This window comes from Paraburkholderia sp. J8-2 (assembly GCF_905220195.1).
GTDB lineage: Bacteria > Pseudomonadota > Gammaproteobacteria > Burkholderiales > Burkholderiaceae > Paraburkholderia.
This window is the reverse complement of sequence record NZ_CAJMZA010000009.1, coordinates 115,344-172,287: the sequence shown is the minus strand read 5'-3', so window position 1 is coordinate 172,287 and position 56,944 is coordinate 115,344. Positions and strand designations below refer to the sequence as shown.

The following is a 56,944-nucleotide window of genomic DNA, read 5'->3' as shown; positions in this document are numbered from 1 at the left end:
TCGAATAAATCGGATATAGCTCGCGCGGCGTGAAGAAGATGAACGCGCCGAGCACGATTTGCGGCGGAATCGCCGCGATCACGACGAGCACGCGCTTGCCCGGCGAGAGGCGCGCGGGCGGAGCGGGGCGCGAGTCGAGCACGAGCCACCAGAACAGCAGCCCGTCGATCACCATGCTCCAGTTCATGACGCGGTAGAGGCGCCAGTCGAGCATCGCGATGAAGTGGATCGGCGAAAAGAGCCAGAAGTAGATGAGCCCGACGAAGAGTCCGACCGCGACGACGGGATGCATGACGATGTCGAGCGCCACGCGCACGGGGCGCGCGGCGAGCACGGGGCGCACGAAGCGCTGGCGCCACTTGAACGGAATGCCCGCGCGCAGCGCCGCGCCCGGGTAGGCGAGCGCGATGAAGAACGGCCCCAGATGATGCAGCACGAGGTGCTGCGCGCGATGCATGAAGAACTCGTGCTCGAAGTAGTAGTCGAGCCGCGTATGCAGCACGACATAAAGCGCGCCGAGCCCGAACCAGAATGAGAGCTGGCGCGCGAGCGACACCCGCGCGTGCCGTTTGCCGCGCACGAACAGCACCGCCGCGAGCAGGGTGCAGATCATCACGGTCGGCGAGGGCTCCCACGGCTGGAGCCAGTAGATCAGGGTCATCGCGAGCATGGCGGCGGCCTCATCGCGGATTCAACATGCTTGCGCGCGCAACCATACGGGATGCGCGCGTTGGTTTTGCTGCGGCCTTACTGCCCTGAGGGCGACTTGACTGCGAACGGCGTGTCGAGCGTTTCGCCGTCCGAGAATTGCAGCTTCACGTTCACCGTGTCGCCCGGTGCGATCTTGTGCTTCGCCTTCTCCAGCATCAGGTGGTAGCCGCCCGGTGCGATCGCCAGCGTGCCGTGCGCCGGCACCGTTGCCTTGTGCACCATGATCATCTTCTGCGTCGAGCCATTCGAGACCGTCTGATGCAGCATGACCATGCCGTAAGCGTCGCTCGATACGCCCACGAGATCGACCGGCTGGTCGCCATCGTTCTTGAGCGTCACATAGCCCGCCGCAGGCAGGTCGTTGGGCAGCCAGCGCACCCACGCGTCCTGCGTGCTCAGCGCGCCCGGGGCGGCGTGTGCGGCGGGCGCGAAAGCGGCGAGCGCACCGAAGGTGCTCAGCGCGCAGCCGAGCGAGACGGTGAGTGACTTGAGGTTCTTCGTCATAACGTTTCCTGTTGCGGTTTGCTGTTGCGTCTTGCTGTTACATCAAGGCTCGATGATAGGACCCGCGACGCGGCATGCGTTCACGCCGTGTCGTTGATCACGCGGCGCAGGTCGTGCGCGATCGCGTCCGGGGTGTTGCTGTCGGTGGCGAGCAGGCGCGCGTGGCCCTGCGCGTCGAACACATAGACGGCCGAGCTGTGCGTGACTTCGTAGCTGCCGTCGGGGTCGCGCTTTTCCATCTGGTAGGCCACGCGGTAGCGCCGCGCGAGCGATTCGATCTGGCTGTCGGTGCCGGTCAGGCCGAGTGCATGCCGGGCATCGAATGCGCCAACGTAGGCGTGCAAGGCCTGCGGCGTGTCGCGCGCCGGATCGACGCTGATGAAGAGTATCCGCACTTTCTGCGCATCGGGGCCGAGCTTCGCTATAACCTGCATCAGGCGCGCCATCGTCTCCGGGCAGACGTCCGGGCAATGCGTATAGCCAAAGTAGACGAGCGTCGTGCGCCCTCGAAAACTCGCGCCCGTCACAGGTTGGCCGTTGTCGGCCGTGAGTGCGAAATCGAGGTCGGGCAGGTGGCCGCTTACGTTCGTCAGCTGCCACGGCTCGTCCGGGTGCGAGCATGCCACGAGCAGCAAGGCGCCCGCCACGAGCGCCGCGTGCCGCAGGCTGCGCAGGCCGCTGCAAAGGCGGGTGCGGAACGTGCGCAGTGTGGGCTCGAAGGTGGGGAACAAAGGCAATCTCGTCGACTCGATTGGATTACGTTAGCCGCGCTCGAACAGGGCGTTGGGCCCGGCTTGTCGCTGCGACTGTAGCAAAATTGGGGCTGCCCGGTCGCGAGCGCCCCGTCGTGCTGATCGCTCGCGTCGATATGCCGCATCGGCTCGCATCGGCTGAATCACAGTCCTGGCAGCGGAGTCCAACTTTCGACAAGCCGGACCGCAGACAAGCCGACTCGAGTCCGGCCAGGCCCGCGCAGCCGGTCAGCCCCTTACTTTCTCGATAATCGATCCAAGGCGCGGTAAGATTCGCACACTTTCCCTGGGCGCTGCCCGGGGCCATACCCGGCCAGCAGGCCGATGGGTGAAAAGAACGCAATGCAAGTACTTCCGGCAGTCCTGCCGCCTGACCAGACGGCATTTTTCTTCGATTTCGACGGCACGCTCGTCGATCTCGCGCCCACGCCAGACGGCGTGCTCGTGCGTCCCGACATGCTCGCGCTGCTGCATGAGTTACGCCGCACGACGCACGGCGCCGTGGCGATCGTCTCGGGGCGCGGCATCGAGAGCATCGACGGTTTCCTCGGCATGCCCGATCTGCCCGTGGCCGGTCTGCACGGCGCCGAGCGGCGCGACGCCAACGGCGACACACAGCGTGTCGGCTTCAACGATGAGCGTTTGCTGCGCATGGAGCAGGTGCTCGCGGAGGTGGTGCGCACGCATCCGCGCATGCTGCTCGAGATCAAGGGCGCGTCGCTCGCACTGCACTACCGCAACGTTCCGGAGCACGAGGGCACCGCGCGCGCCGCGACCGAGCGCCTCGCCGCCGATTACGCCGACGCCTACGTGCTGCAGCCCGGCAAGATGGTCTACGAGATCAAGCCGAAGGACGTCGACAAAGGCCGCGCGCTGCGCGCGTTTCTCGACGAGCCGCCGTTCGCGGGCCGCCGCCCGGTGTTCGCCGGCGACGATCTGACCGACGAGAAGGGCTTCGCCGTCGTCAACGCATTGGGCGGGCTGTCGATCAAGGTCGGCGGCGGCGACACCATCGCGCAAACACGCATCGATTCGGTCGACGCGTTGATCGGCTGGCTCGCATCGCTCGTCGCGGCCATGCCGGGCGCCCGGTGAGCGCGCGCATGCCTCGCTTCACTCCCCACGTTGAATGCGTCACGCGCAGCGATGCCTCGCGTGCGCCTTGCTCTCCTGATTTCCAGCACGGACCCCGCCCCTCATGAGCCGATTGATCATCGTATCGAACCGCGTCGCGCCGATTTCCGAAGGCGGTCCGGCCGCGGGCGGCCTCGCGGTGGGCGTGTACGACGCGCTCAAGGAAACCGGCGGCATGTGGTTCGGCTGGAGCGGGGACGTGCTCACCTCCGGCCAGCCGCAGATCGCGCTCGAAGAGCGCGGGCCCGTGACCTTTGCCACCATCGGCCTGCTGCGGCGCGACTACGACCAGTACTACCGCGGTTTCTCGAACGCGACGCTCTGGCCCGCGTTCCACTACCGCGCCGATCTCGTCCAGTACGACCGCCACGAGTACGAGGGCTATAGCCGCGTGAACGCGTGGCTCGCGCAGCAACTCGTGCCGCTTCTGCGCGAAGACGACGTGATCTGGGTCCACGACTATCACCTCATTCCGTTCGCCCAGGCGCTGCGCGCGGCGGGCGTGAAGAACCGCATCGGCTTTTTCCTGCACATTCCGTTTCCGGCCTCGCAGGTTCTGCTGGCGGTGCCGCCGCATCGCGAACTGGTTCAGGCGCTCTGCGCGTTCGACCTGCTCGGCTTCCAGACCAGGCCCGATCTGCGCGCGTTTTGCGACTACATCGTGAACGAGGCGGGCGGCACGACCGCGCTGCAGGCGGACGGCCTCACGCGCATCGAGGCGTTCGGGCAGACGCTCTGCGCGGGCGATTACCCGATCGGCGTCTATCCCGACGAAATCGCGGAGCTTGCCAAAGCGGGCGAACGCGGCAAGCCGGTGCGCACGCTCAAGGCCACGCTGCACGGGCGCAAGGTCATCATGAGCGTGGACCGGCTCGACTACTCGAAGGGGCTCGTGGAGCGCTTTCGCGCGTTCGAGCGCCTGCTCGACCACGCGCCGGCGCAGCGCAACAAGGTCTCGTTCGTGCAGATCGCGCCGCCTACGCGCGCCGACCTGCACGCCTATCAGGACATCCGGCTGCGCCTCGAGGCGGAGTCGGGGCGCATCAACGGCCGCTATGCGGAACTCGACTGGACGCCGATCTGGTACATCCATCGCCAGTACGAACGGGCGGTGCTGGCCGCGTTGTTCCGGGCGTCGAACGTCGGCTACGTCACCCCGCTGCGCGATGGCATGAATCTCGTCGCCAAGGAATATGTCTCGGCGCAGGACCCCGAAGATCCGGGCGTGCTCGTGCTCTCGCGCTTCGCCGGCGCGGCGCAGGAGCTTTCGGGCGCTCTGATCGTCAATCCGCTCGATATCGACGGCATGGCCGACGCGCTCAATGCCGCGCTCGCCATGCCGCTTGCCGAGCGGCTTGCGCGCTATCGGGACATGATGGGCCAGTTGCGGGAGAACAATGTCTCGGTCTGGCGCGACCGCTTCATGCGCGATCTCAGCCAGGTCAGCGTGCGGAAAGGAGTCAGCTTGCCGCCGCTCGAGCCCGCGCGGGGCTGAGCACCCACGCCGAGCCCGCCTCGGCGAGAGCGAAAAAAAGCCGCTTCAGGCGATGCACTGAAGCGGCTTTTTTGCGTTTGGCAGCGCACGGCGGCGGCGCGCCCGCCTGCGCGGTGGTCAGGCTACGTGCTTTTCGTCGGTCTTCTTGCCCAGATGCAGCGTGGAATGCTTGCCGTACTGCTTGGCGAGGAGGTCGCGGTAGAGGCCCGGACGGTTGCGCAGCTCTTCGGGGCTGCCGTCGTCGATCACCTTGCCCGCGCTCATCACGATGATGCGGTCGAAGTTGTTGAGCGTGGAGAGGCGGTGGGCGATCGCGATCACGGTGCGGCCGACCATGAGCCGGTCGAGCGCCTGCTGGATGGCCTCTTCGGACGCGCTGTCGAGCGCGGAGGTGGCTTCGTCGAGCAGCAGGATCGGCGAATTCTTCAGAATGGCGCGCGCGATCGCAATGCGTTGGCGCTGGCCGCCCGACAGCTTCACGCCGCGGTCGCCCACGATCGTGTCGTAGCCCTCGGGCATCGCCTCGATGAATTCGGCGCAGCGCGCCTCGCGAGCCGCGGCGAGCACTTCCTCGCGGCTCGCCTCGGGGCGGCCGTAGGCGATGTTCTCGTAGATCGAGCGGTGCAGCAGCGAAATGTCCTGCGGCACGAGCGCAATGGAATGGCGCAGGCTGTCCTGGGTGACGTGCGCGATGTCCTGGCCGTCGACCTTGATGGCGCCGCCCTGGGTGTCGTAGAAGTGCTGCAGCAGCGCGAGCACCGTAGTCTTGCCTGCCCCCGATTTGCCGATCAGGCCGACGCGCTGACCGGCCTCGATGTGCAGGTCGAAATGATCGAGGATCGGCTTGCGGTGCGGATACGCGAACGTCACGCCCTCGAAGTCGACGCGGCCGCCCTGGGCTACGAGCTCCGTGGCGTCGTCGCGGTCGGGCATGCCGTGCGGCTCCAGCAGCGTTTGCACGGCTTCGGCCAGGCGCGCCACGTGTTGGGTCACATCCACGAGCGCCACGGCGAGGTCGCGCGTGCCGTGCAGGATCGTGAAGCCGAGCGAGCTAACCAGCACGATGTCGCCCGACGTCGCCTTGCCCTGATCCCAGAGCCAGAGCGCCCAGCCGAGCAGCCCGGCGGACAGCATGGCCGTGATCACGGCGTGCAGCAGACGCAGCTTTTCGAGGTAGAGCAGGCTCGAGCGGCGCGCGTCGAGTTCGGCCTTGACGGTCGAGCCGAAGCGCTTTTGCTCGCGCAACGTCATGCCGAAGGCGCGCACGAGCGCCATGTTGCCGATCACGTCGACGAGCTCGCCGTCCACGGCGGCCGCTTTGGAAGCGAACGTGTGGTGACGCGAGGAGCCGCGCCCGGCCAGCTTGAAAAGGATCACCGAAAGGATGGCCGAGCAGACGAGCAGGCCCGCCGCCATGAGCGGATTGACGGCGATGATCATGACGATCGCGCCGGCCACGGCGATACAGGGCGGCAGCACGTTCCACGCCGTGGTGTTCTCGGCCGTGTAGACGGCGTTCGACGTCGCGGTGATGCGGCTCGCGAGCGTGCCGGGCTGCTTTTCGGCGTAGTAAGTGGGCGAGTGTCCGCTCAGATACTGGAAGAGGTCACGCCGCAGGTCGCCCGTCACGGTGACGAAGGTGTGCGCGGCGAACCAGCCGCCGACCCGCCAGAGCAGGTTGTCGGCGGCGATCAGGCCGACGAGGATGGCGAACGCGGTCCACAGCGGGCCCGGATGATGGCGTCCTGCTCCGAGCACGTCGATCAGATGCTTGATGGCGTATTGCGACGCAAGCGCGCAGCCCACGGCCGCGAACACGCTGGCGAGCACGACGCTGTGGGCGAACGGATGGCGCTTGATGTAGCGGAAAAGGAACGCGAGCGGACGCCGCGCATAGCTCGCGAGCTTTGCGTTGTGGGCGTTACGCTGGGCGGTGGTCAGATGTTCCAATTGATCGGGTGGTCGGTCTGACGGAATTTCGTCCGTGCAAGTTCAAAGGAAGATAGCTGGCGCTGAGGCGACGAACGGCTCAGGGCGCGCGGCAACGAAGGCGGACTTACCGCATTGTAAACACCCCGTGCGCCTGGCGCACCGCCTGTGCCCGGCGGACGCGCATCATATCGCGACACGATAGCGCGGGATACAGATTGGGGACACGTTGTTGCAGCGGAGGTTCAACAGGAATCGTGGACCGTTTTAGTGATAGATGTTTTAGAGATAGAATTACGGATTGCATTCGGAAAACTGCTGTGCGTGCCTGCAACGCGCAGCCAGCCCATGACGAACCTGAAACCTTACGAGTGGGATCGATCGATGCGGATTCGTGCCGCGACAATCCCCCGCAGTTGTTTTCCGCAGCGCAGCACCCAATCTAGAACTCTCTTGGAAAACAATGGGTTGCGGAGTGTTTCCGGTTTGTAACAACGTAAAGACTTTGAAATGATCTAGCCGGTATTGACCCCTGACCGGGATAATGCCGACTCGGACGGCGTAGGGAATTTGACAGCTTTTATGTCAACGGCCGCGAACCCTGCGCGTTTACCGCCTGAACCGCCGCGTGTGCGCTCTCTTGCCGCTTCACAACTGCGTCGGGTCTGTGTCCGGATTTCCGGCGCGGTTAGCGGTACGGAACGCCTGTAAGGCGCGTGGCGACAAGGAAGCCGCAGCCTGCATAGGTCGATTGTCAAATTTGCAGTCTATTGCCCGATTTATTACGAGGAAGGAGTTCACCACTATGCGAATCGCTCAAATCGCTCCGTTGCACGAGGCGGTTCCTCCCAAGCTGTACGGCGGCACGGAACGGGTGGTCTCCTACCTGACCGAAGCGCTGGTCGAACAGGGTCACGATGTCACGCTGTTCGCCAGCGGCGATTCGATCACCTCGGCAAAGCTCGAAGCGTTCTGGCCGCAGGCACTGCGCCTCGACCCCACGATTCGCGATGTGATGGCTCCGCACATGTTGCTGCTCGAAGAAGTTCGCCGCCGCGCGGAAGAATTCGACGTGCTGCACTTCCACATCGACTACTACCCGTTCTCGCTGTTCGCGCGTCAGCCGGTGCCGTTCGTCACGACCATGCACGGCCGTCTGGACCTGCCGGAACTGCAGCCGGTGTTCAACGCGTTCAACGACGTGCCGGTCGTTTCGATCTCGGACAACCAGCGCAATCCGCTGCAGCAAGCCAACTGGCAGCAGACCGTCTACCACGGCCTGCCGGAAGACGTGCTCACGCCGATTCCGAACGTCGAGCCCGGCTACCTCGCATTCCTCGGCCGCGTCTCGCCGGAGAAGGGCCTTGACCGCGCGATCCGCATCGCCGGGCAGGCGGGCATGAAGCTCAAGGTCGCCGCCAAGATCGACAAGGCCGACCGTGCCTACTACGAAGAAGTCATCAAGCCGCTGATGGCGCTGCCGCACGTCGAGTACATCGGCGAAATCGGCGAGCATGAAAAGCGTGAGTTCCTCGGCAATGCCCATGCGCTGGTGTTCCCGATCGACTGGCCGGAGCCCTTCGGCCTCGTCATGATCGAAGCCATGGCCTGCGGCACGCCGGTTATCGCGTTCAAGCGCGGTTCGGTGCCGGAAGTCATCGAGAACGGCGTGTCGGGCTTCGTCGTCGAAGACGAAATCAGCGCAGTCGCCGCGATCAAACGCCTGTCGACGCTGCCGCGCGAGAAGGTGCGCGCCGCGTTCGAGTCGCGCTTCTCGTCGAAGGTGATGGCGCGCAACTACGTGGCCGTGTACGAAGAACTGCTGCGTCAGAAGCATCGCACGGTGCTGCGCGAAGTCAACGCCGGCTAAGCTGCGCACCGAAACCGGACGCGCTGCGGCGCGCCCGGTTTTCCCGCTTTTCCCCAACGCCCTGGTGCCTGTGCACCGGGGCGTTGTCACATTCGCTGCGCCGGCAAGTGAGGCGCACGCTTAATGTCCCTATAATGGCCGTGCCGTAAAATCCGCGGCGCCCACAAAAGCGTGCTTTGCATGGGACCAGAGTTGCGCGCTGAAGCGCGAACTCTGGTCGACAGAGGAGAAGACCCTTGGCCAGAACCCGACCGACGCCCACGGCAACCGTACCCGGTGCCGGGACGCTTTTCGCGCTGCGCGCGATCGGGCTCGTGATCCTGGCGCGCTGGCTGCACTCCATGGCGCAGATGAATTTTCTCGCCGCGCTCGAAGGCATGGCGTCGTCGCCGGCGGCAAGCCTGAATCTCGTCTTCCTGTTTCTGCTGATCGTCCTGCCGGGCGCGAAGGCGCGCGTCGAGCGGCCGTTTCACCCGCTGCCGCAGTGGCTGCGCCAGGCGCTGCGCTTCTTCGGCGTGCTCGGCTTTCTGTTCGCGATCGGCTCGATCGGCGTGTTTGTCTGGACCGCCGGCTGGCGGCGCACCTTCCACGCCGTGGCCGATACGAATGGCTGGCTCGTCGCCGCCCCCGCGCTCTATGCGGCTGTGGTCTGGATCTGCCGGCCGCGCGCGCTTTGGCGAAGCAACTTCGCGGCGCGGCGTTTCGCGATCGGGCGCTTCGCCGTGTCGATCGATCCGGCCACGCGCACGACGGTCGTCTGGCAGGAAAGCCGCAAGGTCGGGCAGTACGATGCGCGTGAACTGTCGGTGCGCTGGCTTTCGGGGACGCCGCAGGGCGGGGTGGTCATGGCGGAGCCTGCGCGCCTGCCTGCACCCGAGCGCGCTCAGGCGGACGATCCCGCGGTCACGGCAGGCATTGCCGAGCCGGTTGCCAGCGCGGATCCTCCCGATGCCGCCGCTACGCTGGCGGGCGTGCCGCCCGCGGCCACGCGAGAACCCGGTGCCCACAATGCGCCGCGTCAGGCATCGGCGTCGTCATCGTCGAGGCCTGCGGGCAAGCCCGCGCGCCGGCCGAAGATCGAATTGCTCTGGGATTCGCCGGCTGCGGCGGGTCATAACCGCCAGACCGTGTTTCGCGTGTCGCTTGCCTCCGAAGGGGACCGCACGGCCTCGCGAGCGCTCGACTCGGCGCTGAAGCAGACCTGACGCACCCGACAGGGCCCGGCTGCATGACGCCGCGCCCACGCATACGCCCGCTTTTTTGTTGCTTGCCGTTCCTGTCGTCCACTCGAAGGAGTTGCAATGCTCATACGCTGGTTGCTCGCCGCCATTCACCTGCTGGCCTTCGGCTTCGCGCTCGCGTCCATCCTGCGGCGTACACGCGGACTGCGCCGTTGCACCTCCACCGAGGACCTGCCGGCGATCTTCAGCGCCGACAACGGCTGGGGCGGCTCGGCCGTCGTGCTGATCGTCACCGGTGCCATGCGCGCGTTCGGCGGCTTCGAGAAGGGCGCCGGGTACTACCTGCACGAACCGCTCTTTCACGCGAAGATGGGCGCGCTCGTGCTGATCCTCCTGCTCGAGATCGCGCCGATGATGGCGCTGCTGCGCTGGCGCCTCGCCGTGCGCCGAGGCGACGTGCCGGATCTGACCGGCGCGCCGAAATATGCCCGCATCGGCGTGTGGCAGACGGTGCTGGTCGTCGTCATGGTGTTCGCGGCGACGGGCATGGCGCGCGGCATTGGCCTCGATACGGGCGCTGAATAGACCACCCGGCGCTTGATCAGGCCCCGAAAAAGAGAAAACCCGCGCGGCGGCGGGTTTCCGGACTGGACAAGTCGTTGCTTCGCTTTACTGAAGATTGCCCGCTACCGCGACCGTCTGGCCGGTGATGTAGTTCGACTCGGGCGAGCAGAACAGATACACGCCGCCCGCCGCTTCTTCGGGCGTACCGCCCCGGCCGAGCGGATTGCGCTGCGCATGCGTCTTGATCAACTCCGGGTTCAGGCCCACGCGGATCTCGCGGCCTTCGATGCTCACCGTCGCGCCCGCTTTCGCGTCGGCGCTCGTCATGCGCGTGTGGATCAGGCCGAATGCCACCGCATTGACATTGACGTTGAAGCGCCCCCATTCGCGTGCGAGTGCGCGCGTCATGCCGATCACCCCGGCCTTCGCGGACGAGTAGTTCATCTGCCCGGCGTTGCCATTGAGCGCGGACGTGGACGAGATGTTCACGATCTTGCGATACACCTCGCGTCCTTCGGCGACGTCGGCCGCGTGCAGCGCCTTCACATGCGGGTACGCGGCGCGCAGGATGCGGAACGGCGCGGTCATGTGGCAATCGAGAATCGCGTACCACTGTTCGTCGGTCATCTTCTGGATCACGTCGTCCCAGGTGTAGCCGGCGTTGTTCACGATGATGTCGATGCCCTTGTACGTGCTCATCGCCGTGTTGATGAAGCGCTCGGCGAAGTCCGGCGCCGTCACGTTGCCCACGCAGGCCACCGCTTCGGCGCCTGCCTTGCGCAGCGCTTCGACCGTTTCGTGCGCCGGATCGGCGTCGAGGTCGTTCACGACAATGCGCGCGCCTTCGCTAGCGAGCTTTTCCACGATTGCACGGCCGATGCCGCGTCCCGAGCCGGTGACGAGCGCCACCTTGCCGTCGAGCTTACCCATGCTGTTGACTCCTTCTATCGATTGATGCGGGTGGGTTCAGAGCGCGACCACGGCGTCACCCACGACGCGCGGTTCGCCATACTGGTTGGCGGTCTGGATTTCGAGGCGCACGCGACGCTCGCCTTCGGCTTCGAACTTCTCGACCACGCGCCCCGTGCACACGATGCGATGGCCGAGGTGCGTGATGCCGACGAAGCGCACGCCGAACTGGCGCAACTGGCGCTGATCGACCCATTGGGTGAGCAGGCGGCCCAGCCAGGCCATCGAGAGCATGCCGTGCGCGAACACGTCGGGCATACCCGCGCGCCGCGCATAGTCGATGTCGATATGCACTGCGTTGTGGTCGCCCGAGGCCCCCGCGAAGAGCGCGAGCATCTTGCGGTCCACGCTCGGCAGTTCGAGGGGAGGGAGCGTGTCGCCCACCTGGATCGTGTCGTACTGGATGGTCATGCGAGGTCTCCCTTCAGCCGTTGCGTTGCACGATCACGCTGCGCAGATCGGCCACGTGCTCGCCGCGCGGGTTCGTGACGCGCGTCTCGCGCACGACGAACTCCAGCGCGCCGCCTTTCTTGTCGTAGATGTCGGCGATGCGCGACTCGAACAGCAGCACGTCGCCCGCATAGGCGAGCCGGTGATACGTGAAAGACTGTTCGCCGTGCAGGATGCGCGGCAGCTCGATGCCGATCTCGTCGCGCCAGGACCCGTCCGGCTGCTCGAATTCGAGCGAGAACAGGAACGTGGGCGGCAGCGGCAGGCCGGGGTGTCCTGCGTCGCGCGCGGCGGACTCGTCGAAGTAGACGGGATTCGTTTCGCCAATCGCCTGTGCGAAGAAGCGCAGCCGGCCCGCTTCGGCTACGGCGCGAAACGCGGGCAGCGTCTTGCCGATGTGTTGCTTGTCGATCATGTGGTTGACTCCCAGTCGTCAGCCGTGCTCACGCTCACGCGCGCTTGTAGACCGTGACGACGCACGCGCCGCCGAGACCCACGTTGTGCGCGAGCGCGACCTTCGCGCCTTCGACCTGGCGCTCGCTCGCCGTGCCGCGCAGTTGCTGTGTGAGTTCGTAGCATTGCGCGAGACCCGTTGCACCGAGCGGATGTCCCTTCGAGAGCAGGCCGCCTGACGGATTGACGACCCATTCGCCGCCGTAGGTGTTGTCGCCGTTGTTCACAAGCTTTTCGCCTTCGCCTTCCGCGCACAGGCCGAGCGCCTCGTAGGTCAGCAGTTCGTTCTGCGCGAAGCAGTCGTGCAACTCGATCACGTCGATGTCGCGCGGCCCGATGCCGGCTTGCTCGTAGGCGTTTTTCGCAGCCGAGCGCGTCATGTCGAAGCCGACCACGCGGATCATGTCTCGCGCGTCGTACGTGCTCGGGGTGTCGGTGGTGAGCGCCTGGCCGGCGATCACCACGTCGGTGCGCAGGCCGTGCTTCTTCGCGAACGCCTCGGACACGACGAGCGCCGCCGCCGCGCCGCAGGTGGGCGGGCAGGCCATCAGGCGCGTGAGCACGCCTTCCCAGAGCATGGGCGCGGCCATCACGTCTTCGGTCGAAACCACGTTGCGGAACACGGCGAGCGGATTGCGCGCCGCGTGGCGGCTCGCCTTCGCGCGGATCTTCGCGAAGGTCTCGAGCTTCGTGCCGTATTGCTTCATGTGCGACAGACCCGCGCCCGCGAACTGGCGGATGGCGTTGCTCAAACCCTCATGCTGGCCGACCAGCTCGTCGGTGATGTCGATCGCGCGCTCGAGTGCGCTCTTGCGGTCGTTCCAGATCGACTTGAGTGCGCCGGGCTGCATGAACTCGAAGCCAACCGCGAGCGCGCAGTCGACCGCGCCGCTCTGCACGGCCTGGCGCGCGAGATAGAGCGCGGACGAGCCCGTCGCACAGTTGTTGTTCACGTTGATGACTGGAATGCCCGTCATGCCGACCTGATAAAGGGCCTTCTGGCCGCAGGTCGAGTCGCCGTAGACGTAGCCCGCATAGGCTTGCTGCACGTCGCTGTAGTCGATACCCGCGTCGGCGAGCGCCTGGCGGATCGCGGTGGCGCCCATCACGTCGTAGGTGTCGCTCGCGCCGGGCTTCTTGAACGGAATCATGCCGACGCCGGCGATGTATGCGCTTCGAGTCATATCAGTACTCCTGAGTGAGTTGAATTTTTTTAAAGTTTGCGTGAGATGAGGTCGCGCATCACTTCGCTCGTGCCGCCGTAAATGCGCATCACGCGAGCGTCGGCGAATGCGCGGGCCACCGGATATTCGAGCATGTAGCCGTAGCCGCCGTGCAACTGCACCATTTCGTCGAGCGCCTTGCCGAGCGTTTCGGTCGCGAAGAGCTTCACGACAGCGGCTTCCTCCAGCGTGAGGCGGCGTCGCACGTGCTCAGACAGGTAGTGATCGACCATGAGCCGCACCGCGAGCGCCTGGGCCTTGATGTCGGCGAGCTTGAACTTGGTGTTCTGGAAGTCCCATACGGTCTGATTGAATGCCTTGCGGTCCTTGACGTAGTTCAGCGTGTGCTCGAGGCAGGCTTCGAGCTTGGCAGCCGCGTTCACGGCGATAGAGAGGCGCTCCTGCGGCAGTTCCGTCATCAGGTAGGCGAAGCCTTTGCCTTCCTCGCCAAGCCGGTTCGAGACCGGCACGCGCACGTTGTCGAAGAAGAGTTCCGCGGTGTCCTGCGCATGCTGGCCCACCTTTTCGAGCTTGCGGCCACGGCGAAAGCCTTCGCGGTCGGTTTCGACCACGATCAGGCTCACGCCTTTGGAGCCGGCTGCCGGGTCGGTCTTGCAGACCATGATGATGAGGTCCGCATTCAGGCCGTTGCTGATGAAGGTCTTGCTGCCGTTGATCACGTACTCGTCGCCGTCGCGTACGGCGGTCGTGCGCACGGCCTTCAGGTCGCTGCCCGTACCCGGCTCGGTCATGCCGATGGCGAGGATGTATTCGCCCGAGCAGGCCTTCGGCAGCCAGCGCTGCTTTTGCTCCTCGTTGCCGAGCCGTGCAATGTACGGAGCGATGATGTCCGAGTGAACCCCGAAGCCGAGACCGCTCAGCCCGGCCCGGCTGACTTCCTCGTTGAACACGGCCGCATGGCCGAAGTCGCCGCCGCCGCCGCCGTATTCGGTCGGCAGCGTCAGGCATAGCAGGCCTTCGCGGCCGGCCTTGAGCCAGGTCTCGCGATCGACCTTGCCGGCCTTGTCCCATTCGGCTTGCCTCGGCACGCATTCCTTTTCGAGGAAGCGGCGCGCGGTGGTGCGCAGCATCTCGTGGTCGTCGCGAAAAACGTTACGGTTGATTTGCATATCGGAGTCCTGAACGTTAGCAGTTGCTGTTAGGGGTGTGGGAGTGTGAGGGTGAGCTCAACGCGCGCGAGCGACGTGTGCGGCGGGTTCGGCGTGAAAGAGCGCGTCGACGAGGTGGGCCCGACGCGTGCGCGTGACGGCCTGATTGACATAACCCTTGTCGGCGATTTCGTTCGCGTCCATGGAGGGCGGCTCTGCCATCAGCAGCAGCCGTTCGACGTGAACGCTCGCACCTTGCGCGCGCTGGTTGCGCAACTGCTCGCTCAGTGCGGCGACGACGACAGGGTGTTGCGCCAGCGCGGCGGCTTCGAGGCCCGCGAGTTCCGGCGCGAGACGCTGGCACGCCGGAACGTTCGGCCAGGCGAGCGCGGCGACGTAATCGTGATCATGCCCGCAGATCACGGCGTCGGTGAGCAGCGGGGCGCAGCGATCGAGCAGCGCGAGCCGCATCGCGCCCGTGCGCACCCATGTGCCGTTCGTGAGTTTGAAGTCTTCCACGACACGACCGGCGAACAGCATGCCGTCCGATGGGTTTTCGGGATTGGCGAGGCGCACGGCGTCGCCGAGCCGGAAGAAGCCTTCCTCGTCGAAGGCGGCCGCCGTGAGTGCCGGCTGCTTGATGTAACCGCCGAACACGTTCGCGCCGCGCATGCGGATCTCGTAGCGGCCGTCTGCGCTTTCGAGCGGCACGAGCTTCACTTCCGAACCCGGAACCGGTGTGCCGATATTGCTGATCGTGTTGGTGATCCGGCCGCACATCGTCCCCATGCCGCTCGTTTCCGTGCAGGCGAGGCCGGTCGCGAAGGCGATGCGCTGGCCAACGGTCTTTTCGGCCACGCGCTGGATGCGCTCATGGACATCGGTGGGCAGGCTCGCGCCGCCATAGCCGAAGAAGAGAACCTTCGAGAACAGGTTCGCCGCGAGTTCGGGGTCCCGTTCGAGCTCGTTCGCGAGCACGGCCCACGCTGACGGGACGCTCGTGAAAATCGTGGGCGCCACCTCGCGCAGGTTGCGCACCGTCCGCTCGATGAGGCCGGGCACGGGGCGTCCGTCGTCGATATAGTGGGTCGCGCCGAACTGGATCGAGCGGCCCAGGTTGAGCACGCCGCCGAGGCCGTGATGCCACGGCAGCCAGTCGAGGAACACGGGCTCGGTGTCGAGCAGGAAGGCAAGATTGTCGGCGTAGTAGGCGGCTACGGCCTTGAGATTGCCGTAGGTCAGGGCAACGCCTTTGGGCGTGCCGGTCGAGCCGGACGTGAAGAGCACGCGTGCTGTTGCATCCGGCGTGATAGCGGTATGCGCGGCGGCGACCGCGGCACGACGCGACGCGGTCAGTTCGGTCTGCGCGAGCGTCGCCCAGTCGAGCTGGCCTGCGCCGGCGCCTTGCACGGCGACGACCGGCGCGTGGCAGTGCGCGAGCGTGGCGAGTGCACGTTCGAAGGGTGCGGCGTTCTGCACGAACAATGCGGCGGGCGGCACCAGTTCCACTATGGCCTTCAGACGCGCGAAGTCCTGGCTCAGCGTCGCGTAGGCGGGCGAAACCGGTGCGGTGGGAATGCCCACGTATTCGGCGGCGAGCAGCACGACGGCCTGTTCGATCGAATTACCGGAGAGCAGCATGAGCGGGTGCGCCTGATCGAGGCCCAGCTCGAGCAGCGCGGCGCCGACGCACTGCACCTGCTGCCAGAGTTCGCGCCAGCTCAGGCGCCGCCATGCGCCGTCGCTCCCGCGCTCGCAAAATGCGGCGGTCTCGCCGCGCGTGAGCGCCCAGCCCTCGACGAAATCCACGAAGCTCTTTTGCGCAATGGCTGGCGGCGGATTTGCCGGGCGCAGGATCAGGCTGCCGTCGCTGCGCCGCTCGACGAGCGTTCGACGGTGGGGCATGGGTAGAGGCCGGACGGCAACCGCCGGCGCAGTACTGGCCGAGAGCGTACTCATTAAGCCGTGTCTCCTGAACGTTTGCGTGCAACCCTTGGGGTGCGCCACGTTGATTTTTCCGGGAGGGGTTCGGTCGGGCGAAACCCCTTGAAAACAAGCATAGCGGGTGGTGCCGGCAGTCGTACCACCCGTACCGGGTGGCGCATGCGCGCCCGTGCCCGGGCAGGGCGCCCGTCAGGGATCGATGCCCAGATCGCGCACGCGCGCGACCGCTTCATCGCGGCTCGATACGCCTAACTTGCCGTAGATGTTCTTGAGATGCCACTTGACCGTTTCGGGCGAGATGCCGAGCGTGCGGGCGATCTTCTTGTTCGGCAGCGCCTGCGCGAGCAGACTCACGACCTTCGTTTCGCGCTCGCTGAGGGTTTCGGCCCCGTTTGGCGTTGCGTCGCGCTGCAGCGAAGCTTCGTTCGTTGTGCTGGCGAGTGCGGCTGCCGTGACCTGCGCGGCGCGCAACCGGTCGACGTAAAACGCCAGCACGGGATCGGCGCCAGTGTCCGGATTGTCCGTCTCACCCTCTACGCCATGCACAACTTGCGCGGCGAAGGCGACGATTTTGGCGTCCACGTCGAGCACGCTGCGCACGAGGCCGAGCCGGTGGGCGAGGCGCAAGCCGGCGAGCGCGGTTTCTCGGGCTGCTTCCAGACGACCGCGGCGGTGATCCACGAGCGCCGACTGCATGCGCAACTGCACCATGTGGTGCTGCCAGCCGCGCTCGCTGCAATGCGAAATGAGTTCGGGCAGGCGCAAGGCCGCGCCCTCGAAGTCTTCGTGTGCGAGGCACCAGTTGACATGCGAGCGCTCCGCGAGCGCGTGGACGTCGTGCCAGGCATTCGGCCGCGTGGGCCGCAAACGTGCCGCGATCATGTCGAGCCGCGCGAGATCGGTTTCGGCGTCTTCGAACTGGCCGCAATGCAGATGCTGGCGGACCTGCGCGGCGAGGCTGTGCGCGAGGAGCCGCGGCAGGCCGTGCCGGCTTGCGTACTCCTCGAGCCGATCGAGATACGCGAATGCATCGAGCCGGTGGCTCTCCGCCCAATGCGCGGCAGAGAGCACGGTGTGCACACGTAGTACGGAGTCCGGAATGGATACACGCTCGAGCACATCGACGCGATCTTCGAGCAGCCGTCTCGCACCGGCGATGTCGTTGAACTCGTAGAGCGCCTCGCCAAGCAGCGCCGCCGCGAAGCACGCGGCCTCCGCCGTGCTGCTGCCACGTTCGTCGGCCTCCGCGAGGACGTCGCGGCTAATGCGCTCGACCTGCAGGAACCGGCCTTCGAGCGCGTAGCTGAAGCCGACCAGGCAGCGCCCGTTGAGCACGCCCGCGGAAGTGCCCATCAACGGGGAGCCCGCGTGCAGCGGGCGTGGGGTGTCGTGTTGCGCGGCGCGTGCCTCTTCGTATTCGCCGCGCCGCATGTAGAGCCAGGAAAGCAGGTTGCTGCGCGCGCCGATCGACTGGCTCGTGGCGTCGACCGGGGCGGCGAGAATAGCGGGCAGGATGGCCGCCGCACTGTCGGCGTCGTCGCGTTGCACGTCGACAGCCGCGCGCAGCAGCAAGAGCCGGTACCGCGCCTGGGTGTTTTCGGCCGGAATCGAGGCGTCGAGGCGCGCGATGCTTGCGGCGCAGGCTTCGAAGTCGCGCGCATACAGTTCGAGCTGCAGACGCCACAGCCGCAGGTCGATGCGCGCCTCGATCTCGGCGTGCGGCAGCAGGTGAATGAGCGAGACGAGCTTGCGCAGATCGCCGGACAGCTGCAGATCGCGCGCCACCGACAAGACGAGTTCGGCAGCAGCGGCCGCTTCGCCGGCCTGCAGCGCATGGCGCACGGCTTCCTCGGGCAAGCCGTGGTCGCGGAACCAGCACCAGGCCGCGTGATGCACCGCGTGCTGCAGGGCCTCGCTTCGCGTGCGCATGCGATCGAGCAGGGTCTCGCGAAAGAGCGGATTGAGCCGGTACCACGTCTCATTGCCGACACGTTCTACCTGCGTGATGAAGAGGTTGTCCGCTTCGAGGCGTGCGAGCAGCGCAAGGACTTCCTCTGGCGGCTGCTCGTCGCCGACGAGCGCGACGCACAGCGACGAGCACAGGCGCGCGCAAACCGAAGTGCGCACGAGCAGCTCGACCTCGGTTGCCGAAAGGCGGGAGAGCACCGCCCGTTCGAAGTAGTCCCCAAAAGCGCTCGCGTCGTGAAGCTGCATGCTCGCGAGGGGCGGGACGACGTCCGCCGAGCGGCGGCGCTTCAGATGCATGGAGAAAAGCTGCAGGCCGGCCACCCAGCCATCGGTCAGCTCGTGCATCTCGCGCGCATCTTTGTCGCTAACTTCGCCAAGCTGCGCCCGCAAATATGTTGCGGATTCGGCGAAGGTGAAGCGCAGGTCGCGCATGTTGAGCTCCAGCACCAGATCCCGATCGCGTAGGCGACCGAGCGACACCGGAAAGCTGCCGCGCGACACCAGCACGATGTGCAGGTTCGACGGCGCGTAATCGATCAGCCACTGGAGGGCGCGATGACTGCGTGGATTGGTGACATGGTCGAGATCGTCGACGACGAGCGCAAGGTCGGCTGTGCGAGCGGCGATGGCGCGCACGAGCGCGATCACGGTGCGCTCGACCGCTTCGTCGTCCACGCCGCGGCCGCCGAGGAGGGCCGCCTCGCGACAAATGGCCGGGTCGACCTGGGCGAGGCTTGCTACGAGACCGTCGACGAAGCTCGCGAGATCGTCGTCTTCCGGCGCGAGCGTGAGCCACGCGAGATTGAAGCCTAGCGGCAGCAGCGCCTCGCGCCAGGCGAGCAGCGTGGTGGTCTTGCCGCAGCCGGCCGGCCCCTGGAGCACGATGCAACGCTTGCGCCGGGCCTCGATGAGCTGGCTGACCACACGCTCGCGTGCGACGACGCGCGTTTTGTTGCGCGGCGCCATCACCCGCGACGGCGCGCCGGTGGCGGCGGATGGGGAGTCGGGCCAGCGTTGCGGCATGTTCGCGTGCGCCTTGCAGTCATGGCGCCGCGACGACTGCGCACGCCCGATGACGAAACGAGTATCGGGCTATTGTAGCGCGCGTGATTGTGCGGGCACGCGAGCGAGCGCGCCGCGCGTGCCGGTCGGCTTTGCGGTAGCGCAATGAGGGTCGGCAGGGGGCGATACCGGCCGCCAGACATCGGCGCTCACCCGCGTGCGCGCAGCAGGCTCGCTGCATGTACGACTTCGCCGTCCGCGCGCCATGCGTGGCATGCGTCGAGCATGGGCAAAAGCGGCTTCCCTTCGCCGCGGGCGGCTGCGGCGAGGCTCGTGTGCGCACCCTCCTGCAGCCCCATGATCGTCTGGAACGCAGTGGTAGCCATCGGGCCGAGCAACTCGGTGAGGTGCGTGCAGCCCAATGCGCCGCCCAGGCGCGCCTTCACTTCCTTCATGAAGCCGCTGCCAATCGCAATGCCGGCCAGCTTTGCGTAGGCCTCGTTGATCTGCGAGCACCAGGGCGTGGGCGCGCTTTCCGTGTGCGCGTGCGCCGCGCGAATCACGAGATGGGCGTCGATCGTGATCGTGAACCGCATGTCGTGGATCGGGCTACCGCGCGGCACGTCCTTGAACAACAGCGCCGAATCGTGGCCCTTCGTGTCCGTCATGCGGGCCTCGATGTCGTAGAGGCCGTCGTCGCGAACGTAGCCGGTGCAGACGATCTGGCGCGTGTGCGCCAACTTTCGCGTCGCGCTTGCGGTTGGATTGTGATGCATGTAATGCCGCTCCAGAATGCGCCGCTGCAACGCCAGGCGCGATAGTGCGATCGTGAGCCGACTGGGGCACGGCGACACCACCCCGCGCGGGTGGTTGGCGCACGCTGATGTTGCGGCATGCGCAGCAGGGCGCGCCAGTTTCGTGGGCCTGCATCCAGGCCTGTATCTGGGCGTTGCGCATCCGGTTTCATGCGACGGTTGGGGTATTCCCGTCCCCACTCCGTTCGGGTAGTTGTCCCCTCCATCGTCCCTGCAACACTGCGCCGCATGTGCTTCGCTGTGCCAAACGGGTTACACATTCGCCGCGCTGTTGCACGCGGCAATCATAAAGAGGAGACATGCATGCGTTCTATCAGCAAGGGTATTTGCGGGGCGACGCTGGCCGTGGTGGCCGGTAGCGCCGCGGCGCAGTCGAGCGTGACGTTGTATGGCGTGGCAGATGTGTTCATTCAGTATTTGCACAACGGCGCGAAGAATTCGTATTCCGAACGAAGCGGCGGGAACACGGGGTCGATGTTCGGCCTGAAGGGAGTTGAAGATTTAGGCAACGGGCTGAAGGCGGTGTTCGACACCGAAGCCGGCTACAACATCAACAACGGCGGTCTGCTCGCGGATACCAGCGCGATCTTCTACCGTCAGGCCTGGGTTGGCCTCACTCACGAGAACTATGGCTCGCTGACATTTGGGCGCCAGTATCAGCCGACGTTCTGGGTCGTTTATCCGACCGATCCGTTCCGTGGCAACGAAGTACTCTCGCCGCTCTCGGCCGCGGTGCTCGCGGTCGATCGCAATACGCTTGCCAGTCAGTCCGCAACGGGCCGTACGAGCAATTCCATGCTCTACAAGTCGCCGAATCTCGCGGGTGTCCAGTTTTACGGCATGTATGGCTTTACGGCCACCGTCACCCAGCCGGTTCCGCAGACCTCGGGCAACATACTCGACCTGGGGCTTACGTATTCGGGTTACGGACTCTACGCCGGCATCGCTTACCAGTATCAGCATCCCGGCACGGCGACGATCGCTGGGCTGCCCGGTCCGCTCAACCTGCTCGGCACAGAACACTACACGGGCGTGCTCAGCTACCGCATCGGCATTGTCAATCTGCAATTCAACTATGCGTACAACAAGCCGCACGACGCGCCAGCGCATTCGCTCGCGGCGCTGCTCGGCGCGGGCAAATCGTCGAGCGTGATGGAGTTCGGCGCGACGGTTCAGGCGACGTCGGCCGATACGTTCGAGATTGCCGGGTTCGAGCGCAACGTGCGTGGCGCGCACGACAACACGCCCGGCGTGCAGATCGGCGTGGATCACAGTCTCTCGAAGCGCACGGCGTTCTATATGCGCGCGGGCTACATGAAGAACAACGGCACAGCGACGATGAGCTGGCCGGGCGTTTCGGTGACGAGCACGGACACGAAGCAGGTGCTCGCCGTGGTCGGCATGACGCATCGCTTCTGAACAGGCAGTGCCGCGCTTCGCGGCGCGGCCGCCACTCGCCATCAACAAGGAGGGACCAGGATGAATGTCATTCGCAACGGCCGGGCGCTTGCCGTGGCCATGCTGCTTGCCGCATCGTTGCAGGCTCACGCGCAAGGCGGCGAGGCGTCGTCTTCCGCGCCCGTTGCCGCCGCGGCTTCCGTCGGCGCAACGCCGGCCTCGGCGAAGGCCGCCGACCGCGCGCTGCGCCGGCGCGTGCTGAACGCGCTCGCGAAAGCGAAGGGGCTACGCGCGAGCGGCATCACCGTGCGCGCGGCCAATGGCGCAGTGACGCTCGAGGGATGGGTGCCGGAGCAGGCGCAGATCGAGCAGGCAACGCGCGTTGCCCAGAGCGTGGCCGGTGTGACCTCGGTGACCAACACATTGACGCTTTCGACTTTCTAGGGTGTCGATAAGCGGTGTGAGCGCAGAGCGGGACCGGAAAGCCGGTCCCGCTTTTTTTGGGGGAGGAGATGAGGGCGGTGCGCAGCAAGCGCTGCTTTCCGCCTCGTTTGCGAAGCGCAGCGTTTGATGGCGACTTACATCGTCACCGACTTGCACTCGAGAAACTCGGCCAGCCCCTCTGCGCCATATTCGCGGCCGTTCCCCGACGTCTTGTAACCGCCGAACGGCACGCTCACATCGAGCATCGCACCGTTGATGCGCACCGAACCCACACGCAGGCGCGCGGCCACCTTGCGCGCGCGTTGCGGGTCGCTTGTGGCGATGTAGCCAGCGAGCCCATAGACACTGTCGTTCGCAATCCGGATGGCGTCCTCTTCGTCGTCGTAGGGAATGATCGCCAGCACCGGGCCGAAGATCTCCTCGCGTGCGATCGTCATGCCGTTGTGCACGCCGGCGAAGATTGTCGGCCGTGCGTAGAAGCCGCGCGCCAGGCCGGGCGGGCGGCCAAGGCCTCCTGCCGCCACGCGTGCGCCTTCCGCCATGCCGGCTTCTATCATGCGCTGCACCTTGTCGTACTGTGCGCGGTTCGAGATTGGGCCCATGCGCGTTGCCGGGTCTGCCGGATCGCCGACCGGGATCGCGTTGGCGGCTGCCGCCGCGATCGCGACCGCCTCGTCGTAGCGCGTGCGCGGGACCAGCATGCGTGTCGGGGCGATACAGGTCTGCCCGGAATTCGCCATGCACTGCGCAACGCCGCTTGCCACGGCGGACTGCAGATCGGCGTCGTCGAGAATCAGCAGGGCAGACTTGCCGCCCAGTTCCTGCGCGACACGCTTGACGGTAGGCGCCGCGCCGATCGCCACCTCGACGCCCGCGCGGGTCGAGCCCGTGATGGAAACCATGTCCACGTCAGGGTGCGACGCGAGCCGCGCACCGACCGTGCGGCCTTCGCCGAACACCATGTTGAACACACCGCGCGGCGTAGCAGCCTCGTGCATGATCTCGGCGAAGATCATGGCGTCGAGCGGCGCGATTTCCGAGGGCTTGAGCACGACGGTGCAGCCTGCGGCGAGTGCCGGCGCGACCTTGGCCATGATCTGGTTCAGCGGCCAGTTCCAGGGCGTGATGAGCGCGGCGACGCCGATTGCCTCGCGGCACACGTAGCTCTTGCCGTGCGTCGTTTCGAACGCAAAGTCGCGCAGGGTGTCGATCGCCGCGCGTAGCTGGGCGAGGCCGATCGGCGCTTGCAGCGCATTGCACAGCGAGATCGGCGCGCCGATTTCCTGGCGCACGGCATCGGCGATCTCGGGCAGGCGCCGCCGATAGATCGCGGCGACGCGTTCGAGCAGCGCGATACGCGTCTCGCGGCGGGTTTCGGACCATGTTGGAAAGGCGGCGCGCGCCGCGGCGACGGCGCTATTGGCGTCTTGCTGATTGCCCATCGCCAGCGTGCCAATCCGTTCTTCGGTGGCAGGATCGACAATGTCGAACGAGGCGGCGCCCGCACCGTGCTGCGCAGGCTCGACCCATTGTCCGTCGATATAGAAGCGGTTCAGTGTTTTCATCGTCCATTTCCTGATCGCGACGCGATCGGCTCAAACCGGCCGGTCGCCAATTACGGTCGCGCGCATCATGTGGCGCACCGCAGGGTAGTAGTCCTGAATGGCGTAGTGCTGGCACGACCGGTTGTCCCAGAAGGCAATCGTGTTCGCACGCCAATTGAGCCGCACCTGATACTCGGGCACCTGCGCCTGACGAAACAGAAACTGCAGCAGTTCCATTTCGGCGAGCTTGAAGTCGAAGCCCACGCGGTACTGGTCGACGGTCTTATGGCCGTAGTTGGCCAGATGGGTTGTGAATGCCTCGTTGACGTAAAGGATTTTCTCGCCGGTTTCAGGATGCGTGCGCACGACCGGGTGGGTGGCGGGCGGAAAGTGCTTTTTCATCTCCGCGTGCTGGTCTTCGGGAACCGCGATCCCGAACAGCGGCAGAAAATCGTGGACCGCAGTGAGATCGGCAATGCGCGTCTTGATGTCGTCGGGCAGGCCTTCGTAGGCCGCGGCCATGTTGATCCACATCGTGTCACCGCCGACTTCGGGACACTGCACACAGCGCAGCATCGAACCCATCGACGGAATCTCGCGCCACGATACGTCGGAGTGGTAGAGATTCTCGCGCCCGCGTTTCGCGTCGTTGCGCCCGAGAATGACCAGCTCGGGGTGGTCCGGATGATGCGGAAACGTCGGGTGGACTTCCAGTTCGCCGAAGCGCCGGGCAATGGCTACGTGCTGCGCGGGCGTGATGTCCTGGTCGCGGAAGAACAGGACCTTGTACTTGAGGAGCGCGCGGCGCAGGGCGAGGCAGGTTGTGTCGTCGAGCGGATCGCGCAGGTCGATGTCGCCGATTTCTGCGCCGATGGCCGGGGTATGGCGAGTGAGCGTGAATGGCCAGCTTTCTGTTTGCCGGGTAAGAGATTCAGGTTCGTTAGGTATGCTAATGGTTACTTGCATGTCACTCTCCAGTATCGATATGTATTTGTGGTTGTGATTGTGATGCTCGTCGTATTGACGGCTCACGCGCGCCGCATTGCGGCAAACGCGTGACGTGTTCGTTCAGGCGGTGAGCGGTGTGGCGGCTTCGCCAAGCGTGCGCAACGAGCGTTCGGGGTTGAGCCAGCGCAACGCCACGATCGCCGCGAGGATCAGCAGCACGGCCGTTAGTGCGATGGCGATTTCATAAGCACGCGCGCCGGACGCTGCGTAAGCCTGGACGAGCCGGCCGACAACGGCCGGCCCGATCGCCGCGCCGAGGCTCGCGACCGCAGTGTTGATCGCAATGATCGAGCCGCGCTGGGCAAGCGGCACCATTTCGGCGAGCATGGCGGGCGCGAGCGTCAGGCAGAACGTGGGCAGTGCGGCCGCCACGGCATAGCAGAACACCTTTTGCATCGGCGTGAGATCGATCGCTGCCAGCGCGAGGAAGAGCAGTCCGCCCGCGATCGTGACGACGCTCGTAAGCCGTGCGCGGGCCTCGCGCGTGGTCGCGCCGCGCTGGAGCATGCGCTGGGAGAGGGCGCTCAGCCCGATGTTGACTGGCGCAGCGAATGCGATGACCAGCGCGAAGAGACGTCCCGATGCAATGCCGCCGAAGCCGAGTCCCTTTTCGAGGTAGGTGGGCAGCCACGTGATGGTCTGGCCGAGTAGCCAGTAGGCGACGAAGCCGAGCAGGAAGATCGAGAGAACGGAGGCGTCGGTGAGGATCTTGCGGTAGGGCAAGCGGGCGGAGCCGCCAGTGTCTGGCGTTTGCACGGTGGAGCCGGACGGCGTGCGGCGTACGGCGTCCAGGGTGCCTTCGCGGCCAAAGGCCAGCCACAGGACGCACCAGAGCGCGCCAATCGCGGCGAGTACGAGGAAGTTCATGCGCCAGCCCCAGCGCTGGGTGATCGCGGGAATCGCGAGGCCGGCCAGCACCATGCCGACGACCGCGCCCTGGTTGATGACGGCCACGGGCACACTGCGTCTTTGGTCCGGAAACCACTTGAAGAGCGAGTGGACCGAGGTCGGGAACGAAGGGCCCTCCGCCGCGCCGAGAATCACGCGGCAGACCAGCAGCGCGAGCGTGCTGGTGGTGAAGGCCTGAGGAAGTTGCAGGATCGACCAGCTTGCGCCCATGGCGAGCAGGATCCATCGGGTCGCGATGCGATTCGAGAGAAAGCCGACGAGAACCGTCGAGGTCGAGAAGAGCCAGAAGAAACTGCCGGCGACAAAACCGAACTGCGCAGGCGAGAGGTGCATGTCGGCCATGAGCGGGACCGCGACCATGCCGAGAACGATCTTGTCGAGAAAGTTGATCATGGCGAGCACGGTGAGCAGGGCCGTGACGGTCCAGGCGGACTTCGGCTGCCAGGAAGATGAAGTGGACATGGGCGATCTCGTTGTGCCGGCTGGCGCCGGGGTGTTGCGGGCAACGCAAGGACGTGGACCGGCGCGCGCAGGACGGCTTCGCGCCGGGATCGGTGCGGTGGAATCAGGACGGGCGAGCCGTGAATTCGAGATGGAAGAGAGGGGCGGCGACGCGCGGTGCGTTCATGATGTCTCCTTGTCCGTGCGCGGCATCGTAGATCGCGCTTCGGTAGTGCCGGTATCTGGCGTTACCTTAGGAGCATGGCTACCCGGAGCAACCACCCCAGGCGGGTAGGCAAGGGTAATCCTCGGGGGCGAGATCGCATCTTTCTTCGCGCAAAGCAAAAGGCCTCGTTGCTTTCGCAACGAGGCCTTTTATTCTTCGGTGTTTGTCGTTACCAACACCAGGAATTCTGGTGGGTAGTACTGGGATCGAACCAGTGACCCCTGCCGTGTGAAGGCAGTGCTCTACCGCTGAGCTAACCACCCGAAGAGATTGAGATTATGCAGGGCGTTTCCGATCTTGTAAAGCCCTTTTTTAAGCATTTTGCGCATCGGCCGTATTTTCTTCGGCCGGGGCAGGTTCGGTGCGCCACACGGACGTTCCCTTGACCGCCTTGTCGAGCTCGTTGAGCACGGCTTGATGCGCGCTCAGCTCTTCGTCGCTCGCCATGATCACCGGCAGATCGATCGACTCGAGCTGCACGCGCGGCGCGGCGGCCGCACCGGTCGCGGCGTGCTCGCCCAGCATGTCGATGACGAGGCTCTCCTGGCCGCGCGTCATCGCGAGATAGACCTCGGCGAGCAGTTCCGAGTCGAGCAGCGCGCCGTGCAGCGTGCGGTGCGCGTTGCTGATGCCGAAGCGATCGCACAGGGCGTCGAGCGAGTTGCGCTTGCCCGGGAAGATCTGCTTGGCCTGCACGAGCGTGTCGATCACCTCGCCGCAATGCTCCTTGAACCCCGGCTTGCCGAGCAGCGCGAGCTCGGCGTCGAGAAAGCCGATGTCGAACGGCGCGTTGTGGATGATGATGTCCGCCTCGCGCACGAAATCGAGGATCTCGTCCGCGACTTCGGCGAACTTCGGCTTGTCGGAGAGGAACTCGGTCGTGAGGCCGTGCACGGCGAGTGCGCCCGGGTCGCTGTCGCGTTCCGGGTTCACGTAGAAGTGCAGGTTGTTGCCGGTGAGCCGGCGGTTCACCAGCTCGACGCAGCCGATTTCGATGATGCGGTCGCCCGTGCGGGCGTTCAGGCCGGTGGTTTCGGTATCGAGAATGATCTGGCGCATGTCTTGTAAAGCGTGAAAGCGTGGGGCAGCCGCAAGGCGGTTTCGGCAAGCGGTCTCAGAGTTCGGCGAGCGTGGCGACGCCGCGGTTCGCGAGCGCGTCGGCGCGCTCGTTCTCCGGATGGCCGGCGTGACCCTTCACCCAGCGCCATTCCACCTCGTGCTGGGCGACGAGCGCGTCGAGGCGCTTCCAGAGGTCGTCGTTCTTGACCGGCGTCTTGGCGGCCGTCATCCAGTTTTTCTTCTTCCAGCCGTGAATCCACTCGCTGATGCCTTTTTGCACGTACTGCGAGTCGGTGTGCACGATCACCTTGCACGGGCGCTTGAGCGCTTCGAGCGCGGCGATCACGCCCATCAGTTCCATGCGGTTGTTGGTCGTGCCGGCCTCGCCGCCGAACAGTTCTTTTTCCTGCGCGCCGAAACGCAGCAGCGCGCCCCAGCCGCCGGGGCCGGGGTTGCCCTTGCAGGCGCCGTCCGTGAAGATTTCGACGAAGTCGGGTGTGCTCATGAGTCCTTGTTGCGTGTTGGGGAAGGGGTGGTGGCCGCGGGCTTCAGGCTCGCAGCCAGCACCGGCTTCTTGACCTTGCGTGGGCCGACGAGGCGCATGCCGCGCACGCGCTTGATCGCCGTCACCATATAGATAGCGCCGAAAATCGCCCACCAGCGGTCGCCCGCGGCTTCCATGAAGCCGTAGCGGCCGAGCCACTGGTCGGTCGAGAGCGGCGGACGATAGCAGCCGAAGCGCCCGCGTTCAAGCTCGAAGCCAAGCAGCTTGATCCAGTCTTTCAGCCGCGTGAACGCGATCAGGTCCTGGCGCGCCGGCAGGAACGGATGGCCGGTCAGCTTGCCGACCGACTGGCGCGCGCCCCACAGCGAAAGCGAGTTGAAACCGACGATCAGCAATTGCCCTTCGGGCATCAGCACGCGTTCGGCTTCGCGCAGCAGGCGGTGCGGGTCGCTCGTGAATTCGAGCGTGTGCGGCATCACGATGAGGTCGACGCTCTGCGCCTCGAACGGCAGATCGAGATGGTCGCACCACACGGTACTGCGGCCTGCGGGCGCGTGCAGCAACGGGCTGCGGTCTGGCGTTGCGCCGTCCGCGCCGGGCATGGTCTGCCCGCCGTTCGGGTGCGCATGCGCCGACGCGCCGGGTACGGAGTAGGGAGCGCTGGCGGCACTGGCGGCGTCGAGCACGAGACCGCGGCACGACATGCGGTTCTCGCGCAGGGCGTCGAGCTGCGGCAGGCCGAGCTGCAGCGCATGGTAGCCGAATATGTTCGAGACCACGCGGTCGAGCTGCTCCTGCTCCCAGCCGAGCACATACCTGCCAGCGGGCGAGGCGGTCCAGGCGGGCCAGTCTATAATCAATCGGTCAGACATGTCGAAGAATACGTCGCCCCATGAAGAGTCCGCTTGAGTACGCGCGTTCGAGCGATGCGTGCGCCTACGAGTACGTACCGGTTCCGGCTTTTGAAGACAATTACATCTGGGTCGTTTCGGACGGCCAGAACGCCGTTGCCGTCGATCCGGGCGACGCCGCTCCGGTTCGCGCGTATCTCGCGCAGCGCGGCTGGCGGCTCGTCGCTATTTTACTCACCCATCACCACAACGACCACGTCGGCGGTGTGGCGGACCTGCTTGCCGACGCCGTCGTCCCTGTATACGGCCCGGCCGGCGAGGCGCTCGGCCCGCTCGACCCGTTCGTCACGCGTGTGAAGGGTGGCGACGCCGTCCGTCTGGATGCCCCAGCGCTCGACTTGAAGGTGATCGACGTGCCGGGCCACACGCGCGGCCACATCGCCTATTTTCAGGCGGCGGATGCCGCCGGCACGCCGCACGTGTTCTGCGGCGACACGCTCTTTGCCTGCGGCTGCGGCCGCCTCTTCGAGGGCACGCCCGCGCAGATGCTCGACTCGCTCGACGCGCTCGCGGCACTGCCCGGCAACACCCACGTGCATTGCGCACACGAATACACGTTGTCAAACATTCGCTTCGCGCTCGCCTGCGATCCCGAAAACGCCGATTTGCGCGAGTGGAGCCGCGAAGCGGCGGCGCTGCGTGAGCGCGGCGTGCCGACGCTGCCAACGACGATCGCGCACGAGCGCGCAGTCAATCCGTTCCTGCGTGCAGGCGATGCGTCGGTGCAGGCCGCGCTCACCGAGGCGCTGCACGAATCAGTGCCGGACCGGCTGGCTGCTTTCGCCATGATGCGTGAATGGAAGAATCGGTTCCGCTGACCCAACCAGGTTAGGGGGCATGCTCAACCCAATCGTATGGAATCACGCCCAAGCTGCGGATTTCATGGATTTTTTTCAAATAATTCCGATTGACGGAAACGGGCACGTTCCGTACTATCGGCTGCAAATTCCAGCCATGCGGATGTAGATTTTCATGCGATTCATACTCAGTGCGCTGCTGGTCCTCATGCTCGCCGCCTGTGCGAGTGGGGGACCGTCTGCGAGTTCTCTAGCACCAGCCAACGCCCAGGCCAACGCCGACCTCATTCGTAAGACCTCCGCAGCAAGGGAAACCATTAACGTCGATCAAGGTTCCGTCGATCAGCTCACGAGCCCCGACGCCGACCTCTGGGGGCGCATTCGCCGCGGCTTCCAGATGCCCGACCTGCAGAGCGACCTCGTCGACATGAACGCCAACTGGTACGCCCAGCGGCCCGATTACGTCGCGCGCATGACCGAGCGTTCGCAGAAGTACCTCTATCACATCGTCGAAGAGCTCGAGGCGCGTCACATGCCCACCGAGCTCGCGCTGCTGCCATTCATCGAATCCGCGTATAACCCGCAGGCGCTGTCGGTCGCGAAGGCCGCCGGCATGTGGCAGTTCGTGCCGGGCACGGGCCGCACCTACAACCTCAAGCAGAACATGTGGCAGGACGAGCGCCGCGACGTGCTGGCCTCGACCAGCGCCGCGCTCGACTACCTCTCGCGCCTGCACGACATGTTCGGCGACTGGTATCTCGCGCTTGCCGCTTACAACTGGGGCGAGGGGAACGTGCAGCGCGCCATTGCGCGCAACGAGGCGGCGGGCTTGCCGACCGACTATCAAAGCCTGCGCATGCCCAACGAAACACGTAATTACGTGCCGAAACTGCAGGCGGTCAAGAACATCGTGATGAACCCGCAGCAGTACGGGCTCACGCTGCCCTCCATTCCGAACCATCCGTATTTCGTCACGGTCACGACCTCGCACGACATCGACGTGGACGTCGCCGCCAAGCTCGCGAACATGACGACCGACGAGTTCCGCTCGCTGAACCCGTCGTTCAAGAAGCCCATCATTCTCGGTGCGACCGACCCGCAGATCCTGCTGCCGTTCGACAACGCGAGCGCGTTCGAGCGCAACCTGAAGGCCTATTCCGGCCAGCTTTCCTCCTGGACCGTCTACACGACCGACTCGCGCGCCACGCCGGCCGCGATCGCGCAGAAGATCGGTGTTGACGCCGACACGCTGATGTCGGTGAACAAGATTCCAGCGGGCATGCGCCTGAAGGCGGGTTCGACGCTCGTGGTGCCGCGCACCGACGACGGCGACGACGAGGACATCAGCGCCGACGTGGCGGAAAGCGCCGTGCTGGCCATGGAGCCGGACGTGCCCGACACGCGCAAGATGCTGATCCGCGTGCGCCGCAAGCAGTCGATGGAAACGGTTGCGAGCCGCTATGGCGTGTCGCTCGGGCAGTTGAAGGCGTGGAACAAGACTCACCGCGACTACGTCGCGCCGGGTCAGGTGCTGGTGCTGCACGTGCCGGTCAATAAGGCGATGCCGAGCGAACCGGGGCCGGAACGTCTGGCAGCGAACGTTTCTGGTGGTGCCGTGCAGCGAATTGGCACTCGCGTTGCAGACACCGGGTCGAAGTCGCGATACGATAAGAAGCACGGTCGCGCGCGCACCGAGGTCGTCAAGGTTTCCGAACCTGTCAAGGCCAAGACGGTCAGCGCCGCGCCCAGCAAGGCGTCGAAGGGTGCGGCAAGCCGCGCGAAGGCCGAAACCCACGCGCAGAAGCACCAGACAAAATAGCGGCTGGCGAAGGGTGCTCAAACATGCGTTGCGGGGGCAGCGCATGGTATTTCGCTCCGATCACTTTTCCGTTTTTGTTGTGTTTGACGCCGTCACCCTGCCAGGTGGCGGCGTTTTCATTGGTGGGTGCCAAAAACAGAAGCGGCGCTTGCCGCCACGCGTCCGCCCGCTATAGTGGATAGGGCCGTGCACCGGGCTGCGAGCACGCTCTCCGTCGCCAGCGTCATCCTGGAATTTGAAGGAAAGGTGACTTTCGCGCTATAATTTCAAGGTTTGAGCTTATCAACCCGCACCCTAGCGCCTACCTCTTCCCATCCGTTCATCCGCCGCCCGCGCTTCATCGTCAACTGGCCGGCTGCCGCCCGATCCCGCGTCACAAACGCGCGCTCGTGGCCCGGCGCCACAACGGTCGACCGCTGATGGGGTCGCGTAGCGAGCGAGCCGCGCGCGCATCCTGATCTTCACAGAAAAGGATGCCGACGCCGCAGCCGCTCTCAGGTCGCAAGATCGCAACGTCGGATAACAGGTCGGCACAGGGTGCTCCCCCAAGGAGTCTCCCGTGTTGCCGTCATTCTCTCCCGCTCTGCTCGCGCTCGCCGACGGCACGGTCTTTCGTGGTTACTCGATCGGCGCGCCGGGTCATACGATCGGTGAAGTCGTGTTCAACACGGCCATCACCGGTTATCAGGAAATCCTGACCGACCCGAGCTACGCTCGCCAGATCGTCACCCTCACGTATCCGCATATCGGCAACGTCGGCGTCAACGCCGAAGACGTCGAAGCCACGAAAGTCCATGCCGCCGGTCTGATCATCCGCGACCTGCCCGTGCTCGCCTCGAACTTCCGCATGGAGCGCACGCTCGGCCAGTATCTGAAGGACGAAGGCGTGGTCGCCATCGCCGGCATCGATACGCGCAAGCTCACGCGTATTCTGCGTGACAAGGGCGCGCAGAACGGCGCGATCCTCGCCGGTTCCGACGACGAAGCGAAGGCCATCGAACTCGCGCGCTCGTTCCCGGGCCTCGCGGGCATGGACCTCGCGAAGGTCGTTTCGACGGACAAGTCGTACACGTGGAACACCACGGAATGGCGTCTGGGCGAAGGCTACCGCACGCAGTCGGCGCCGAAGTACAAGGTCGTCGCGTTCGACTACGGCGTGAAGCAGAACATCCTGCGCATGCTGGCCGAACGCGGCTGCGATGTGACGGTGCTGCCGGCGCAGTCGACGGCTGAAGACGCGCTCGCGCTGAACCCGGACGGCGTGTTCCTCTCGAACGGCCCGGGCGACCCGGAACCGTGCGACTACGCGATCAAGGCGGCGCAGGCATTCATCGAACGCGGCATTCCCACGTTCGGCATCTGCCTCGGTCACCAGATCATGGGCCTCGCCGTCGGCGCGAAGACGCTGAAGATGAAGACGGGCCACCACGGCGCGAACCATCCGGTCAAGGATCTGGCCGACGGCCGCGTGGTGATCACGTCGCAGAACCACGGCTTTGCGGTCGACGCCGCCACGCTGCCCGCGAACGCGCGCGTCACGCACGTGTCGCTGTTCGACGGCACGCTGCAAGGCTTCGAGCTGACCGACAAGCCCGCGTTCTGCTTCCAGGGTCACCCGGAAGCGTCGCCGGGCCCGCAGGACATTGGCTATCTGTTCGACCGCTTCACGGCGCTGATGGACAAGGCGAAGGCGTAAGCGTCGCGCTGAAGCCGAAGCGAAAGCGCAGAGCAGGGTGCGCAGCGAGCCGGGTTGAATAACGGCCCACGCGCGTACCCGGGCGGCAGGCAAAGAAAGCAGCAAGCCGCCAGACGTAAAAAGACACAGGAATATTTAGCGAGAGCGTTATGCCCAAGCGGACAGACATCAAGAGCATTCTCATCATCGGCGCGGGTCCGATCATCATCGGCCAGGCGTGCGAGTTCGACTATTCGGGCGCGCAGGCATGCAAGGCGCTGCGTGAAGAAGGCTACAAGGTCATCCTCGTCAACAGCAATCCGGCGACGATCATGACCGACCCGAACACGGCCGATGTCACCTACATCGAGCCGATCACGTGGGAAGTGGTGGAGCGCATCATCGAGAAGGAGCGCCCCGACGCGATCCTGCCGACGATGGGCGGCCAGACCGCGCTGAACTGCGCGCTCGACCTGCACCACCACGGCGTGCTGAAGAAGTACAACGTCGAGCTGATCGGCGCATCGCCGGAAGCCATCGACAAGGCCGAAGACCGCCAGAAGTTCAAGGACGCGATGACCAAGATCGGTCTCGGTTCGGCGAAGTCGGGCGTGGCGCACTCGATGGAAGAGGCGCTCAAGGTGCAGGGCGAAATCTCCGAAGCCACCGGCACGGGCGGCTACCCGGTCGTCATCCGTCCGTCGTTCACGCTCGGCGGCTCGGGCGGCGGCATCGCGTACAACCGCGAAGAATTCGAAGAGATCTGCAAGCGCGGTCTCGATCTGTCGCCTACGCGCGAACTGCTGATCGAAGAATCGCTGCTCGGCTGGAAGGAATACGAGATGGAAGTGGTCCGCGACAAGGCGGATAACTGCATCATCGTTTGCTCGATCGAAAACCTCGACCCGATGGGCATCCACACCGGCGACTCGATCACCGTCGCACCGGCGCAAACGCTCACCGACAAGGAATACCAGATCCTGCGTGACGCCTCGCTGGCTGTGCTGCGCGAAATCGGCGTGGACACGGGCGGTTCGAACGTCCAGTTCTCGATCGACCCGAAAACGGGCCGCATGATCGTGATCGAAATGAACCCGCGCGTGTCGCGTTCGTCGGCACTGGCTTCGAAGGCCACGGGCTTCCCGATCGCCAAGGTCGCCGCGAAGCTGGCCGTCGGCTACACGCTGGACGAGCTCAAGAACGAAATCACGGGCGGTCAGACGCCGGCCTCGTTCGAGCCGACCATCGACTACGTTGTCACGAAGATTCCGCGTTTCGCGTTCGAGAAGTTCCGCGAAGCCGACCCGCGCCTCACGACGCAGATGAAGTCGGTGGGCGAAGTGATGGCCATCGGCCGCACGTTCCAGGAGTCGTTCCAGAAGGCGCTGCGCGGTCTCGAAGTCGGCGTGGACGGGCTGGACGAAAAGACCACGAGCCGCGACGAAATCATCCGCGAGATCGGCGAAGCGGGTCCGGACCGCATCTGGTACGTGGGCGACGCGTTCCGCGTGGGCATGACGCGCGAAGAGATCTTCGAAGAAACCGCGATCGACCCGTGGTTCCTCGCGCAAATCGAAGAAATCATCAAGAAGGAAGCCGCTGTCCGTGGCCGCACGCTCGAGAGCCTTTCGAAGGACGAACTGCGTTACCTCAAGCAGAGCGGTTTCTCGGATCGCCGCCTGGCGAAGCTGCTCGGCGCGAATGCTGCCGACGTGCGCAAGCGTCGTATCGAGCTGAACGTGCGCCCGGTCTACAAGCGCGTGGACACCTGCGCGGCCGAGTTCGCGACGAAGACCGCCTACATGTACTCGACCTATGAGGACGAGTGCGAGGCCAACCCGACGAACAACAAGAAGATCATGGTGCTGGGCGGCGGCCCGAACCGGATCGGCCAGGGTATCGAGTTCGACTACTGCTGCGTGCACGCCGCGCTCGCCATGCGCGAAGACGGCTACGAAACGATCATGGTCAACTGCAACCCGGAAACGGTGTCGACCGACTACGACACGTCCGACCGCCTGTACTTCGAGTCGCTCACGCTCGAAGACGTGCTCGAAATCGTCGACCTGGAAAAGCCGGTTGGCGTGATCGTGCAGTACGGCGGCCAGACGCCGCTGAAGCTCGCGCTCGACCTCGAAGCCAATGGCGTGCCCATCGTCGGCACGTCGCCGGACATGATCGACGCGGCGGAAGACCGCGAACGCTTCCAGAAGCTGCTGCAGGACCTGAACCTGCGCCAGCCGCCGAACCGCACCGCGCGTGCCGAAGACGAAGCGCTGAAGCTCGCCGACGAAATCGGCTACCCGCTCGTCGTGCGTCCGTCGTACGTGCTGGGCGGCCGCGCCATGGAAATCGTCCACGAGCCGCGCGACCTCGAGCGCTACATGCGCGAGGCAGTGAAGGTGTCGAACGACTCGCCGGTGCTGCTCGACCGCTTCCTGAACGATGCGATCGAATGCGACGTGGACTGCATCTCCGACGGCACCGACGTGTTCATCGGCGGCGTGATGGAGCACATCGAACAGGCGGGCGTGCACTCGGGCGACTCGGCTTGCTCGCTGCCGCCGTACTCGCTGTCGAAGGAAACGGTCGACGAACTCAAGCGTCAAACCGCCGCGATGGCCAAGGCGCTGAACGTGGTCGGCCTGATGAACGTGCAGTTCGCGATCCAGCAAGTGCCGCAGGATGACGGTTCGAAGAAGGACATCATCTACGTGCTGGAAGTGAACCCGCGTGCTTCGCGTACCGTGCCGTACGTTTCGAAGGCGACCAGCCTGCCGCTCGCGAAAATCGCGGCGCGCGCAATGGTCGGCCAGAAGCTGGCGGACCAGGGCGTGACGAAGGAAGTCGTGCCGCCTTACTTCAGCGTGAAGGAAGCGGTGTTCCCGTTCATCAAGTTCCCGACCGTCGACCCGGTGCTCGGACCGGAAATGCGTTCCACCGGCGAAGTGATGGGCGTGGGCAAGACGTTCGGCGAAGCGCTCTTCAAGTCGCAGCTCGCGGCGGGTTCGCGCCTGCCGGAGTCGGGCACCGTCTTCATCACCGTGATGGACGCCGACAAGCCCAAGGCCGTGGAAGTCGCGCGCATGCTGCACGAACTCGGCTACCCGATCGTCGCCACGCGCGGCACGGCTGCCGCGATCGAGGCGGCCGGCGTGCCGGTGAAGGTCGTGAACAAGGTGAAGGACGGCCGTCCGCACATCGTCGACATGATCAAGAACGGCGAGATTTCGCTCGTGTTCACGACCGTCGACGAAACCCGCTCGGCGATCGCCGATTCGCGTTCGATCCGCATGAGCGCGCAGGCCAACAAGGTCACCTACTACACGACGATGTCGGGCGCACGCGCGGCCGTCGAGGGTCTGCGCTACCTGAAGAACCTGGAAGTCTATGATTTACAAGGCCTCCATGCTCGCCTAAACTAAGGCTTCAATTGTCTGTCTAACGCTCAACGAGGCAGGCTAAAAGAGCTGAATGTGCCGCGGTTAAGCGGCGTCCCAACAGGGTTTTCAGGCTGCGCCAGGCTGCGCAGCCGCCCTCGCGGGATGCACTTAACCGCGGAATTTTTTTTATGGCCGCAACGCTCGCGACACGCTGGCGTGGCGCGGCCTTCTTTAGGCCCTTGTGGGCCGTACGAGTTGTTTATGAGCACGATTCCCTTGACCAAGCGCGGTGCAGACCAACTTCGCGGCGAGCTGCAGCGCCTGAAATCCGTCGAGCGTCCGGCGGTCATCAACGCGATCTCCGAAGCGCGCGCCCAAGGCGACCTGTCGGAAAACGCGGAATACGATGCGGCGAAGGAAAAGCAGGGCTTCATCGAAGGCCGCATCGCCGAAATCGAATCGAAGCTGTCGGCCGCACAGATCATCGACCCGTCCACCCTCGAAGCGGACGGCCGCATCGTGTTCGGCTCGACCGTGGATCTCGAAGACCTCGATTCCGGCAAGACGGTGACCTACCAGATCGTCGGCGACGACGAAGCCGACCTCGAGCACGGCCTGATCTCGGTCAGCTCGCCGATCGCGCGCGCACTGATCGGCAAGTCCGAAGGCGACGTCGCCGAAGTGCAGGCCCCGAGCGGCGTGCGCGAGTACGAGGTCATCGAGGTTCGCTACGTCTGAGGGCATATCGACGTGAGTACCGCAAGTCAGGCGGGTTACGCCGCTCCCGTTTCGCTCGTTCCGCATCGGATTTTCGGGCTGCTCGCCATGTTGTGGGTCGGCAGCCAGCTGACCATTGGCTATGCGGTCGCGCCCGTTTTGTTCGCGTCGCTCGAAAGGGTGGTGGCCGGCGAGCTTGCCGCGCAGTTCTTTCGTCTTGAAGGCGTGATCGGCGTGGTGTGCGGCGTGCTGCTGCTCGGCCTGTCGAACGTGCTCGCGCGCCGCGGCGCGCTGGGTTACCGCCGGTTGCGCTGGATTCTGGCGGCGATGCTGCTGTGCGTGCTGATCGGCTATTTCGCGCTGCAGCCGTTTATGAACGCATTGCGCGTTCAGGCCATGAGCGCGGGCATGGATGTGGCCAGCTCGCCCTATGCGAGCCGCTTCGGCTTGCTGCATGGCGTGTCGAGCCTGTTCTATCTCGTGCAGAGCCTGCTTGGTGCGTGGCTCGTCTGGCTGCTGCCTTCGGCGCGCGGCGCGTTGCCGCAGCGCCTCGGAGCTTGCGCGCAGTAAGCGAGTGCCCCAGCCGCTGGCGCCGAAAAAAAGCGCGGCTCGAAGGCCGCGCTTTTTTACTTCGAGCCCTGGTGGGCCCGCTTCGAGCTGGTTTGGCGCTTCTTGGCGCGCTTGATGTTGCCGCCTTGCGTGACGCGCTCATTACCCTTGACCGTCACTTTTTGCGACTTCGGCTTGCGCATCGGGTTGTCGCTGGCCTTGACGACCTTGACGACGCGCGGTGCGGCGCCGCGCTTGCCCGCTTCGCGAGCGCTCGGGACGTCGGCCGACGGGCGCGACACGGTGCCGCGGGCGCCGGCGCGCGCGGTCGTAGCCTTCGCCTTGGCTTCCTCGGGCTTGTAGATGACGAGCAGCTTGCCGATGTGCTGGATCGGGGCGGCGCTCAGGCGGTCGCAGATCTCTTCGTAGATCGCGAGGCGCTCTTCGCGTTCGTCACCGAATACGCGCACCTTGATAAGTTGGTGCGCGGCGAGGTGAACCTTGATTTCCTTGAGCACGGCGTCGGTCAGTCCCTCGGCGCCGATGAGTACGACCGGTTTGAGCGCGTGAGCCTGGGAGCGCAGTTCGGAGCGCTGTTCGGCGGAAAGAGTGAGGGCGGGCATGGGATGTGGCAGACTCGACTAAAATGACGGCGCCGCGCAGTTCGCCAGGCATGAATTGACAACCTGGGCAGACGTAGATGCGGTCCGCGAGTAGCGGGCCGCCAGCGGGCAAAGCGCGTCGGAACAACGGAAAACCGTGGGGAACGGCAGGGCGCGGGCAAAAAACGCCGGCGGAGGAAAGAACATCCGGCCAGGCGGGCCGCGACGGCCGCACGAATAAAACGCGTATTATCCGCTAAAAGCGCGGAATCACGCAGCAAGAGTTCATCTTTAATGGCAAAAAATCGCTTCAACCAGTCGTGGCTGCACGACCATATCAACGACCCGTACGTGAAAATGGCGCAGCGGGAGGGCTATCGCGCCCGCGCCGCGTACAAGCTCAAGGAAATCGACGAGCAGGACAAGCTGATCCGCCCCGGCATGGTGATCGTGGACCTCGGCGCCGCGCCCGGCAGCTGGAGCCAGTACGCGCGCAACAAGCTCGCACAAGGCACGAAGCGCGACGACCAACGCGAAGGCGGCATCGACGGCACAATCATCGCGCTCGACCTCCTGCCCATGGAACCCATTTCGGACGTGCAGTTCCTGCAGGGCGACTTCCGCGAGGACGATGTGCTCGCGCAACTGGAAGAATTGGTGGGTGGGCGCCCAGTCGATCTTGTAATTTCGGACATGGCACCCAATCTCTCGGGGGTCGCGTCGGCAGACGCGGCGCGTATCGAACACGTGTGCGATCTCGCGCTCGAGTTTTCGCAGAATCATCTGAAACCCGATGGTGCCCTTTTAGTCAAATGTTTCCACGGCAGCGGCTACAGCCAGATCGTCGAGAAGTTCAAGGATCAGTTCAAGGTTGTGGCGGCGCGCAAGCCGAAGGCTTCGCGCGATAAATCGTCCGAAACGTTTATATTGGGCAAACATCTGAAGCGCCCCCGTTAAACGGGGCATGATTGCCGTGCAAAAGGCGCGAACTGACCGCACAATGGGCGCAAGAGGCGGGCAGGACAAGGCGCTCGGGCTATTCCTGCGGTAGCGAAACGTTATGGCAGGGGTCGGTGTACTGGATTAGAATGCTTTGGTGGTGTCGCAAGGCAAATGTAGGCGCCCATCTATGAGTGAAGGAGTGGTGCTTTGAACAACAACATGTTTTCGAAGGCAGCAGTGTGGCTGGTGATAGCACTGGTGCTGTTTACGGTGTTCAAGCAGTTCGACAAGCCCCGTGTCCAGGAAGGCGTCTCGTACTCGCAGTTCATGGACGACGCGAAGGCCGGCAAGGTCAAGAGTGTCGTGGTGCAGGGGCGGAACCTCACGGTCACTCCGGCTGACGGCCAGAAATACCAGATCGTCTCTCCGGGCGATATCTGGATGGTCGGCGACCTGATGAAATACGGCGTGCAGGTGAGCGGCAAGGCCGACGAAGAGCCGAATGCGCTCGTTTCGGCGTTGTACTACCTTGGACCGACGATACTGATCATCGTGTTCTGGTTCTACATGATGAGGCAGATGCAGGGGGGCGGCAAAGGCGGGGCGTTCTCCTTTGGTAAATCGCGCGCCCGCCTGATCGACGAGAACAACAACGCGGTCAACTTCTCCGACGTCGCAGGCTGCGACGAAGCGAAGGAAGAAGTGTCCGAACTCGTCGACTTCCTGCGCGATCCGCAAAAATTCCAGAAGCTCGGTGGGCGTATTCCGCGCGGCGTGCTGCTCGTTGGACCTCCGGGTACGGGTAAGACGCTGCTTGCGCGCGCCATTGCCGGCGAAGCGAAGGTGCCGTTCTTCAGCATCTCGGGTTCGGACTTCGTGGAAATGTTCGTTGGCGTGGGCGCGGCCCGCGTGCGCGACATGTTCGAGCAGGCCAAGAAGCACGCGCCGTGTATCGTGTTCATCGACGAAATCGACGCGGTCGGCCGTCATCGTGGCGCCGGTATGGGCGGCGGCAATGACGAACGCGAGCAGACGCTGAACCAGATGCTGGTCGAGATGGACGGCTTCGAGGCGAACTCGGGCGTCATCGTGATCGCGGCAACCAACCGTTCCGACGTGCTCGACAAGGCGTTGCTGCGTCCGGGCCGTTTCGACCGCCAGGTGTATGTGGGCCTGCCGGACATTCGGGGCCGCGAGCAGATCATGAAGGTGCACCTGCGCAAGGTGCCGATCGCCAACGACGTGGATGCAGCGGTGATCGCGCGTGGCACGCCGGGCTTTTCGGGTGCTGACCTCGCGAACCTCGTGAACGAAGCTGCGCTCTTCGCCGCGCGCCGCGGCAAGCGCATCGTCGAGATGCAGGACTTCGAAGACGCGAAGGACAAGATCTTCATGGGTCCGGAGCGCAAGTCGGCCGTGATCCGCGAAGAAGCGAAGCGCGCCACGGCGTACCACGAGTCGGGTCACGCGGTCATCGCGAAGCTGCTGCCGAAGGCGGACCCGGTGCACAAGGTCACGATCATTCCGCGCGGCCGTGCGCTGGGCGTGACGTGGCAGTTGCCCGAGCACGACAACGAAACGTATTCGAAGGACTACCTGCTGGATCGTCTGGCCATCCTGTTCGGCGGCCGCGTGGCGGAAGAGCTGTTCATGAACCTGATCAGCACGGGCGCCTCGGACGACTTCAACAAGGCGACGCAAACGGCTCGTGCCATGGTCACGCGCTTCGGCATGACCGACGCGATGGGACCGATGGTTTATGCCGACGACGACAACGACGGCGGTCCGTTCGGCAAGGGCTTCACGCGTGCGATCTCGGAAGCGACGCAGCAGAAGGTCGACGCGGAAATCCGCCGCGTGCTGGACGAGCAGTACAACCTCGCGAAGCGCCTGCTCGACGAGAACCGCGACAAGGTCGAAGCCATGACCGCGGCACTCATGGAGTGGGAAACGATCGACGCCGACCAGATCAACGACATCATGGCCGGCCGTCCGCCGCGCTCGCCGAAGAGCTCGCCGTCGCCGGGCGACACGTCCTCGGGCGGTAGCACGGGCACCGAGGTCAAACCCGGTAGCGCCACTGCACCGGCGTGATCCTGATCGAGTAAAGTTGCGGGCCGGTGTGATGTTCACATCGGCCCGTTTTGCATTTCTGGCGTGCCTGTGGGCCGCCGCATCTCGTTACACATCTGACGTTTCTTGACGTGCCCAACATCTCCTCGCAAGGTAGTCTCCCACCTGAACCGCTCGCGTGCGGCCGCTTCACGTTGACTTTCGAGCGTCCGCTCGTCATGGGCATCCTCAACGCCACGCGCGACTCGTTTTCCGACGGCGGCCGGTACATGGCTTGTGGCGACGCCGTGCGCCGCGCGGAGCAGATGATGCTCGACGGCGTCGATATCATCGACATTGGCGGTGAGTCGACGCGGCCGGGCGCACCGCCCGTGCCACTCGACGAGGAACTCGAGCGGGTGATTCCGCTGGTGGAAAAGCTCAAGGGCGCGAACGTGCCGCTCTCGATCGACACGTACAAGCCCGAAGTCATGCGCGCGGCGCTTGCGGCAGGCGCCGACATGATCAACGACATCTGGGGTTTCCGGATGCCTGGCGCAATCGAAGCCGTGCGCGGCAGCGCATGCGGGCTGTGTGTGATGCACATGCATGGCGAGCCGCAGACCATGCAGGTGGGCGAGCCCGATTACGTGAACGTCGTGCGTGAGGTTCGTGAGTTTCTTGCCGGGCGTTGTGCCGAACTCGAAGCGGCGGGCGTGGCGAAGGCGCGCATCAGCGTGGATCCGGGCTTTGGTTTCGGCAAGTCGGTGGTGGAGCACAATTACGCACTGCTCGCGCATTTGTCCGAGACGGCGCCTGAGGTCGCGGCAGGTGGCGCGCCGTATCCGATCCTCGCCGGCATGTCGCGCAAGTCGATGCTCGGCGCACTCGTGAACCGGCCCGCGCCCGAACGTGTTGCGGCGAGCGTGGCGGCGGCGGTGTGCGCGGCGGAACGCGGTGCGGCGATCATTCGCGTGCACGACGTCGCGCCCACTGTGGACGCGCTCAAGGTCTGGGCGGCGATGCGCGACGCGATGGCGGTCGGCGCATAGTCCGCGCGAGGGTCAGCGAGCTACCGCGCGAGCAACTGCGTGACTGACTGCGTGACCAACTGCGCGACCAACTGCGCGATCGACCGGCGACGCTCTTTGCCACGGGATGCACGAACGCATCCGGGCGGCCAAAATACAGGACAAGGCAGCACCAAACCGAGGGGTAGAAAGATGGGACGTCGTTATTTCGGAACTGATGGGGTGCGTGGCAAGGTCGGCGAGGCGCCGATCACGCCCGATTTCGTGCTTCGGCTAGGCTACGCGGCGGGCAAGGTGCTCGCTGGGTCGGCGGGGGTATCCGGGCCGCGCCCGTCCGTGCTGATCGGCAAGGACACGCGTATTTCGGGCTATATGCTCGAAGCTTCTCTGGAGGCGGGGCTGTCGGCCGCGGGTATCGACGTGATGCTGGCCGGGCCGATGACCACGCCCGGCATCGCCTATCTCACGCGTGCGCTGCGGCTTGCCGCGGGCGTCGTGATCAGCGCGTCGCACAATCCCTACTACGACAACGGCATCAAGTTCTTCTCCGCCGACGGCAACAAGCTCCCCGACGAGGTGGAGACGCAAATCGAGGAACAGCTCGAGCAGCCGCTCGCGTGCGCGCCGTCAGAGCAACTCGGCCGCGCACGCCGCCTGCACGACGCGGGCGGTCGCTACATCGAGTTCTGCAAGAGCACGTTCCCGCAGGCGTTCAACCTGCGCGGCCTCAAGCTCGTGATCGACTGTGCCAACGGCGCGGGTTATGACATCGCGCCGCACGTGTTCCACGAACTGGGCGCGGACGTGATTCCGATCGGCGTGTCGCCGAACGGTTTCAACATCAACGACGGCGTGGGCGCGACCGCGCCCGACGCGCTCGTGCGCGCCGTGCGCGCGAATCACGCCGACCTCGGCATCGCGCTGGACGGCGACGCCGACCGTCTCCAGGTGGTGGACGCACAAGGCCGCCTCTACAACGGCGACGAACTGCTCTACGTGCTCGTGAAGGACCGCATTGCGACCGATGGCAAGGTGGAAGGGGCGGTCGGCACGCTCATGACCAATCTTGCGATCGAGCAGGCGCTCGAAGGTCTTGGCGTGCAGCTCGTGCGCGCGAACGTGGGCGACCGCTACGTGCTGGAGCAACTGCGCGAGCGCGGCTGGCAGCTCGGCGCCGAAGGCTCGGGTCACATTCTTTCGCTCGACCGCCACACGACCGGCGACGGCATCGTCTCGGCGTTGCTCGTGCTCGCGGCGATGAAACGCAGTGGCAAGACAATCGCGCAACTGCTCGACGGCGTGAAGCTGTTTCCGCAGAAGCTCATCAACGTGCGCATCGCGCATGGCGCCGACTGGAAGGGCAATGCCGAGATCCAGCAGTCGATCGCTTCCGCCGAGGCGGAATTGAAGGGTAAGGGGCGCGTACTGATCCGCGCGTCGGGCACGGAGCCGGTGCTGCGCGTGATGGTCGAGGCTCGCGAGGAGCGCGACACGGTGCACTACGCCGAGGCGATCGCCAACGTGGTCAAGCGTTCGATCGCGTAATCGCCAGCGACAAGCCGATGAGCGTGACGGCGCAAGCCGCCGTCACGCTCATTTTTTTGCGATTTTTTCGACGTCGAAGCGCAAGCAGGCAAACGTTTAAAACACTCACATAACCGTTTGCAAATCATTTTCGAGGAATTCCTCGAATTTTTTCATCGGACCCCGGGACGCCTTCCGAGCGCCCATCCGGCGGGCGTTTCAGCCGCGGCCACCCCTGCCGGCCATCGCGCGAGCGCACCTCGCAGACCGCCCAATACGCATATCCACGCGCCTTTCAGCCAGTAATCGTACTGTCACGTTTGCTTCATGAATCGTCACAGTACTGTCACAGAGACCCCCTAAGCTTCGCGGTGTCGTTCATCCGCTCACACACTGGAGGTCTCATGAAATTGATGCAAACCGCGCTCGCTGGCGTTGCTGGCGCGCTCTTCGCGATCGCAGCGCAGGCTGCTGACATCACTGGCGCGGGTAGCACCTTCGCAGCACCGATCTATACGAAATGGGCGGATGCCTATCAAAAGTCGGGCGGCGGCAAGGTGAATTACCAGGGCATTGGTTCGTCGGGTGGCATCAAGCAGATTCAAGCCAAGACCGTTGACTTCGCGGGCTCGGACGCGCCGCTGAAGGACGAAGATCTGGCCAAGGAAGGCCTGTTCCAGTTCCCGACGGTGGTCGGCGGCGTCGTGCCGGCGATCAACGTGCCGGGCGTGAAGGCCGGCGAAATCACGCTGTCGGGCCCGGTGCTCGGCGACATCTACCTCGGCAAGATCAAGAAGTGGAACGATCCGGCCATCGTCGCGCTGAACCCGAAGGTCAAACTGCCTGACCTCGACATCGCTGTGGTCCGCCGCGCCGACGGTTCGGGCACCAGCTTCATCTGGACGAACTACCTCTCGAAGGTCAACCCCGAGTGGAAGAGCAAGGTCGGCGAAGGCACGACCGTGGCATGGCCGACGGGCACGGGCGGCAAGGGCAACGACGGTGTTGCGGCCTTCGTGCAGCGCCTGCCGGGCGCGATCGGCTACGTCGAGTGGGCGTACGCCAAGCAAAATCACATGGTCTACACTGCCATGAAGAACGAGTCGGGCGCGGTGGTTCAGCCGGATACCGAAACGTTCAAGGCAGCGGCTGCCGGCGCGGACTGGAAGAAGTCGTTCTATCAGATCCTCACGAACGAGCCGGGCAAGGACGCATGGCCGGTTGTCGGCGCGACCTTCGTGCTGCTGCACACGGCACAGGACAAGCCGGACCAGGGCAAGGAAACGCTCAAGTTCTTCGACTGGGCCTTCAAGAACGGCACGCCGGCTGCTGACAGCCTCGACTACATCTCGCTGCCGCCGTCGGTTGTGAGCGAAATCAAGTCGCAGTGGAAGGAGAAGGTCAAGGACGCGAGCGGCAAGCCGGTCGCTGAATAAGCCAGGCGTCAGGCAAGCGTAAAAAAGGCCGCCGCGTGACGCGCGCGGCCTGTTCGCTTGTGGCTTGCCTGATTCTGCGCTGTCCATGATGTGCCGCCCGCCTTCCGGCTCAGTCGTCAGTATTAACGGCCGGAAGGCGGGCGATCTGCAGTCCTACGGCTGCATCAACGTCGTGAGCTTCAAGCTCGCGGCAACTGGAACCCAGGTCACCATGTCCGACGTCCCGCTCGTGTCGAACCCGCCCGGCAACGCCGCGCAGCAAAAAGCGCCCAGCCCGGCAGGGGACATCATCTTTGGCGGCCTCGCGCGCCTCGCTGCCATCGTCACGCTGTTGCTGCTCGGCGGCATCATCGTGTCGCTGATCGTCGCCTCGTTGCCGACGATCCAGAAGTTCGGTTTCGCATTCCTCTGGACTGCCGACTGGGATCCCCCCAGCGAGCAGTTCGGCGCGCTCGTGCCCATCTACGGCACGATCGCCACGTCGCTCATCGCGCTCATCATTGCCGTGCCCGTGAGCTTCGGCATCGCGCTCTTCCTCACCGAGCTTTCGCCCGCATGGCTGCGCCGGCCGCTCGGCATCGCCATCGAACTGCTCGCCGCGATCCCGTCGATCGTCTACGGTATGTGGGGTCTGCTCGTGTTCGCGCCGATCTTCGCGCAGTGGTTCGAAAAGCCGCTCGGCACGCTGCTGGGCGGCATGCCGATCGTCGGCGCGCTGTTCCAGGGCGCGCCTATCGGCATCGGCATTCTGTGCGCCGGCGTGATTCTCGCGATCATGATCATTCCGTACATCGCGTCGGTCATGCGCGACGTGTTCGAAGTCACGCCCGTGCTGCTCAAGGAGTCGGCCTACGGCATCGGCTGCACGACCTGGGAAGTGATGTGGAAGATCGTGCTGCCGTTCACCAAGACCGGTGTGATCGGCGGCGTGATGCTCGGCCTTGGCCGCGCGCTTGGCGAGACCATGGCCGTCACGTTCGTGATCGGCAATACGAACCTGCTCGACAACGTGTCGCTCTTTTCGCCGGGCAACAGCATTACCTCGGCGCTTGCCAACGAGTTCGCGGAAGCGAGCCCGGGCCTGCACACGGCCGCGCTGATGGAACTCGGCCTGATCCTCTTCGTGATTACGTTCATCGTGCTGTCGATCTCGAAGCTCATGTTGCTGCGCCTTGAAAAATCGGAGGGTGCGCGATGAGCGAACCGATGATGAAAATTCCGGGTGCGATTTACGGCCCCGAACTGGACCGCATGCGCGACAAGCTGCAGCGCCGCCGCCGCGTGACCAACGCGATCGCGCTCACGCTCTCGCTCGCCGCCATGGGGTTCGGCCTTCTGTGGCTCGTGTGGATTCTCTACACGACAATTTCGCTCGGCATCGGCGGTCTTTCGGTCGAGCTGTTCACGCAGTCCACGCCCCCGCCGAACACCGATGGCGGCGGTCTTCTGAACGCCATCGTCGGCAGCCTGCTGCTCGTTGTGATCGCAACGTTCGTCGGCACGCCGATCGGCATTCTCGCGGGCATCTATCTGGCGGAATACGGCCAGAAGGGCTGGCTCGCTAGCGTCACGCGCTTCATCAACGACATTCTGCTGTCGGCGCCCTCGATCGTCGTGGGCCTGTTCGTCTACGCACTCGTGGTCGCGAAGATGGGGCACTTCAGCGGTTGGGCCGGCGCGATTGCGCTTGCGCTGCTGCAGATCCCGATCGTGATCCGCACGACCGAGAACATGCTCAAGCTTGTGCCGAACGCGCTGCGCGAAGCGGCTTTCGCACTCGGCACGCCGAAGTGGAAGATGGTGCTCTCCATCACGCTGAAGGCGTCGATTGCGGGCATCGTGACGGGCGTGCTGCTCGCCATCGCCCGTATCGCCGGCGAAACCGCGCCGCTGCTCTTCACCGCGCTGTCGAACCAGTTCTTTAGCGCCGACATGAATCAACCGATCGCGAACCTGCCGGTCACGATCTTCAAGTTCGCGATGAGCCCGTTTGCGCAGTGGCAGTCGCTTGCGTGGGCCGGCGTTTTCCTGATCACGCTGGGCGTGCTGGGTCTGAATATCCTCGCGCGCACGGTCTTTTCGAAAAAGTAAGGGCGGAGTTCCCGATGAACATGGCTGAGAGTCACCTCAACACCGCTGCGCACGGCAATGCGCCCTCCGCTGGGTTTGAACCTGCGGATCCCGCCCAGAACGCACGCCTGCCGGCGCTGGGCAAGCCGAAGATCGAAGTGAAGGACCTGAACTTCTTCTACGGCAAGTACCACGCGCTGAAGAACATCAACCTGCAGATTCCTGAAGGCAAGGTGACGGCGTTCATCGGCCCGTCGGGCTGCGGCAAGTCCACGCTCCTGCGCACCTTCAACAAGATGTTCGCGCTCTACCCGGAGCAGCGCGCCGAAGGCGAGATCGTGATGGACGGCGAGAACCTGCTCGCGACCAAGCGCGATATTTCGCTGCTGCGCGCACGCATCGGCATGGTGTTCCAGAAGCCGACCCCGTTCCCGATGTCGATTTACGACAACATCGCGTTCGGCGTGAAGATGTTCGAGAAGCTCTCGCGCCCGGAAATGGACGATCGTGTGGAGTGGGCGCTCACCAAGGCCGCGCTCTGGAACGAAGTGAAGGACAAGCTCGGCCAGAGCGGCTACGGCCTCTCGGGCGGCCAGCAGCAGCGCCTGTGTATCGCGCGCGGCATTGCGATCCGCCCCGAAGTGCTGCTGCTCGACGAGCCGTGCTCGGCGCTCGACCCGATTTCCACGGGCCGTATCGAAGAGCTGATCGCGGAACTCAAGAGCGACTACACGGTGGTGATCGTCACCCATAACATGCAGCAGGCCGCGCGCTGCTCGGACTACACTGCATACATGTACCTGGGTGAGCTGATCGAGTTCGGCGACACCGAAAAGATCTTCATCAAGCCGGTCCGCAAGGAAACGGAAGACTACATTACCGGCCGCTTCGGCTGAGCGTTGCAGGGAGCAAATCATGTCCGACAAACACTTGTCCAGCCAGTTCGACGCCGATTTGAACCTCATTTCGTCGAAGGTGCTCGAAATGGGCGGCCTCGTCGAATCGCAGATCATCACGGCCATGCAGGCGCTCAACGAGTTCGACGGCGCCGCCGCCGAGCGTGTGATCGCCGCTGAAGACCGCCTCAACACGATGGAAGTCGAGATCGACGAAGAGTGCAGCAACATCATCGCGCGCCGCCAGCCGGCCGCGCGCGACCTGCGCCTCGTACTCGCCATTTCGAAGACCATCACGAACCTCGAGCGCGCCGGCGACGAAGCCGAAAAGATCGCCAAGCGCACGAAGCGCCTGATGGAAGACGGCGCCTCGCGTACCGTCAACATCGCCGAGATCAAGGTCTCGGGCGAGATGGCCGTGTCGATCCTGCGCCGCGCGCTCGACGCGTTCGCGCGTCTCGACACCGTGGCCGCCGCGCAGATCGTGCGCGACGACAAGGCGATCGACGAGGAATTCCGCGCGTTCGTGCGCAAGCTCGTGAGCTACATGATGGAAGATCCGCGCACGATCTCCGTGGGCCTCGACTATCTGTTCATCGCCAAGGCGATCGAGCGGATCGGCGACCACGCGAAGAACATCGCGGAATTCATCATTTACATCGTGAAGGGCACCGACGTGCGGCACAAGTCGCGCGACGCGCTCGAACGCGAAGCACTCAGCTAATCAACTCCACAGGTAACAAGGTCAAGAGGTGCCGATGCCTAGCAGCATTCTCGTCATCGAAGATGAGCCCGCTATTTCCGAGCTGATTTCGGTGAACCTGCAGCACGCAGGCCACTGCCCGATCCGCGCCTACAACGCGGAGCAGGCGCAGAACCTGATCAGCGACGTGCTGCCCGATCTCATCCTGCTCGACTGGATGTTGCCGGGCAAGTCGGGTGTGAATTTCGCGCGCGATCTGCGCAACAACGAGCGTACGAAGCATATTCCGATCATCATGCTGACCGCGCGTGGCGACGAGCAGGACAAGGTGCTCGGCCTCGAAATCGGCGCTGACGACTACGTGACGAAGCCGTTCTCGCCCAAGGAGCTGATGGCGCGCATCAAGGCGGTGCTGCGCCGCCGCGCGCCGCAGCTCACGGAAGACGTGGTGGCGATCAACGGTCTGAAGCTCGATCCGGCCACGCACCGCGTGGCGGCCGCCGCCGAAGGCTCGGAAATCAAGCTCGACCTCGGCCCGACCGAGTTCCGCCTGCTGCACTTCTTCATGACGCATCCGGAGCGCGTGCACAGCCGCACGCAACTGCTCGACCAGGTGTGGGGCGATCACGTGTTCGTGGAAGAGCGCACCGTGGACGTGCATATCAAGCGTCTGCGCGCCGCGCTCAAGCCGGCAGGGTGCGATGCTATGATCGAAACGGTGCGCGGCAGCGGCTACCGTCTCGCCAAGAGCGCCTAAGCTGGGATAACGGCCGCGCCGCAGGGTGAGTCACCGGGCGGCGCGACCGCTTCACTGCCGCCGGCAATCGAGCGGCGGTAACAAGATGTCGCGTGCCCGCATCCGACCGTATTATTCTTCGATCGCAGGAACATGAACATCATCTGGGCGCGCTCCCTCGTATCGATCGTTTTGCTCGCGCTCATTTGCGCGGGTATTGGCGCGATTTTCGGCGTCAAGATCGCGCTGGGCATCGCCGTGCTGGCGCTGCTCGCGCAAATGCTCTTCAGCACGTTCCACAAGCAGCGTCTCTGGCGCCTGCTCGACGCTCCGGTCTACGGCGAAGTGCCGAGCGCTCCTGGCATCTGGGGCGAAATCTACTACCGTTTGCACAAGCTCGCGAAGCGCTGGCACGCTCAGGTGCGCCAGGTGGAGCAGCAGCACTCGCGTTTCATCCAGGCGATCCAGGCTTCGCCCAACGGCGTCGCCATGCTCGACGACCACGACCAGATCGAGTGGTGCAACGCGATCTCCGAAGTCCACTTCGGGCTCGACGCGAGGCGCGATCTGCGCCAGCACATCACGCATCTCGTACGGCAGCCCGACTTCGTGCGCTACCTCAATTCGCACGACTACAAGGACATGCTGATCATGCGCGGCATGGGCGCGAAGCGTCAGAACGTGATCTCGGTGCAGGTGTTTCCGTACGGCGAGAACCGCAAGCTCGTGCTTTCGCAGGACATCACCGAACTCGAGCGCACCGACGCCATGCGGCGCGACTTCGTGGCCAATGTCTCGCACGAGCTGAAAACGCCGATCACGGTGCTCTCGGGCTTTCTCGAGACGATGCGCGAGCTGCCGCTTGGCGAAGCCGAGCGCAACCGCTACCTGGAGCTGATGGAGCAACAGGCCTCGCGCATGCGCCACATCGTCACCGACCTGCTCGTGCTCGCGAAACTGGAAGGCGAGGGGCGTCAGCCCGGCGACCATATGGTCGACATGCGCGCGGTGCTCGGACACGTGCGCGAGGACGCCGAAAGCCTTTCGGGCGGCCATCACCGCATCACGGCCGATTTCGACGACGGCCTGAGCGTCACCGGTTCCGAAACGGAGATCATGAGCGCGCTGGGCAATCTCGCGACCAATGCGGTGCGCTACACGCCGGACAGCGGCACGGTGCATCTATCCTGGCGCGCGGAGCATGGCAGCGCGGTGTTTTCCGTCACCGACAGCGGCCTGGGCATTCCGGCCGCCGATATTCCGCGCCTGACCGAGCGCTTCTATCGCGTGGATCGCAGCCGCTCGCGCGACACGGGCGGCACGGGCCTGGGCCTCGCAATCGTCAAGCACGTGCTGCAGCGCCACGACGCGGCGCTCGAAGTGAAGAGCGAGGAAGGGCGGGGCAGCACGTTCACGGTGCGCTTCCCGACCGCGCGCACGACGAGAAGGCAGCCGGCGCCGGTCTGAGGATCTGCAGTTGCCATTGAAAAAGCCGCTTCATTCGAAGCGGCTTTTTTGCGTGCAGCGTGAGCGGCGCGATCAGTGCATTACGGACAGAACTTCGCGAGCAAGCTCAACTGCGCATTGCGCACGGCCTTGCCCGCGCGGCGGCGGCGATAGTGGCCGTCGCTTTGCATGAGCCACGCCGATTGATTGTCGCCGAGGAAGGTGGAAAGCCCTTCGGCGATCACGCGGCGCTTGAGCCTGCGGTCGTGGATCGGGAACGCTACTTCGACGCGGCGGAACAGGTTGCGATCCATCCAGTCCGCGCTCGACAAATAGACGTCTTCCTTGCCGCCCGCATAGAAGTAGTAAATGCGATGGTGCTCGAGAAAGCGCCCGACGATCGAGCGCACGGTGATGTTCTCGGAGAGCCCTGGCACGCCCGGCTGCAGCGAGCACACGCCACGGATGATCAGGTCGATCTTCACGCCGGCCTGCGATGCTTCGTACAACTCGTCGATGACGGTCGGCTCGAGCAGCGCGTTCATTTTCGCGACGATACGCGCCTTCTTGCCCGCACGCGCGGCGTCGGCTTCGTTGCGAATCGCCTCGATCATCTTCGGATGCAGCGTGAACGGCGACTGCCACAGATCATGCAGCTGCAGCTCGCCGCCGATGCCCGTGAGCTGCTGGAAGACGTGGTGCACGTCCTCGCACATCTTCGGCTCCGAAGTCATGAGGCCGAAGTCGGTATAGAGGCGCGCCGTGCGCGGATGGTAGTTGCCGGTGCCGAGGTGCACATAGCGGCGCAGCACCATGCGGCCGTTCACGGGCACGCGGCGCACGATCAGCATCATCTTGGCGTGGCACTTGTGGCCCACCACGCCGTACACCACGTGCGCGCCCACGGCTTCGAGCTGCGCGGCCCAGTTGATGTTGGTCTCTTCGTCGAAGCGCGCGAGCAGTTCCACGACCACCGTCACTTCCTTGCCGTTGCGCGCGGCCTGCATGAGCGCGTCCATGAGCGGCGAGTCGGTGCCAGTGCGGTAGATCGTCTGCTTGATCGCGACCACGTTCGGATCGTTGGCGGCCTGCAGCAGCAGTTCCAGCACGGGCTGGAAGCTCTCGTACGGATGATGCAGAAGCACGTCGCCCTGATCGATCACGTCGAACATGTTGCTGTTCGCGGCGATGCGCTGCGGAATGGCGGGCACGTGCGGCACGAACTTGAGGTCGGGGCGATCGACCATCTCGGGCAACTGCATGAGGCGCACGAGATTCACGGGGCCATCGACGTAATAGCAGTCTTTTTCGTCGAGACCGCTTTCGTCGAGCAGGCGCTTCGCGAGATGCGGGGGCGTTTCCGCCGACACTTCGAGCCGCACCGCATTGCCCAGGTGCCGCGCTGGCAGTTCGCCCTGCAGCGCCACGCGCAGGTTGGTAATTTCGTCTTCGTCGACGAAGAGTTCACTGTTGCGCGTGATGCGGAACTGGTTGCAGCTGCGCACGACGAGGCTCGGGAACAGCTCGCCCACGAAGCGCTGCAGCAGCGAGCCGAGCAGCACGAAGCCGTGCTGGAAGCCGGAAAGCTCCTGCGGCATGCGCACGAGGCGCGGCAGCGCGCGCGGCGCCTGCACGATGCCCATGACGGCCTGGCGCCCGAAGGCGTCCTTGCCTTCGAGTTCGACCACGAAGTTCAGGCTCTTGTTGAGCACGCGCGGGAACGGGTGCGCGGGGTCGAGCCCGATGGGCGTGAGAACGGGCAGCAGTTCGTCGAAGAAGTATTTGCGCGCCCAGGCGGTTTGCGCTTCGTTCCAGGCGTCGGTGCCGTGGAAATAGATGCCTTCCTGTTCGAGCGCGGGCAGCACGGTGTCGTGCAGCATGCGGTACTGGCGATGCACGAGACGCTGCGCGCGCTCGACCACGAGGTCGTACACGTGCTGCAGCGACATGCCGTCGGGCGAGAGGACGCCCGGGTTGTCGCGCATCTGCTCCTGAAGCCCGGCCATGCGGACTTCGAAGAATTCGTCGAGGTTGCTGCTGGTGATACAGATGAAGCGCAAGCGCTCCAGCAAAGGAACAGCGGGATCGGACGCCTGTGCGAGCACGCGCTCATTGAATCCCAGAATGCCCAGTTCGCGATTGAGTAGGGGATAGCGGATGGACATCGGCAATGAAAACGGAATGTCAGGGAGTGATTCGAACGGACGCTCGGAAATTCTCACAGTAATATGACTTTATTGTGACATTCGGTGTGTCATAAATTTTACGCCGCATTTTCACGAAATCGACAAGTCGCGTTGCGAACATGCACGCTGGGTAAAAGTACCCATGGTCATGACCAATGCGAGGAGCGACATGGTGAAGTCGGCTACGCTTAAAATGACGCATTTGGACAGTGCGGCGGCGGCGCAGCAAGCCCGCATGGCCGCGCGGTCGTCTCTGTATGCACGCATGGAGCCTGCCCCTTCGATGGTCACCAATCCCCACCTGCTTGCCGCCGTCGACCTCGGTTCGAACAGTTTTCGTCTGATCGTAGGCCGCGTCGAGGAAACCGACGCCGGCAGCCAGATCTACCCGGTGGATGCCCTGCGCGAACCCGTGCGGCTCGCGGCCGGCCTGTCGAAGGACAAGCTGCTCGACCGCGCCTCGCAGGTGCGCGGCTGGGACGCGCTCAAGCGCTTCGGCGAGCGGCTGCGCGACTTCCATCCCGACCAGGTGCGCGCGGTGGCGACCAATACGCTGCGCGTGGCCAAGAACGCGCGCGAGTTCCTCACCGAGGCGGAAGCGGCGCTCGGCTTTCCGATCGAAGTGATCGCGGGCCGCGAAGAAGCGCGTCTCATCTACGCGGGCGCCGCGCACTCGGTGCCGGCGAGCGCCGGCAAGCGCTTCGTGGTGGACATCGGCGGCGGCTCGACCGAGTTCATCATCGGCGCGCACTACACGCCGATCCGCATGGAAAGCCTCTATATCGGCTGCGTGAGCCATAGCCGCCAGTTCTTCCCCTCGGGCAACGTCGACGAGTACACCATGCGCCAGGCCGAACTCGCGGCCACGCGCGAAATCCAGATCATTTCCGCCGACTACCGCAAAACCGGCTGGGACCAGGCGATCGGCTCGTCGGGCACGGCGCGTGCGCTTGCGGAACTCGTCGAGGCGAACGGCTTCAACGATCCCGGCATTACGCACGGCATTTCGCGCGGCGGCCTCGAGCGCCTGAAGCGCGCGCTCATCAAGGCCGAGAACGTGAACCGGCTCAAGCTCGTCGCGCTCAAGCCCGACCGTATTCCCGTGCTGGCCGGCGGCCTCTCGATCATGATCGCGGTGTTCGAGGAACTCGGCATCGACTACGTCGACACCACGGACGGCGCGCTGCGACTGGGCGTGCTCTACGACCTGCTGGGCCGCTCGCAGCACGAGGACATGCGCACGGTCACGGTGGAAGGCTTCATGCGCCGCTACGGCGTGGATCGCGCGCAGGCGGGGCGCATCGGCGAGCTGGCCGTGAAGTTCTACGACCAGTTCGAGGAGCCCGACGAGGAGCGCCGCGAAGAGAACCGCATGTTCCTCACGTGGGCGGCGTCGCTGCACGAAATCGGGCTGTCCATTTCGCACAGCGCGTATCACAAGCACTCGGCCTACATCGCCAGCAACGCGGACATGCCCGGCTTTTCGCGCACCGACCAGGCGCGCCTTGCCGCGCTCGTGCTCGGCCACGTGGGCAAGCTCGGCAAGCTCTCGCAAGCGCGCGATGTGGAGTGGCCGCTGCTGTTCTGCCTGCGTCTGGCCGCACTGCTCACGCGCCGCCGCGCCGACGTCGGTCTGCCGCACATCACGGTGGAGCAGGAGGGCAACGGCTACGAAGTGCTGCTGCCCAATGCGTGGGTCCAGAACAATCCGCTCACCGATTACAACCTCGTTCAGGAAGCGGCCGAATGGGGCAAGATCGGCATTCCGTATCGCGTGGTGTATACGGAGGAGTGAGCGCTGCGCGCTTCGCTGGTAAAAAAAGCCCGGCTCGCCAATGAGCCGGGCTTTTTTTTCGCCCGCTGTGTTCGCCCGCTGAAGGGCGAATGGGGACTTAGCGCGTGACGGCTTCGCCGAGGAAGTGGCGCGCGTAACGCTCGTTGATCTCCGAAAGGCGGAAGAGCGTGAGGAAGTCGGCGGTGTTGAAGTCAGGGTCCCAGGCGGGCGCACCGCAGATTTTCGCGCCGAGGCGCAGATAGCCCTTGATGAGCGGCGGCGGCACGGCGGGGGCGCCGGTGCGCAGTTCCTCGACGGGCAGCGGCGTGTGCGGGAAGGCGCGATACTCGGGCGCGGTCAGCGCGTTCGCGCCGAGCGCGCAGTACAGGTTCGCCGCGTAGTGGCCGCCGTCGGCCATGGCGACGCTCGCGCAGCCGAGCATCGTCTCGTAGCCGTTGTGCTGCATATAGCCGCCCAGACCGCCCCACAGCGACATGATGACCGAGCCGCTGCGGTAGTCGGGGTGCACGCACGAGCGGCCCACCTCGACCATTTTCGGGCGCAGGTGCGCAAGGCGCGAGACGTCGAATTCGCTTTCGGCATAGAGGCGGCCGATGCGCGCCGCCTGGTGCGGCGGCAGCACGCGGTAAGTGCCGACGACCTTGAGCGTGTCGAGGTCGCGCACGAGCAGGTGGTCGCAGTACGAGTCGAAGGCGTCGACGTCGAGACCGGCCGGGCCGGTCAGGCGTGCGCCCATTTCTTCTGCGAACACGCGGTAGCGCAGACGCTGGGCCTCGCGCAGTTCCTCGTCGGTGCGAGCCCAGGCGACCTGCAGCCGATGCTGCGCGGTGACCGTTTCTTCGGCACGCGGCAAGCGTCGGTTCGACTCGAACAACGTCGAGGCGAATGGCAGGGAGGGCGTCGGCAGATCTCGCATGGGGCGTCCTGGTCGGAAGTAAGAGAACTTTCCCGGCAATTTAGTAATACGCGGTTACGTTTCCATGAAAACGCAATGACGATTCGATGACGTGGTGTAAGGCAGACGGGCGAGGTCGCCGGATGGGCGGGGCGGCGGGCGCGGTTAAACCGCGGTTGAACTGCGGTTTAACCGCTGAAGGGCCGCCTGCAGGCGGCCCGGTGGAAGGTGGAGGCGGGCGGAGGACTAGACGAGCTCGGGCGTGATGGCCGCGTGCAGGACGGCCTGATCGTCGCCGTTGCGGTCGCGGCTGGCGAGCCAAAGCACGCCGGCTTTCTTCACCGCCCAGCTGCGCGAGTCGGTGCCACCCGAGAGCAGGCGCGCCGCGACCTCGCCGAGCGTGGGCTGATGGCCGACCACCACGACCGTGGACGAGAGGCCCTTGGGCCAGCCCACGGCGGTGAGTACCTGCTCGACGCTCGCATCGGGCGCGAGTTCGCGCACGACGCGATATTGGTCGGTGAGCGCCTCGGCGGTCTGGATGGTGCGCGCGGCGGGGCTGGCGAGGATCACGGCGTCGTCGGGCAGGCGCGCGCGCAGCCACCGCGCGACGTTCTGCGCCTGCTTGCGCCCGCGCGTGGTGAGCTGGCGGGCGAGGTCGCTGGCGGCGATATCTTCGGCTTCGGCGTGGCGCCAGAGGATGAGGTGCATGGCGTCTCCTTTTGTTAGCTCATTGGCTCATTGGGTGCATGTGCGGCGTGTGCTCACATGGTGCACGCCCCGCTGCTAAGCGGCAAGCGCGTGATGCGGATCGCATTTCGTCTCGCTTTTTTCGCTGTGTCGTACGCGGATTTGACGGCACAGGGGCACTACCGCTACAATCTCTGATTCGTCGGAGCGTAGCGCAGCCTGGTAGCGCATCTGATTTGGGATCAGAGGGTCGTAGGTTCGAATCCTATCGCTCCGACCAGCAATACCGAGGGGTTACACGCCATTGGCCTGTAGCCCCTTTTCTTTTTCCTCGCATCGCTTGGCTTGCGTTTCGTCGTACGGCCGCGTTCCATTTGAAAAGCCGCCGAGCTTATAAAATACGGATCGGCCACACTTCCCGTGGCGATCGCACCCTGGCAGCCATGTTACGTTTATCCGAAGTCAAACTCCCCCTCGACCAC

48 protein-coding genes and 2 tRNA genes (2 of these 50 only partly in view) are annotated in these 56,944 nt (G+C 64.8%); 27 read left to right on the top strand and 23 right to left on the bottom strand.

Features of this window, described 5'->3' with window-relative positions:
• The 3 genes from U5A52_RS21275 to U5A52_RS21265 form a co-directional block, all read right to left on the bottom strand.
• Positions 1–661: the 5' portion of a cytochrome c oxidase assembly protein gene (locus tag U5A52_RS21275; RefSeq protein ID WP_321912647.1), read on the bottom strand. It extends 209 nt beyond the left edge of the window; only the first 661 of its 870 coding nucleotides appear in the window; its start codon is at positions 659–661; its stop codon lies beyond the left edge, outside the window.
• A gap of 86 nt (positions 662–747) precedes the next feature.
• Positions 748–1,215 carry a copper chaperone PCu(A)C gene (locus U5A52_RS21270; protein ID WP_321936096.1) on the bottom strand — a complete coding sequence of 156 codons (468 nt, stop codon included), beginning with the start codon at positions 1,213–1,215 and terminating at the stop codon, positions 748–750.
• An 80-nt stretch (positions 1,216–1,295) separates the two neighbouring features.
• On the bottom strand, positions 1,296–1,946 hold the full coding sequence (locus U5A52_RS21265; protein ID WP_415774032.1) for an SCO family protein: 651 nt from the start codon (positions 1,944–1,946) through the stop codon (positions 1,296–1,298).
• Between the two features lie 363 nt (positions 1,947–2,309).
• On the opposite strand from U5A52_RS21265, the gene otsB reads away from it, so the two are divergent.
• Both otsB and otsA read left to right on the top strand, forming a co-directional pair.
• Entirely contained in the window at positions 2,310–3,062 is a 753-nt protein-coding gene (otsB, locus tag U5A52_RS21260; protein ID WP_321912505.1) for a trehalose-phosphatase, read from the top strand.
• Between the two features lie 103 nt (positions 3,063–3,165).
• Positions 3,166–4,596 (top strand): alpha,alpha-trehalose-phosphate synthase (UDP-forming), encoded by a 1,431-nt coding sequence (gene otsA / locus U5A52_RS21255; protein WP_321912503.1) that lies wholly within the window; start codon positions 3,166–3,168, stop codon positions 4,594–4,596.
• Positions 4,597–4,713: 117 nt separating this feature from the next.
• Here the strand turns inward: otsA and U5A52_RS21250 are convergent, their stop codons facing one another.
• Positions 4,714–6,546 (bottom strand): ABC transporter ATP-binding protein, encoded by a 1,833-nt coding sequence (locus U5A52_RS21250; RefSeq protein WP_321912501.1) that lies wholly within the window; start codon positions 6,544–6,546, stop codon positions 4,714–4,716.
• A gap of 784 nt (positions 6,547–7,330) precedes the next feature.
• Between U5A52_RS21250 and U5A52_RS21245 the strand changes: the two genes are divergently transcribed.
• The 3 genes from U5A52_RS21245 to U5A52_RS21235 all read left to right on the top strand — a co-directional run bounded on the left by U5A52_RS21245 (position 7,331) and on the right by U5A52_RS21235 (position 10,161).
• A complete protein-coding gene (locus U5A52_RS21245; RefSeq protein ID WP_321912499.1) occupies positions 7,331–8,395 on the top strand; it encodes a glycosyltransferase family 4 protein in 1,065 nt (354 codons plus the stop codon).
• Between the two features lie 236 nt (positions 8,396–8,631).
• Positions 8,632–9,600 (top strand): hypothetical protein, encoded by a 969-nt coding sequence (locus tag U5A52_RS21240; RefSeq protein WP_321936095.1) that lies wholly within the window; start codon positions 8,632–8,634, stop codon positions 9,598–9,600.
• Between the two features lie 96 nt (positions 9,601–9,696).
• The gene (locus U5A52_RS21235) at positions 9,697–10,161 is read left to right on the top strand and encodes a DUF2214 family protein (protein ID WP_321936094.1); all 465 of its coding nucleotides are present in this window, start codon (positions 9,697–9,699) and stop codon (positions 10,159–10,161) included.
• A gap of 84 nt (positions 10,162–10,245) precedes the next feature.
• Here U5A52_RS21235 and U5A52_RS21230 read toward each other — a convergent pair whose 3' ends face one another.
• The 8 genes from U5A52_RS21230 to U5A52_RS21195 all read right to left on the bottom strand — a co-directional run bounded on the left by U5A52_RS21230 (position 10,246) and on the right by U5A52_RS21195 (position 20,034).
• The gene (locus U5A52_RS21230) at positions 10,246–11,070 is read right to left on the bottom strand and encodes an SDR family NAD(P)-dependent oxidoreductase (protein WP_321912493.1); all 825 of its coding nucleotides are present in this window, start codon (positions 11,068–11,070) and stop codon (positions 10,246–10,248) included.
• Positions 11,071–11,106: 36 nt separating this feature from the next.
• Positions 11,107–11,520 carry a MaoC family dehydratase gene (locus U5A52_RS21225; protein ID WP_321912491.1) on the bottom strand — a complete coding sequence of 138 codons (414 nt, stop codon included), beginning with the start codon at positions 11,518–11,520 and terminating at the stop codon, positions 11,107–11,109.
• A 13-nt stretch (positions 11,521–11,533) separates the two neighbouring features.
• Positions 11,534–11,974 (bottom strand): MaoC family dehydratase N-terminal domain-containing protein, encoded by a 441-nt coding sequence (locus U5A52_RS21220; RefSeq protein WP_321936093.1) that lies wholly within the window; start codon positions 11,972–11,974, stop codon positions 11,534–11,536.
• 34 nt (positions 11,975–12,008) lie between these two features.
• Complete coding sequence (locus U5A52_RS21215) at positions 12,009–13,196, bottom strand: lipid-transfer protein (protein WP_321936092.1); 1,188 nt, start codon at positions 13,194–13,196, stop codon at positions 12,009–12,011.
• Positions 13,197–13,225: 29 nt separating this feature from the next.
• The gene (locus U5A52_RS21210; protein WP_321912486.1) at positions 13,226–14,365 is read right to left on the bottom strand and encodes an acyl-CoA dehydrogenase family protein; all 1,140 of its coding nucleotides are present in this window, start codon (positions 14,363–14,365) and stop codon (positions 13,226–13,228) included.
• A gap of 57 nt (positions 14,366–14,422) precedes the next feature.
• Positions 14,423–16,303, bottom strand: coding sequence for a feruloyl-CoA synthase (locus tag U5A52_RS21205; RefSeq protein ID WP_321912485.1), 1,881 nt, complete (start codon positions 16,301–16,303; stop codon positions 14,423–14,425).
• A 174-nt stretch (positions 16,304–16,477) separates the two neighbouring features.
• Positions 16,478–19,279: a LuxR C-terminal-related transcriptional regulator gene (locus tag U5A52_RS21200; protein ID WP_321936091.1), complete on the bottom strand. Its 2,802-nt coding sequence runs from the start codon at positions 19,277–19,279 to the stop codon at positions 16,478–16,480.
• A 188-nt stretch (positions 19,280–19,467) separates the two neighbouring features.
• Positions 19,468–20,034, bottom strand: coding sequence for a DUF2889 domain-containing protein (locus U5A52_RS21195; protein ID WP_321912481.1), 567 nt, complete (start codon positions 20,032–20,034; stop codon positions 19,468–19,470).
• A 342-nt stretch (positions 20,035–20,376) separates the two neighbouring features.
• Between U5A52_RS21195 and U5A52_RS21190 the strand changes: the two genes are divergently transcribed.
• Positions 20,377–21,492 (top strand): porin, encoded by a 1,116-nt coding sequence (locus U5A52_RS21190; protein WP_321912479.1) that lies wholly within the window; start codon positions 20,377–20,379, stop codon positions 21,490–21,492.
• 60 nt (positions 21,493–21,552) lie between these two features.
• Positions 21,553–21,915: a BON domain-containing protein gene (locus U5A52_RS21185; RefSeq protein WP_321936090.1), complete on the top strand. Its 363-nt coding sequence runs from the start codon at positions 21,553–21,555 to the stop codon at positions 21,913–21,915.
• A 134-nt stretch (positions 21,916–22,049) separates the two neighbouring features.
• Here the strand turns inward: U5A52_RS21185 and U5A52_RS21180 are convergent, their stop codons facing one another.
• From U5A52_RS21180 to U5A52_RS21150, 7 genes are all read right to left on the bottom strand, one after another.
• Positions 22,050–23,480 carry an aldehyde dehydrogenase family protein gene (locus tag U5A52_RS21180; RefSeq protein WP_321912476.1) on the bottom strand — a complete coding sequence of 477 codons (1,431 nt, stop codon included), beginning with the start codon at positions 23,478–23,480 and terminating at the stop codon, positions 22,050–22,052.
• Positions 23,481–23,510: 30 nt separating this feature from the next.
• The gene (locus U5A52_RS21175; RefSeq protein ID WP_321912474.1) at positions 23,511–24,425 is read right to left on the bottom strand and encodes a TauD/TfdA dioxygenase family protein; all 915 of its coding nucleotides are present in this window, start codon (positions 24,423–24,425) and stop codon (positions 23,511–23,513) included.
• 102 nt (positions 24,426–24,527) lie between these two features.
• Positions 24,528–25,838 carry an MFS transporter gene (locus U5A52_RS21170; protein WP_321912472.1) on the bottom strand — a complete coding sequence of 437 codons (1,311 nt, stop codon included), beginning with the start codon at positions 25,836–25,838 and terminating at the stop codon, positions 24,528–24,530.
• A 393-nt stretch (positions 25,839–26,231) separates the two neighbouring features.
• Positions 26,232–26,306, bottom strand: a tRNA-Val gene (locus tag U5A52_RS21165).
• Positions 26,307–26,355: 49 nt separating this feature from the next.
• Positions 26,356–27,102: a DNA polymerase III subunit epsilon gene (gene dnaQ, locus U5A52_RS21160; protein ID WP_321912470.1), complete on the bottom strand. Its 747-nt coding sequence runs from the start codon at positions 27,100–27,102 to the stop codon at positions 26,356–26,358.
• Positions 27,103–27,157: 55 nt separating this feature from the next.
• A complete protein-coding gene (gene rnhA, locus U5A52_RS21155) occupies positions 27,158–27,607 on the bottom strand; it encodes a ribonuclease HI (protein WP_321912468.1) in 450 nt (149 codons plus the stop codon).
• A complete protein-coding gene (locus U5A52_RS21150) occupies positions 27,604–28,479 on the bottom strand; it encodes a class I SAM-dependent methyltransferase (protein WP_321936089.1) in 876 nt (291 codons plus the stop codon). Before U5A52_RS21150 ends, rnhA begins: the two co-directional genes overlap by 4 nt.
• A 20-nt stretch (positions 28,480–28,499) precedes the next feature.
• On the opposite strand from U5A52_RS21150, the gene gloB reads away from it, so the two are divergent.
• The 6 genes from gloB to U5A52_RS21120 all read left to right on the top strand — a co-directional run bounded on the left by gloB (position 28,500) and on the right by U5A52_RS21120 (position 37,479).
• Entirely contained in the window at positions 28,500–29,336 is an 837-nt protein-coding gene (gene gloB, locus U5A52_RS21145; protein WP_321936088.1) for a hydroxyacylglutathione hydrolase, read from the top strand.
• A 154-nt stretch (positions 29,337–29,490) separates the two neighbouring features.
• Entirely contained in the window at positions 29,491–31,134 is a 1,644-nt protein-coding gene (locus tag U5A52_RS21140; protein ID WP_321912462.1) for a transglycosylase SLT domain-containing protein, read from the top strand.
• Positions 31,135–31,693: 559 nt separating this feature from the next.
• On the top strand, positions 31,694–32,830 hold the full coding sequence (gene carA / locus U5A52_RS21135; protein ID WP_321912460.1) for a glutamine-hydrolyzing carbamoyl-phosphate synthase small subunit: 1,137 nt from the start codon (positions 31,694–31,696) through the stop codon (positions 32,828–32,830).
• Positions 32,831–32,979: 149 nt separating this feature from the next.
• Positions 32,980–36,234, top strand: a complete 3,255-nt coding sequence (gene carB, locus U5A52_RS21130) for a carbamoyl-phosphate synthase large subunit (RefSeq protein WP_321912458.1) — start codon at positions 32,980–32,982, stop codon at positions 36,232–36,234.
• A gap of 219 nt (positions 36,235–36,453) precedes the next feature.
• A complete protein-coding gene (gene greA, locus U5A52_RS21125) occupies positions 36,454–36,930 on the top strand; it encodes a transcription elongation factor GreA (protein WP_158758216.1) in 477 nt (158 codons plus the stop codon).
• Between the two features lie 87 nt (positions 36,931–37,017).
• Positions 37,018–37,479, top strand: a complete 462-nt coding sequence (locus U5A52_RS21120; protein WP_321912644.1) for a DUF4149 domain-containing protein — start codon at positions 37,018–37,020, stop codon at positions 37,477–37,479.
• Between the two features lie 56 nt (positions 37,480–37,535).
• On the opposite strand, the gene U5A52_RS21115 is transcribed toward U5A52_RS21120, so the two are convergent.
• Positions 37,536–38,081, bottom strand: a complete 546-nt coding sequence (locus tag U5A52_RS21115; protein WP_321912455.1) for a YhbY family RNA-binding protein — start codon at positions 38,079–38,081, stop codon at positions 37,536–37,538.
• A 273-nt stretch (positions 38,082–38,354) separates the two neighbouring features.
• Between U5A52_RS21115 and U5A52_RS21110 the strand changes: the two genes are divergently transcribed.
• From U5A52_RS21110 to phoR, 11 genes are all read left to right on the top strand, one after another.
• Positions 38,355–39,017, top strand: a complete 663-nt coding sequence (locus U5A52_RS21110; protein ID WP_321912454.1) for an RlmE family RNA methyltransferase — start codon at positions 38,355–38,357, stop codon at positions 39,015–39,017.
• A gap of 192 nt (positions 39,018–39,209) precedes the next feature.
• On the top strand, positions 39,210–41,096 hold the full coding sequence (gene ftsH / locus U5A52_RS21105) for an ATP-dependent zinc metalloprotease FtsH (RefSeq protein ID WP_321936087.1): 1,887 nt from the start codon (positions 39,210–39,212) through the stop codon (positions 41,094–41,096).
• Between the two features lie 119 nt (positions 41,097–41,215).
• Positions 41,216–42,106, top strand: coding sequence for a dihydropteroate synthase (folP, locus tag U5A52_RS21100; protein WP_321936138.1), 891 nt, complete (start codon positions 41,216–41,218; stop codon positions 42,104–42,106).
• Between the two features lie 171 nt (positions 42,107–42,277).
• The gene (gene glmM / locus U5A52_RS21095) at positions 42,278–43,630 is read left to right on the top strand and encodes a phosphoglucosamine mutase (RefSeq protein ID WP_321912451.1); all 1,353 of its coding nucleotides are present in this window, start codon (positions 42,278–42,280) and stop codon (positions 43,628–43,630) included.
• Positions 43,631–44,013: 383 nt separating this feature from the next.
• Entirely contained in the window at positions 44,014–45,045 is a 1,032-nt protein-coding gene (pstS, locus tag U5A52_RS21090; protein WP_321912449.1) for a phosphate ABC transporter substrate-binding protein PstS, read from the top strand.
• Between the two features lie 211 nt (positions 45,046–45,256).
• Positions 45,257–46,243 (top strand): phosphate ABC transporter permease PstC, encoded by a 987-nt coding sequence (pstC, locus tag U5A52_RS21085; RefSeq protein WP_158758209.1) that lies wholly within the window; start codon positions 45,257–45,259, stop codon positions 46,241–46,243.
• On the top strand, positions 46,240–47,136 hold the full coding sequence (pstA, locus tag U5A52_RS21080; protein WP_321912447.1) for a phosphate ABC transporter permease PstA: 897 nt from the start codon (positions 46,240–46,242) through the stop codon (positions 47,134–47,136). Before pstC ends, pstA begins: the two co-directional genes overlap by 4 nt.
• 20 nt (positions 47,137–47,156) lie before the next feature.
• Entirely contained in the window at positions 47,157–48,011 is an 855-nt protein-coding gene (pstB, locus tag U5A52_RS21075) for a phosphate ABC transporter ATP-binding protein PstB (RefSeq protein WP_407671808.1), read from the top strand.
• Positions 48,012–48,030: 19 nt separating this feature from the next.
• Entirely contained in the window at positions 48,031–48,735 is a 705-nt protein-coding gene (phoU, locus tag U5A52_RS21070) for a phosphate signaling complex protein PhoU (RefSeq protein WP_321912443.1), read from the top strand.
• A 34-nt stretch (positions 48,736–48,769) separates the two neighbouring features.
• Positions 48,770–49,471: a phosphate regulon transcriptional regulator PhoB gene (gene phoB, locus U5A52_RS21065; protein WP_042261377.1), complete on the top strand. Its 702-nt coding sequence runs from the start codon at positions 48,770–48,772 to the stop codon at positions 49,469–49,471.
• A 132-nt stretch (positions 49,472–49,603) separates the two neighbouring features.
• The gene (gene phoR, locus U5A52_RS21060; RefSeq protein ID WP_321936086.1) at positions 49,604–50,917 is read left to right on the top strand and encodes a phosphate regulon sensor histidine kinase PhoR; all 1,314 of its coding nucleotides are present in this window, start codon (positions 49,604–49,606) and stop codon (positions 50,915–50,917) included.
• 80 nt (positions 50,918–50,997) lie between these two features.
• Here the strand turns inward: phoR and ppk1 are convergent, their stop codons facing one another.
• A complete protein-coding gene (gene ppk1, locus U5A52_RS21055) occupies positions 50,998–53,061 on the bottom strand; it encodes a polyphosphate kinase 1 (protein WP_321912440.1) in 2,064 nt (687 codons plus the stop codon).
• 214 nt (positions 53,062–53,275) lie between these two features.
• Here ppk1 and ppx point away from each other — a divergent pair, with 214 nt between their 5' ends.
• Positions 53,276–54,877, top strand: a complete 1,602-nt coding sequence (gene ppx / locus U5A52_RS21050) for an exopolyphosphatase (RefSeq protein WP_415774031.1) — start codon at positions 53,276–53,278, stop codon at positions 54,875–54,877.
• Between the two features lie 97 nt (positions 54,878–54,974).
• Here ppx and U5A52_RS21045 read toward each other — a convergent pair whose 3' ends face one another.
• Both U5A52_RS21045 and sixA read right to left on the bottom strand, forming a co-directional pair.
• Complete coding sequence (locus U5A52_RS21045; RefSeq protein WP_321912437.1) at positions 54,975–55,793, bottom strand: GNAT family N-acetyltransferase; 819 nt, start codon at positions 55,791–55,793, stop codon at positions 54,975–54,977.
• A gap of 225 nt (positions 55,794–56,018) precedes the next feature.
• Complete coding sequence (gene sixA, locus U5A52_RS21040; RefSeq protein WP_321912435.1) at positions 56,019–56,483, bottom strand: phosphohistidine phosphatase SixA; 465 nt, start codon at positions 56,481–56,483, stop codon at positions 56,019–56,021.
• A gap of 182 nt (positions 56,484–56,665) precedes the next feature.
• Between sixA and U5A52_RS21035 the strand changes: the two genes are divergently transcribed.
• Both U5A52_RS21035 and U5A52_RS21030 read left to right on the top strand, forming a co-directional pair.
• Positions 56,666–56,742, top strand: a tRNA-Pro gene (locus U5A52_RS21035).
• A gap of 163 nt (positions 56,743–56,905) precedes the next feature.
• Positions 56,906–56,944, top strand: partial view of an NAD(P)/FAD-dependent oxidoreductase gene (locus U5A52_RS21030; protein ID WP_321936085.1) — the beginning only. The gene runs 1,584 nt beyond the window's last position; 39 of the gene's 1,623 nt are visible here — the first part of the coding sequence; the start codon lies at positions 56,906–56,908; its stop codon lies beyond the right edge, outside the window.

What these genes read in the sequence shown, in the direction of transcription:
- U5A52_RS21270 (WP_321936096.1), bottom strand. Translation starts at nt 1,215, where the DNA reads ATGACGAAGAACCTCAAGTCACTCACCGTCTCGCTCGGCTGCGCGCTG.
- otsB (WP_321912505.1), top strand. Translation starts at nt 2,310, where the DNA reads ATGCAAGTACTTCCGGCAGTCCTGCCGCCTGACCAGACGGCATTTTTC.
- otsA (WP_321912503.1), top strand. Translation starts at nt 3,166, where the DNA reads ATGAGCCGATTGATCATCGTATCGAACCGCGTCGCGCCGATTTCCGAA.
- U5A52_RS21245 (WP_321912499.1), top strand. Translation starts at nt 7,331, where the DNA reads ATGCGAATCGCTCAAATCGCTCCGTTGCACGAGGCGGTTCCTCCCAAG.
- U5A52_RS21235 (WP_321936094.1), top strand. Translation starts at nt 9,697, where the DNA reads ATGCTCATACGCTGGTTGCTCGCCGCCATTCACCTGCTGGCCTTCGGC.
- U5A52_RS21230 (WP_321912493.1), bottom strand. Translation starts at nt 11,070, where the DNA reads ATGGGTAAGCTCGACGGCAAGGTGGCGCTCGTCACCGGCTCGGGACGC.
- U5A52_RS21225 (WP_321912491.1), bottom strand. Translation starts at nt 11,520, where the DNA reads ATGACCATCCAGTACGACACGATCCAGGTGGGCGACACGCTCCCTCCC.
- U5A52_RS21220 (WP_321936093.1), bottom strand. Translation starts at nt 11,974, where the DNA reads ATGATCGACAAGCAACACATCGGCAAGACGCTGCCCGCGTTTCGCGCC.
- U5A52_RS21215 (WP_321936092.1), bottom strand. Translation starts at nt 13,196, where the DNA reads ATGACTCGAAGCGCATACATCGCCGGCGTCGGCATGATTCCGTTCAAG.
- U5A52_RS21210 (WP_321912486.1), bottom strand. Translation starts at nt 14,365, where the DNA reads ATGCAAATCAACCGTAACGTTTTTCGCGACGACCACGAGATGCTGCGC.
- U5A52_RS21205 (WP_321912485.1), bottom strand. Translation starts at nt 16,303, where the DNA reads ATGAGTACGCTCTCGGCCAGTACTGCGCCGGCGGTTGCCGTCCGGCCT.
- U5A52_RS21200 (WP_321936091.1), bottom strand. Translation starts at nt 19,279, where the DNA reads ATGCCGCAACGCTGGCCCGACTCCCCATCCGCCGCCACCGGCGCGCCG.
- U5A52_RS21195 (WP_321912481.1), bottom strand. Translation starts at nt 20,034, where the DNA reads ATGCATCACAATCCAACCGCAAGCGCGACGCGAAAGTTGGCGCACACG.
- U5A52_RS21190 (WP_321912479.1), top strand. Translation starts at nt 20,377, where the DNA reads ATGCGTTCTATCAGCAAGGGTATTTGCGGGGCGACGCTGGCCGTGGTG.
- U5A52_RS21185 (WP_321936090.1), top strand. Translation starts at nt 21,553, where the DNA reads ATGAATGTCATTCGCAACGGCCGGGCGCTTGCCGTGGCCATGCTGCTT.
- U5A52_RS21180 (WP_321912476.1), bottom strand. Translation starts at nt 23,480, where the DNA reads ATGAAAACACTGAACCGCTTCTATATCGACGGACAATGGGTCGAGCCT.
- U5A52_RS21175 (WP_321912474.1), bottom strand. Translation starts at nt 24,425, where the DNA reads ATGCAAGTAACCATTAGCATACCTAACGAACCTGAATCTCTTACCCGG.
- U5A52_RS21170 (WP_321912472.1), bottom strand. Translation starts at nt 25,838, where the DNA reads ATGTCCACTTCATCTTCCTGGCAGCCGAAGTCCGCCTGGACCGTCACG.
- dnaQ (WP_321912470.1), bottom strand. Translation starts at nt 27,102, where the DNA reads ATGCGCCAGATCATTCTCGATACCGAAACCACCGGCCTGAACGCCCGC.
- rnhA (WP_321912468.1), bottom strand. Translation starts at nt 27,607, where the DNA reads ATGAGCACACCCGACTTCGTCGAAATCTTCACGGACGGCGCCTGCAAG.
- U5A52_RS21150 (WP_321936089.1), bottom strand. Translation starts at nt 28,479, where the DNA reads ATGTCTGACCGATTGATTATAGACTGGCCCGCCTGGACCGCCTCGCCC.
- gloB (WP_321936088.1), top strand. Translation starts at nt 28,500, where the DNA reads ATGAAGAGTCCGCTTGAGTACGCGCGTTCGAGCGATGCGTGCGCCTAC.
- U5A52_RS21140 (WP_321912462.1), top strand. Translation starts at nt 29,491, where the DNA reads ATGCGATTCATACTCAGTGCGCTGCTGGTCCTCATGCTCGCCGCCTGT.
- carB (WP_321912458.1), top strand. Translation starts at nt 32,980, where the DNA reads ATGCCCAAGCGGACAGACATCAAGAGCATTCTCATCATCGGCGCGGGT.
- greA (WP_158758216.1), top strand. Translation starts at nt 36,454, where the DNA reads ATGAGCACGATTCCCTTGACCAAGCGCGGTGCAGACCAACTTCGCGGC.
- U5A52_RS21120 (WP_321912644.1), top strand. Translation starts at nt 37,018, where the DNA reads ATGTTGTGGGTCGGCAGCCAGCTGACCATTGGCTATGCGGTCGCGCCC.
- U5A52_RS21115 (WP_321912455.1), bottom strand. Translation starts at nt 38,081, where the DNA reads ATGCCCGCCCTCACTCTTTCCGCCGAACAGCGCTCCGAACTGCGCTCC.
- U5A52_RS21110 (WP_321912454.1), top strand. Translation starts at nt 38,355, where the DNA reads ATGGCAAAAAATCGCTTCAACCAGTCGTGGCTGCACGACCATATCAAC.
- glmM (WP_321912451.1), top strand. Translation starts at nt 42,278, where the DNA reads ATGGGACGTCGTTATTTCGGAACTGATGGGGTGCGTGGCAAGGTCGGC.
- pstS (WP_321912449.1), top strand. Translation starts at nt 44,014, where the DNA reads ATGAAATTGATGCAAACCGCGCTCGCTGGCGTTGCTGGCGCGCTCTTC.
- pstC (WP_158758209.1), top strand. Translation starts at nt 45,257, where the DNA reads ATGTCCGACGTCCCGCTCGTGTCGAACCCGCCCGGCAACGCCGCGCAG.
- pstA (WP_321912447.1), top strand. Translation starts at nt 46,240, where the DNA reads ATGAGCGAACCGATGATGAAAATTCCGGGTGCGATTTACGGCCCCGAA.
- pstB (WP_407671808.1), top strand. Translation starts at nt 47,157, where the DNA reads ATGGCTGAGAGTCACCTCAACACCGCTGCGCACGGCAATGCGCCCTCC.
- phoU (WP_321912443.1), top strand. Translation starts at nt 48,031, where the DNA reads ATGTCCGACAAACACTTGTCCAGCCAGTTCGACGCCGATTTGAACCTC.
- phoB (WP_042261377.1), top strand. Translation starts at nt 48,770, where the DNA reads ATGCCTAGCAGCATTCTCGTCATCGAAGATGAGCCCGCTATTTCCGAG.
- phoR (WP_321936086.1), top strand. Translation starts at nt 49,604, where the DNA reads ATGAACATCATCTGGGCGCGCTCCCTCGTATCGATCGTTTTGCTCGCG.
- ppk1 (WP_321912440.1), bottom strand. Translation starts at nt 53,061, where the DNA reads ATGTCCATCCGCTATCCCCTACTCAATCGCGAACTGGGCATTCTGGGA.
- ppx (WP_415774031.1), top strand. Translation starts at nt 53,276, where the DNA reads ATGACGCATTTGGACAGTGCGGCGGCGGCGCAGCAAGCCCGCATGGCC.
- U5A52_RS21045 (WP_321912437.1), bottom strand. Translation starts at nt 55,793, where the DNA reads ATGCGAGATCTGCCGACGCCCTCCCTGCCATTCGCCTCGACGTTGTTC.
- sixA (WP_321912435.1), bottom strand. Translation starts at nt 56,483, where the DNA reads ATGCACCTCATCCTCTGGCGCCACGCCGAAGCCGAAGATATCGCCGCC.